The 48844-nt window shown below is 68.4% G+C and carries 45 protein-coding genes and 1 tRNA gene (1 of these 46 only partly in view); 17 read left to right on the top strand and 29 right to left on the bottom strand.

All coding sequences use genetic code 11. The features are described 5' to 3' along the window. Positions 1–50: 50 nt before the first annotated feature. A complete protein-coding gene (locus tag ABZ319_RS12270) occupies positions 51–1034 on the bottom strand; it encodes an alpha/beta hydrolase (protein WP_354986427.1) in 984 nt (327 codons plus the stop codon). Between the two features lie 54 nt (positions 1035–1088). Between ABZ319_RS12270 and ABZ319_RS12265 the strand changes: the two genes are divergently transcribed. The 3 genes from ABZ319_RS12265 to fadD8 are packed head-to-tail and all read left to right on the top strand — an operon-like array spanning position 1089 to position 4809. Further along, positions 1089–1937, top strand: a complete 849-nt coding sequence (locus tag ABZ319_RS12265) for an SDR family NAD(P)-dependent oxidoreductase (RefSeq protein ID WP_354986426.1) — start codon at positions 1089–1091, stop codon at positions 1935–1937. 39 nt (positions 1938–1976) lie between these two features. Further along, positions 1977–3170 (top strand): Nonspecific lipid-transfer protein, encoded by a 1194-nt coding sequence (locus ABZ319_RS12260; protein WP_354986425.1) that lies wholly within the window; start codon positions 1977–1979, stop codon positions 3168–3170. A gap of 31 nt (positions 3171–3201) precedes the next feature. Further along, complete coding sequence (gene fadD8 / locus ABZ319_RS12255; RefSeq protein ID WP_354986424.1) at positions 3202–4809, top strand: fatty-acid--CoA ligase FadD8; 1608 nt, start codon at positions 3202–3204, stop codon at positions 4807–4809. A 66-nt stretch (positions 4810–4875) separates the two neighbouring features. Here fadD8 and ABZ319_RS12250 read toward each other — a convergent pair whose 3' ends face one another. Together ABZ319_RS12250 and secG are read right to left on the bottom strand one after the other, a co-directional pair. Further along, complete coding sequence (locus ABZ319_RS12250) at positions 4876–5556, bottom strand: DUF1361 domain-containing protein (RefSeq protein WP_354986423.1); 681 nt, start codon at positions 5554–5556, stop codon at positions 4876–4878. Between the two features lie 146 nt (positions 5557–5702). Then, entirely contained in the window at positions 5703–5936 is a 234-nt protein-coding gene (gene secG, locus ABZ319_RS12245) for a preprotein translocase subunit SecG (protein ID WP_354986422.1), read from the bottom strand. Between the two features lie 365 nt (positions 5937–6301). Here secG and ABZ319_RS12240 point away from each other — a divergent pair, with 365 nt between their 5' ends. Both ABZ319_RS12240 and ABZ319_RS12235 read left to right on the top strand, forming a co-directional pair. Continuing rightward, complete coding sequence (locus ABZ319_RS12240) at positions 6302–7783, top strand: DUF222 domain-containing protein (protein WP_354986421.1); 1482 nt, start codon at positions 6302–6304, stop codon at positions 7781–7783. A gap of 669 nt (positions 7784–8452) precedes the next feature. After that, positions 8453–9034, top strand: coding sequence for a hypothetical protein (locus tag ABZ319_RS12235; RefSeq protein WP_354986420.1), 582 nt, complete (start codon positions 8453–8455; stop codon positions 9032–9034). Between the two features lie 130 nt (positions 9035–9164). Here the strand turns inward: ABZ319_RS12235 and ABZ319_RS12230 are convergent, their stop codons facing one another. Beyond that, complete coding sequence (locus tag ABZ319_RS12230) at positions 9165–9551, bottom strand: hypothetical protein (protein ID WP_354986419.1); 387 nt, start codon at positions 9549–9551, stop codon at positions 9165–9167. A gap of 237 nt (positions 9552–9788) precedes the next feature. Continuing rightward, positions 9789–10697 carry a hypothetical protein gene (locus tag ABZ319_RS12225; RefSeq protein ID WP_354986418.1) on the bottom strand — a complete coding sequence of 303 codons (909 nt, stop codon included), beginning with the start codon at positions 10695–10697 and terminating at the stop codon, positions 9789–9791. A 239-nt stretch (positions 10698–10936) separates the two neighbouring features. On the opposite strand from ABZ319_RS12225, the gene ABZ319_RS12220 reads away from it, so the two are divergent. After that, positions 10937–11371, top strand: coding sequence for a hypothetical protein (locus tag ABZ319_RS12220; protein WP_354986417.1), 435 nt, complete (start codon positions 10937–10939; stop codon positions 11369–11371). 31 nt (positions 11372–11402) lie between these two features. Here ABZ319_RS12220 and ABZ319_RS12215 read toward each other — a convergent pair. The 3 genes from ABZ319_RS12215 to ABZ319_RS12205 form a co-directional block, all read right to left on the bottom strand. After that, positions 11403–11479 (bottom strand) — tRNA-His (locus ABZ319_RS12215). A 113-nt stretch (positions 11480–11592) separates the two neighbouring features. Continuing rightward, positions 11593–13194, bottom strand: a complete 1602-nt coding sequence (locus tag ABZ319_RS12210; protein WP_354986416.1) for an MFS transporter — start codon at positions 13192–13194, stop codon at positions 11593–11595. Between the two features lie 279 nt (positions 13195–13473). Further along, positions 13474–14112, bottom strand: coding sequence for a TetR/AcrR family transcriptional regulator (locus ABZ319_RS12205; protein WP_354986434.1), 639 nt, complete (start codon positions 14110–14112; stop codon positions 13474–13476). Positions 14113–14270: 158 nt separating this feature from the next. Between ABZ319_RS12205 and ABZ319_RS12200 the strand changes: the two genes are divergently transcribed. The 5 genes from ABZ319_RS12200 to ABZ319_RS12180 all read left to right on the top strand — a co-directional run bounded on the left by ABZ319_RS12200 (position 14271) and on the right by ABZ319_RS12180 (position 20658). After that, on the top strand, positions 14271–15668 hold the full coding sequence (locus tag ABZ319_RS12200) for a lipase family protein (protein ID WP_354986415.1): 1398 nt from the start codon (positions 14271–14273) through the stop codon (positions 15666–15668). Positions 15669–15687: 19 nt separating this feature from the next. After that, the gene (locus ABZ319_RS12195) at positions 15688–16476 is read left to right on the top strand and encodes an META domain-containing protein (protein WP_354986414.1); all 789 of its coding nucleotides are present in this window, start codon (positions 15688–15690) and stop codon (positions 16474–16476) included. 68 nt (positions 16477–16544) lie between these two features. Further along, a complete protein-coding gene (locus tag ABZ319_RS12190) occupies positions 16545–17102 on the top strand; it encodes a 3'-5' exonuclease (RefSeq protein ID WP_354986413.1) in 558 nt (185 codons plus the stop codon). A 219-nt stretch (positions 17103–17321) separates the two neighbouring features. After that, the gene (locus tag ABZ319_RS12185) at positions 17322–19403 is read left to right on the top strand and encodes a thiamine pyrophosphate-dependent enzyme (RefSeq protein WP_354986433.1); all 2082 of its coding nucleotides are present in this window, start codon (positions 17322–17324) and stop codon (positions 19401–19403) included. Between the two features lie 292 nt (positions 19404–19695). Further along, positions 19696–20658, top strand: coding sequence for a M56 family metallopeptidase (locus ABZ319_RS12180; RefSeq protein ID WP_354986412.1), 963 nt, complete (start codon positions 19696–19698; stop codon positions 20656–20658). Positions 20659–20864: 206 nt separating this feature from the next. Here ABZ319_RS12180 and ABZ319_RS12175 read toward each other — a convergent pair whose 3' ends face one another. From ABZ319_RS12175 to ABZ319_RS12155, 5 genes are all read right to left on the bottom strand, one after another. Continuing rightward, entirely contained in the window at positions 20865–22178 is a 1314-nt protein-coding gene (locus ABZ319_RS12175) for an MFS transporter (protein ID WP_354986411.1), read from the bottom strand. After that, positions 22175–23305: a PLP-dependent cysteine synthase family protein gene (locus tag ABZ319_RS12170; protein ID WP_354986410.1), complete on the bottom strand. Its 1131-nt coding sequence runs from the start codon at positions 23303–23305 to the stop codon at positions 22175–22177. The genes ABZ319_RS12175 and ABZ319_RS12170 overlap by 4 nt, the downstream gene beginning before the upstream one ends. A 103-nt stretch (positions 23306–23408) precedes the next feature. Next, positions 23409–23816 (bottom strand): hypothetical protein, encoded by a 408-nt coding sequence (locus tag ABZ319_RS12165; protein ID WP_354986409.1) that lies wholly within the window; start codon positions 23814–23816, stop codon positions 23409–23411. Between the two features lie 336 nt (positions 23817–24152). Continuing rightward, positions 24153–24524 carry a BlaI/MecI/CopY family transcriptional regulator gene (locus ABZ319_RS12160; protein ID WP_354986408.1) on the bottom strand — a complete coding sequence of 124 codons (372 nt, stop codon included), beginning with the start codon at positions 24522–24524 and terminating at the stop codon, positions 24153–24155. 277 nt (positions 24525–24801) lie between these two features. Beyond that, positions 24802–25164 (bottom strand): ACT domain-containing protein, encoded by a 363-nt coding sequence (locus tag ABZ319_RS12155; protein WP_354986407.1) that lies wholly within the window; start codon positions 25162–25164, stop codon positions 24802–24804. A gap of 317 nt (positions 25165–25481) precedes the next feature. Here ABZ319_RS12155 and ABZ319_RS12150 point away from each other — a divergent pair, with 317 nt between their 5' ends. Further along, positions 25482–25856 carry a hypothetical protein gene (locus ABZ319_RS12150; RefSeq protein WP_354986406.1) on the top strand — a complete coding sequence of 125 codons (375 nt, stop codon included), beginning with the start codon at positions 25482–25484 and terminating at the stop codon, positions 25854–25856. Between the two features lie 63 nt (positions 25857–25919). Here ABZ319_RS12150 and ABZ319_RS12145 read toward each other — a convergent pair whose 3' ends face one another. Beyond that, a complete protein-coding gene (locus ABZ319_RS12145; protein WP_354986405.1) occupies positions 25920–26804 on the bottom strand; it encodes an alpha/beta fold hydrolase in 885 nt (294 codons plus the stop codon). Positions 26805–26896: 92 nt separating this feature from the next. Then, the gene (locus tag ABZ319_RS12140; protein ID WP_354986404.1) at positions 26897–27724 is read right to left on the bottom strand and encodes a class I SAM-dependent methyltransferase; all 828 of its coding nucleotides are present in this window, start codon (positions 27722–27724) and stop codon (positions 26897–26899) included. A 55-nt stretch (positions 27725–27779) separates the two neighbouring features. On the opposite strand from ABZ319_RS12140, the gene ABZ319_RS12135 reads away from it, so the two are divergent. After that, a complete protein-coding gene (locus ABZ319_RS12135) occupies positions 27780–27956 on the top strand; it encodes a hypothetical protein (RefSeq protein WP_354986403.1) in 177 nt (58 codons plus the stop codon). An 83-nt stretch (positions 27957–28039) separates the two neighbouring features. Here the strand turns inward: ABZ319_RS12135 and ABZ319_RS12130 are convergent, their stop codons facing one another. The 8 genes from ABZ319_RS12130 to uvrC all read right to left on the bottom strand — a co-directional run bounded on the left by ABZ319_RS12130 (position 28040) and on the right by uvrC (position 37680). Further along, positions 28040–28849, bottom strand: a complete 810-nt coding sequence (locus tag ABZ319_RS12130) for an SDR family oxidoreductase (protein ID WP_354986402.1) — start codon at positions 28847–28849, stop codon at positions 28040–28042. Between the two features lie 285 nt (positions 28850–29134). Further along, positions 29135–29920: a triose-phosphate isomerase gene (gene tpiA, locus ABZ319_RS12125; protein WP_354986401.1), complete on the bottom strand. Its 786-nt coding sequence runs from the start codon at positions 29918–29920 to the stop codon at positions 29135–29137. A gap of 3 nt (positions 29921–29923) precedes the next feature. Next, a complete protein-coding gene (locus tag ABZ319_RS12120; protein ID WP_354986400.1) occupies positions 29924–31135 on the bottom strand; it encodes a phosphoglycerate kinase in 1212 nt (403 codons plus the stop codon). A 5-nt stretch (positions 31136–31140) separates the two neighbouring features. Then, a complete protein-coding gene (gene gap / locus ABZ319_RS12115; protein ID WP_354986399.1) occupies positions 31141–32157 on the bottom strand; it encodes a type I glyceraldehyde-3-phosphate dehydrogenase in 1017 nt (338 codons plus the stop codon). 226 nt (positions 32158–32383) lie between these two features. Next, positions 32384–33361, bottom strand: coding sequence for a DNA-binding protein WhiA (gene whiA / locus ABZ319_RS12110; RefSeq protein WP_354986398.1), 978 nt, complete (start codon positions 33359–33361; stop codon positions 32384–32386). Beyond that, complete coding sequence (gene yvcK, locus ABZ319_RS12105; RefSeq protein ID WP_354986397.1) at positions 33358–34404, bottom strand: uridine diphosphate-N-acetylglucosamine-binding protein YvcK; 1047 nt, start codon at positions 34402–34404, stop codon at positions 33358–33360. Before yvcK ends, whiA begins: the two co-directional genes overlap by 4 nt. Next, positions 34401–35399 carry an RNase adapter RapZ gene (rapZ, locus tag ABZ319_RS12100; RefSeq protein ID WP_354986396.1) on the bottom strand — a complete coding sequence of 333 codons (999 nt, stop codon included), beginning with the start codon at positions 35397–35399 and terminating at the stop codon, positions 34401–34403. The genes yvcK and rapZ overlap by 4 nt, the downstream gene beginning before the upstream one ends. 211 nt (positions 35400–35610) lie before the next feature. After that, on the bottom strand, positions 35611–37680 hold the full coding sequence (gene uvrC, locus ABZ319_RS12095; RefSeq protein ID WP_354986395.1) for an excinuclease ABC subunit UvrC: 2070 nt from the start codon (positions 37678–37680) through the stop codon (positions 35611–35613). A 225-nt stretch (positions 37681–37905) separates the two neighbouring features. On the opposite strand from uvrC, the gene ABZ319_RS12090 reads away from it, so the two are divergent. After that, complete coding sequence (locus ABZ319_RS12090) at positions 37906–38112, top strand: hypothetical protein (RefSeq protein ID WP_354986394.1); 207 nt, start codon at positions 37906–37908, stop codon at positions 38110–38112. A gap of 162 nt (positions 38113–38274) precedes the next feature. Further along, complete coding sequence (locus ABZ319_RS12085) at positions 38275–38634, top strand: hypothetical protein (RefSeq protein ID WP_354986393.1); 360 nt, start codon at positions 38275–38277, stop codon at positions 38632–38634. A 175-nt stretch (positions 38635–38809) separates the two neighbouring features. On the opposite strand, the gene ABZ319_RS12080 is transcribed toward ABZ319_RS12085, so the two are convergent. Then, positions 38810–40087, bottom strand: coding sequence for a crosslink repair DNA glycosylase YcaQ family protein (locus ABZ319_RS12080; protein ID WP_354986392.1), 1278 nt, complete (start codon positions 40085–40087; stop codon positions 38810–38812). 80 nt (positions 40088–40167) lie between these two features. Between ABZ319_RS12080 and ABZ319_RS12075 the strand changes: the two genes are divergently transcribed. Further along, positions 40168–41832 (top strand): FAD-binding dehydrogenase, encoded by a 1665-nt coding sequence (locus ABZ319_RS12075; protein ID WP_354986391.1) that lies wholly within the window; start codon positions 40168–40170, stop codon positions 41830–41832. Positions 41833–41961: 129 nt separating this feature from the next. On the opposite strand, the gene ABZ319_RS12070 is transcribed toward ABZ319_RS12075, so the two are convergent. Both ABZ319_RS12070 and ABZ319_RS12065 read right to left on the bottom strand, forming a co-directional pair. After that, positions 41962–42492, bottom strand: coding sequence for a hypothetical protein (locus tag ABZ319_RS12070; RefSeq protein ID WP_354986390.1), 531 nt, complete (start codon positions 42490–42492; stop codon positions 41962–41964). Between the two features lie 242 nt (positions 42493–42734). After that, entirely contained in the window at positions 42735–44204 is a 1470-nt protein-coding gene (locus ABZ319_RS12065; protein WP_354986389.1) for an amino acid permease, read from the bottom strand. Between the two features lie 260 nt (positions 44205–44464). On the opposite strand from ABZ319_RS12065, the gene ABZ319_RS12060 reads away from it, so the two are divergent. Beyond that, a complete protein-coding gene (locus ABZ319_RS12060) occupies positions 44465–46432 on the top strand; it encodes a gamma-glutamyltransferase family protein (protein ID WP_354986388.1) in 1968 nt (655 codons plus the stop codon). 114 nt (positions 46433–46546) lie between these two features. On the opposite strand, the gene ABZ319_RS12055 is transcribed toward ABZ319_RS12060, so the two are convergent. The 3 genes in view from ABZ319_RS12055 to ABZ319_RS12045 are tightly spaced (at most 45 nt apart) and all read right to left on the bottom strand, a layout consistent with a single transcriptional unit that may run on beyond the window. Then, positions 46547–47248: a PH domain-containing protein gene (locus ABZ319_RS12055; RefSeq protein ID WP_354986387.1), complete on the bottom strand. Its 702-nt coding sequence runs from the start codon at positions 47246–47248 to the stop codon at positions 46547–46549. A 3-nt stretch (positions 47249–47251) separates the two neighbouring features. Then, the gene (ribH, locus tag ABZ319_RS12050; protein WP_354986386.1) at positions 47252–47731 is read right to left on the bottom strand and encodes a 6,7-dimethyl-8-ribityllumazine synthase; all 480 of its coding nucleotides are present in this window, start codon (positions 47729–47731) and stop codon (positions 47252–47254) included. 45 nt (positions 47732–47776) lie between these two features. Continuing rightward, positions 47777–48844, bottom strand: the 3' portion of a protein-coding gene (locus ABZ319_RS12045) for a bifunctional 3,4-dihydroxy-2-butanone-4-phosphate synthase/GTP cyclohydrolase II (RefSeq protein WP_354986385.1). 192 nt of this gene lie beyond the right edge of the window; only the last 1068 of its 1260 coding nucleotides appear in the window; its start codon lies beyond the right edge, outside the window; its stop codon occupies positions 47777–47779.

The raw sequence follows: 48844 nt of genomic DNA, 5'->3' as shown, positions 1-48844 counted from the left end.
GATCCCGGGCCGTCCGCGCCACGCACCCGAGCCCGCCGGGCGGTCCCGGCTCAGGAAGCCACGGCCGACCCGACCCCCAGCGCCTTCAAGCTCGCCAGCAGGAAGTCGTTCACCAGGTCGGCCCGCTCGAGCTGTACCAGGTGCCCCGCACGCGGAACCTCCACCACCGCACGCAGATCCGTGAGACTGGCCCGCAGCGTCGCCAGCGGGTCACGCCCGCTGAACCCCTCCATATCCGGGTCGTTCTCGCCGTACAGGAAGAACGCGGGCACCTCCACCTTGGCGTCGGCGAACGCGGCGGTCAGCTCCCAGTTCCGGTCCAGGTTGCGGTACCAGTTCAGCCCGCCGGTGAACCCGGTCCGCTCGAAATCCGCGACCAGGGTGTCGAATTCGGCCTGCGAGAGCCACGGCCAGGGCAGCGGCGGAGCCTCGGGCAGCACATCCAGGTAGCCCAGCCCGGGCGGGTTCTTCCAGGTGTCGAGGTAGTGGTACTCGCCGCTGAGCGAGTAGTAGACCCGTGCCAGGAACCCGCGCGGATCGGCGGCCAGTTCGGCGTCGGCGACCCCGGGCTCCTGGAAGTAGGACAGGTGCAGGAAGTGCTTCTCGGCCGCACGCGTCCAGAACGCCGACGGCGGGCGCGGCGGGCGGGGGCTGAACGGATTGTTCAGGACCGCGACCCCGGCCACCCGCTCGGGCGCGCGCAGGGCCAGTTCCCAGACCAGCTGCGCGCCGAAGTCCAGGCCGACGAACACGGCCTTGTTCGCGCCGATGTCGTCCAGCAGGGCGAGCAGATCGCCGATCACGGCCTCGTTGGTGTACGCGGCCGGGTCCGCGGGCGCATCGGTCCGCCCGTAACCGCGCAGGTCGGGCGCGATGGCCCGGTAGCCCGCGGCGGCCAGCGCATCCAGCTGGTTGTGCCACATGAACCAGGTGTGCGGGAACCCGTGACAGAAGACGACCGGAAACCCTTCCCCCTGCTCGGCGACGTGCATCCGGATGTCCCCGGTATCCACCGTCCGATGCGTCAGCTCCACTGCTGCCTCCAATTTCTAGAACACGTTCCTATTTCAAGGTAGTGTCCAGAGGTCGTGAGCGAAATACCCAAGATTCTCGCCGGTCGGGTCGCCGTGGTGACCGGAGCCAGCCGTGGCATCGGCAAGGGCATCGCCCTGGAGCTGGGCGCGGCCGGTGCCACCGTCTATGTCACCGGCCGCACTACCACGCCCGGGCACCTGCCGGGGACCGTGGGCGGCACCGCCGCCGAAATCGACGAACTCGGCGGCACCGGCGTCGCGGTGGTCTGCGACCACAAGGACGACTCCGCGGTCGAGAAACTCTTCGCGCAGATCCGCGACGAGCACGGCCGCCTCGACGTGCTGGTCAACAACGTCTACAACGCCCCCGGCTCGGCGCGCTGGATCGGCCGCAAGTTCTGGGACGTGCCGCCCAAAGCCTGGGACGAGGGCTTCGACATCGGCGTGCGATCGCACTATGTGGCAAGCGTTTTCGCCGCGCCCCTGCTCATCGAATCGGGCGGGCTCATCGTGAACGTGTCCTCCCCCGGCGCGCAACGCCAGATGCACAACGCCGTCTACGGCGTGGGCAAGGCCGCGGTGGACCGCCTGACCGCCGACTTCGCCCACGACCTGGCCGATACCGAGGTCACCGCCGTCTCCATCTGGCCCGGCATCGTCAATACCGAGCTGCTGCAGATGGTTCCGGCCGACGCCGAGGGCCGCCGCATCGTCACCCTGCCCGGCGAGGGCTCCTTCGATCTCGACACCGCCGAGACCCCGCGCTTCCCCGGCCGCGCCGTGGTCGCCCTGGCAGCGGATCCGAACCGCAAGGCGCGCACCGGGAAAGCCTGGAAGGTCGCCGACCTCGCCGGGGACTACGGCTTCACCGATATCGACGGCCGCGTCCCGCGCGCCGACTGACCCCCACATCCGTTCCAGCACAGAGGAGTACAGCAAGTTATGCGACGCGTTTTCGTCGTCGGCGTGAACATGACGCCGTTCGTGAAGATCGGTTCCCGCGAGTGGACCTACCCGCAGATGGTCGCCGAGGCCGTCAACGGAGCGCTCGGCGACGCCGGTGTGACCTACGACCAGGTGCAGCGCGCCGCCGTCGGGTACGTCTTCCAGCCGTCCGCGGCCGGCCAGCGTGCCCTGTACGACGTTGGCCTGACCGGCATTCCGGTGGTCAACGTGAACAACAACTGCGCCACCGGCTCCACCGCGCTCATGCTCGCTCGCGAATGGGTCGGCGCCGGCATCGTGGACGTGGCCCTGGCGGTCGGCTTCGAGCAGATGACCAAGGAGTCCATGGCGGGCCCGGCCACCCGGCCCAAGGCCACCACCGTGGATCACCACCTGGCCGTCATGCGCGAGCACTACGAGTTCAGCCAGGCCCCGATCACCACGCAGTTCTTCGGCAACGCCGCCATCGAGCACATGAAGCAGTACGGCACCACGCCCGAGCAGCTCGCGGCCGTCGCGGTCAAGAACCACGAGCACTCCACGCGAAACCCGTTGGCGCAGTTCCAGGACGCCTACACCCTGGAGCAGGTCCTCGGCGACAAGCCGGTGCACGGCCCGCTCACCCGCTCGCAGTGCTCACCCATGTCCGACGGCGCGGCCGCCGCCGTCGTGGTCAGCGAGGAGTACGTCAAGGCGCACGGGCTCGAGGACCAGGCCATCGAGATCCTGGCCCAGGAACTGGCCACCGACGACGGCACCTCGTTCTCCACCGGTTCCATGATCGACGTGGTCGGCGCGCCCATGACCCGCGCGGCCGCCTCGAAGGTGTTCGCCGCCTCCGGCGTCGGCATCGGCGAGGTCGACGTCATCGAACTGCACGACTGCTTCACCATCAACGAACTCATCACCTACGAGGCGCTGGGCCTGTGCGGTGAGGGCGAATCCGGCGCATTCGCCGAATCCGGCGCCACCACCTACGGCGGTCGGGTAGTGGTGAACCCCTCGGGCGGGCTCATCTCCAAGGGGCATCCGCTCGGCGCCACCGGCCTGGCCCAGGCCACCGAACTGTCCTGGCAGCTGCGCGGACTCGCCGGCGACCGGCAGGTCGCGGGCGCGCGCACCGCCCTCGCGCACAACCTGGGCCTCGGCGGAGCGGTGGTCGTCACCCTCTACCGCGGCTACAACGCCTGACCAGAACCCATCGCTCGGAGCGGAGACAGCAATGACCACCATCGATCCCGACACCCGGCTGCGGATGCCCGTGCACAACGGGCACGCGCTCGTGTCCGGACTGCGCCGCCACAAGAACCGGCCGGTGCTGACCCTGGGTGACACCGTGCTCACCGGCGGCGAGGTCCTGAAGGCCATCAGCCGCTACATCGACGCCTTCGCCGAACACGGCGTGGTGTCCGGGACCCCGATCGGCGTGCTCGCGCTGAACCGCCCCGAGGTGCTGTTCACCATCGGCGCGGGCCAGATCGCGGGCCACCGCCGCACGGCGCTGCACCCCATCGGCGGCCTGGACGATCACGCGTACGTGCTCGCGGACGCGGGCATCACCACACTCATCCTGGATCCGCTGCCCGCATTCGTGCAGCGCGCCCGCGAACTGGTCGACCGGGTGCCGGGCCTGAATCGTGTCCTGGTGCTCGGCCCGGTGCCGGACGAGCTGTCCGACGTGGGCATCGACCTGCTCGCCACGGCCGAGAAGTTCGAGCCGCGTCCGGTGCAGGCCGTCGAATTGCGGCCCGACGACGTCATTTCCATCGCCTACACCGGCGGCACCACCGGAAAGCCCAAGGGCGTCATCGGTACGTCGCAGGCCATGGCGACCATGACGCAGATCCAGCTCTCGGAATGGGAGTGGCCCAAGCACCCCAAATTCCTGATCTGCACGCCGCTTTCGCACGCGGGCGCGGCGTTCTTCCTGCCGGTGGTGCTGCTCGGCGGCCAGTGCATCGTGCTGCCGCGTTTCGAGCCCGGAGAGGTGCTGCGGGCCATCGAGGAGCACAAGATCAGCTCCACGATGCTGGTGCCGTCCATGCTGTACGCGCTGCTGGACCACCCGGATTCGCACACCCGCGACCTGTCCTCGCTCGAAACCGTGTACTACGGCGCGGCCGCCATCGACCCGAATCGGTTGCAGGAGGCCATCGATCGCTTCGGGCCGATCTTCGCCCAGTACTTCGGGCAGTCCGAGGCGCCCATGGCGATCAGCTACCTGGGCAAGGACGAACACGACAAGGCGCGCCTGGCTTCGTGCGGGCGGCCGTCCACCGCGATCCGAGTGGCGTTGCTGGACAAGGACGACAACGTCGTCGAGCCCGGTGAGGTCGGCGAGATCTGTGTGTCCGGGCCGCTGCTCGCGGGCGGGTACCTCAACCTGCCCGAGGTGACCGCGGAGACCTTCCACAACGGCTGGCTGCGCACCGGCGACCTGGCCCGCCAGGACGAGGACGACTTCCTGTTCATCGTCGGCCGCAGCAAGGACATGGTCGTCACCGGTGGGTTCAACGTCTTCCCCCGCGAGGTGGAGGACGTGGTGTCCGAACATCCGAAGGTCCGCAACGTGGCCGTGGTCGGCGTGCCGGACTCGTACTACGGCGAGGCCGTGACCGCGGTGGTCGTGCTCGATCCCGAGACCGCGGGCGACGCGGCCGCCGTGGAGACCGTCATCGCCGAGGTGCAGGCCGCGGTCAAGCAGCGCAAGGGTTCCGTGCAGGTGCCCAAGCACGTGCTGCTGGTCGAGGAGCTGCCGCTGACCGGACTCGGCAAGCCGGACAAGAAGGTCATCCGGGTGCTCGCGGCCGAACGCCTCGGGCTGGCGTGATCGCCCCGGCCTGACCGGCCGTCCACTCTCGGGCCGAGCTGCCGAAAGGCGCTCGGCCCGAGTCGTTCACGCCTGATCCGCGCTGGGCGGCCCGAGGCGCAGCGCGCGCACCTGCCGTACGCCGCGGCGCACGCTCACCGCGCCCGTCTCCACCACGGCCCGAGTCACGAAGTGCCCCAACGCCGTCGCGGCGAACACCGCCGCGATGAGAATCGGCGCCCACTCCCAGGTGAGAGCGAGCACCATGCGCTCGAGGGTGCCCACCGGCTCCACGACCGGCTCCCAGCTGTTGAGCCGCACCCAGCGGCCCAGGAAAACGCCCACGGCGCACAGCAGATGGACCGCCAGCGTCACCGGAGTCCGCCACCGGCCCCAGCCCCGCTGCTCCAGGAACCGGCCCAGCTCGGCCAGCACCAGGTAGTACGCGAGGAAGCCCGAAGCGATGAACGCGACGTACACCGGCAACACCGTCGACACGACCGGGCCGTCCCCGACCGCCCGCACGGTGTCACGCAGATGCACGAGATCGGTCACCACGTAGGGCGAATTCGGCAGGAACAGCAGCAACAGCACCGCGCCGCCCCACCATGCCGGCGACAGCCGCCGGTCCTTGCGCCCCGCCCAGCGGAACACCACGAACGCCAGACCGACTGGAATCCAAGCCAATACGGTATTCCAGCTCATCCACCACAGATCACGGCGCAATACCCCCACGAGGCTCGGCGCGACCGCATCAACCAAGTCCATCGCTCCATCATGCACGGCCCCCGACCCCGCGCCCGGGAATTTTCCGCAACGCCGCAGTGCGAACGCCGTCCCCGCACACCCCGCCCAGCACAAGTAGCCCGGGTGTCGCCACTGCGACACCCGGGCTACTTACCCAGCTTATGAGGTCAGGAGAACTTGATTTCCAGGCCGATGCCGAGAATCGAGATCAACCAGATGACGCCGACGAACACCGTGATCCGGTCGAGGTTCTTCTCGACAACGGTGGAACCCGACAGGCTCGACTGCACACCGCCACCGAACAGGCTGGAAAGACCTCCACCCTTGGCGCGATGCAACAGCACCAGCAACACCAGCAGGACGCTGGTGATGATCAGGAGGATATCCAGGAACATGCGCATTCCACGGATAATACGCGGTCGTCAGGGGGACAATCGCCAACCCCCCTGGGGACGCGCACGTGGTTTCGGGGCGGGCGGTTTGTGGTGGGGAGGGCGGCGGGCGGGGGTCGAGAGGTATCAGAATTCGCACGTGCGTTCGAGCTAGCTGGAGCTCGCCGTGGGCGTGCGTCAGTGGGCCCGGTTCGGGTGGTTCCACGGGTGCGCCCGGAGCGGGCGTGGGCATGGTGGCATCACATCACGGGAGTCACCGAACGGTGTTGTGGCAAAGTTTCCGAGCGTTTCTGAACCATCTTTGTGTCTGAATACTGTTGTATCACAATGTAATTCGTCTATGCCTGCTTGCTATTGAGGAGTAGAATAAGGGTATGAATTCGGGAGGGGAATCCAGCATCGCGCACCGTGTAGATGAACACGGTGTCGTGGTCGAAGGACTTCTCGAATCACCCCTGTATTCCTCATCCGATGACCAGGTCATCGAGATGATGCAGAAGCTGGAGGAGGACTACCGCAAGCTCGAAGCGGTGAAACAGCGCTTCGCTCTCGAATGCGCGGCCCGGGGACTGCCCGCCCGGGCCGGGATCAAGAGCCCGATCGTATTCCTGCAACAAACGCTGCGGATCTCCCATTTCGACGCGGCGGCCCGAGTGCGCAACGCGGACCGGCTCTCCACGGTGTCCGAAGGGACGTTCCAGCGGCCACCGGTGTTCCCCCACATCGCCGCCGCTCAGCGTGCGGGAGAGATCTCCGCCGAGCACGTGGAGGCGATCGTGAAGGTCCTGGACCGGATTCCTGCCAGCGTGGAGCCGAACCTCAAGGAACTCGCCGAGAAGACGTTGACCGACTTCGCGCGCACCGGCGACCCCAAAGGGGTGACCCAAGCCGGTATCCGAGTCCTGGCCTACGCCGACCCCGATGGGGTGTTGACCGCGGACACAGACCGCCAGCGGATGCGCGGCATCGTCATCGGGCGTCAACGCGCTGACGGGATGTTGCCTATTACGGGTCTACTCACCCCGGAGTTGGGTGCGGTGTTCCTGCCGATGTTCGCCAAGTTCGCGCGCCCCGGCATGTGCAACCCCGATGACCCCGAAAGCCCGCACACCACGGCCGAACTCAGGATCGATACCGACACCGAGACCGACGACAGTGACGCCGATGCTGCCACCGTCGCTGCGCGTGCGGTGCTGCGAGCTGCCGCCAAGCGCGATCACCGCTCCGAAGCGCAGCGCAATCACGATGCGCTGCTGCGGTTCCTGCACCCCGACATGGGACCCACCAAACTCGGCTACCACCGCGGGCTGCCGGTCTCCACGGTCGTCACCATGCGGTTGACCGACCTCGAACAGCGCACCGGCATCGCCACCACCGCCACCGGCGGGACGCTGTCGATCACCGAAGCTTTGAAACTGGCCGAGGGGTCCACCCCCTACCTGCTGGTGGTCGACGCCAATGGCCGCCCGCTGCACCTCTCGCGCGGGCAACGCCTCGCTTCTGTGGCACAGCGCCTGGCGCTCACCGCCGTCGAACGAGGGTGCACCCGCCCCGGATGCGACGCCCCCGCCACCCTCTCCGCCGTGCACCACATCAAGGAATGGGCCGATGGCGGCGAAACGGACATAGAGAACCTGACGTTCGCGTGCGATGCCTGCCACGCCTTGATCAATGCCGGCCCGAACGGCTGGAAAACGATAGTGATGCCCGATGATTCGGAGCATCCCAGCAAGACCGGATGGATCCCGCCACCGCATATCGATCCGGCTCGTAGACCCCGGGTGAATTTCCGTCATCACCCACGCGTTCCGAGTCCTTCAGGGATCCCGGGTATTCCGACTCGGCGACTCTGCTAGAGCACTGCCTCCAGCGGGAGCCAAAACCCAAAACTCAAGAGCGGCATCGGTGTTCACTCCAGTGGCCGACGTAGCCCAACACCGAACCCATCCCTCGGCTTCCAGCGCGGTTCGGGAGAACAAGTAAGAACAACGCGGCAATGCTGGTTACCTCGCCTGCCGTACCCGACCTCGGCCCCCCAGCCGGGAGCCTGTTCGCCCTCCCAGCCTGGCTGGATGGCCGTGGGAACCTTCTCGAGCCCTACAGACACAAGATCCGTCATCGCTGAATGCTGGTACTGCCCTAGTGGGTGATTGTGTTGAGCGGTAATCCATTCGAGGCTTGCTCGTACCCCCACCGGTGGTGGATCACATTTATCGGCCCGGTAGGGCCGGTACCGCCGTCGAGGCTCCCAACCCGGCCACGCTGGTATTCCGTCATCCAGGCTGCTCTTTCTCCGGTAGGTCACCCAACCGCAGCCGAGTTCCCCACCGCGCAACGCTGGTATCTCGTTATCCAGTCGTCCTCGAACGCAACCAGGCACCCAACGCTCCGGTACCCCCTGAGACTCAGCCACGCATACCCAGGAACCCCTCACACGAATTACATCACTGCAGTTCCCCCGCTGAAACACACATTTCGAGATACACCCACATTCCCCGACTCTTTCGCCGAATTCCCGGCATACCATGGAATCTGTCATTCGTACTGGATTCGAGATGCCATGGCGTGTCACGGCGAAAGGTACAGAAATGCGATTCCAGCGCTCAGCTTCGATTCTGATCGGCGCGACTTTTGCTATTCCGGCTCTGACCGGCCTGGCAACCACCGCAAGTGCCGACTTCGTGGTCGGCGGCTGTTACGGCGGCCAGCTGACGACAACCAATGTCCCGGGCGGCGGCAGCGTCGGCATGGACACCAATGTCACCGGCGGGCTCACCGATTGCGGGTTGCCCGGCATCAGCGGCGGCATGCTCAATGTCCGCTACCCGTTCAACGTCGTCACCGGCAGTAATTCCGGCACCGGCGCAGGCGGCAACCCCGCCAATGGCACTATCGCCTGGTCGGACGGCTCGGTCAGCGTGCTCTCCGGCAACTGGGTCACATCCCCCGTGGGCCAGAATGCGATCAGCACTTTCGGCGTGCTGAGCGGTCCCGGCGCGGGGCAACAGTTGGTCCTCGGTACTCGCCAGATCGCCAATGCCGGTTCGGTGGGCGGCGGCAGTGGTGGCGCGGGCGAGGTCATGGTCATCGACGCTCTCTTCCACTGATAGCGCGGCACAATCAGGAGGCTGAGCCGCCGGCACCGCTCGCGCAGCTCATAGCGTCTGCGGTGCCGCCGGTGTCGTTCCCGCGGGACTCGCGATGCCCGCGCCTATCGGGCCTACCCTCGGGCAGGCGTCACCGCTTCTCCACGTTCGGCAGGATGGCTTCCGGCTTGAAGTTGACGATGTAGTGGTCCGACGACACGTTGGCAGCTTCCAGCTGCTCGACCACGTAGGTCACGTTGTCACTGAGCCCCAGGTAGTGCTTCTTGTAGTCGTCCGCCCCCACCTTGCAGGTGACGGTGATCTTCCGGTCCTGCGGGTCGATCGAGCAGAACCCTTCGATCAACAGCATGTACTTGTCGGTGATGCCGTTGTAGAAGACGATTCGCCGGTTGATCTCGAAGTTGTCCGACTTCTTGGAGATGTTCTCCGAAGCGACGTCGGCGTCCGACGAACACGCCGCTAGCACGCCGGTGGCCGCGATCGCAACCACACCCAGCCCGATCAATGATTTCTTCATAGCTGTCTCCCCCTGGATAACTCCCGGCCCCGCCGACCCCCGAAAGCTCGTGCTGCACAGCCGGGCACCCTCCACCAATAGCCCCCACCCCACCACCCCATCAACCGATTTGATGGTCGGTACACGACCGACGGCCGCCCCTCCACCGCAACGGTTTCCGCAGATCAGGATGCCCGCCATGCGATTTCCCGAGCCCGCCGGCCAAGCCTCGCCGTGAATTCGATTGTGGTTCTATCGTTACGTCGCCCCGTGGCGTCGGCCGTGTACCTCGGCCAGCAGAACACTGAGTGGTCCTGCCAAGAACGGGACCGGCGCGATCTCCTGAATCCAGCTGTCACATTCCCCGGGGTCCGCCAGCGCGGCGCCGATCATCGCCGCGGTGCGCGGATCGATTGCGACCGTGGGTGAAAGCGCGGCGCATATCCGCACGATGTCGGAATCGTCGGCCAGCAGATCGCCGGTGTCCGCACCAGCACCGACCAGACCGAGTACGCAGCCGATACGAACCCACGTTTCGCGTGTACGGTCTGATGCCCCACCGCGCAGTTGTTCGAGAGCCGGCGGCGAAACCGGCCTGGCCCCACCGGGAAGAGCCGCCCAGCATGCTATCGCGTTCAACGCGGCATCCCGCTCACCCACGTTTCGCGAATCGAGCCGAGGCATCAGGGTGGAAATCACCGAGGCTGCCCGGTGCGCACACCCCGCGCCCAGTCGCCCCGCGCACACAGCATCCTCGATATGTGTTGCCGCACCGAAAATCTCCATGAAGGGCAGTTCGAGGTCATCATGGGAGACGAAGATCGCAAGCTCGGGGTGGATCTGTGCGTCCGTCGCATACTGCGCGACATAGCCGAGAAAGTTCAGAAGCTCTTCCCGCATGGATTTCCCATAGCGACCGTCCAAGCCATCGAAGCGAGGATCCTCCAGCATCCGCGCACCCAATTCGGCCACGGGTGCCGCCGCCGTGTACATCGTGGTCTGATGCAAGACCGAATTAAACAGGTGCACAAGCGCTTCCTCTCGCACTTCCACCTCGGCAGACATCAACCCGCGCAGATGATCGGGTGTATCGGTGGCCGCGCCATACGCATGCGAAAGCCGCCCCCATTCCACGCCATCCAATTCGTCATCCGACCACACCGCCACGCGGCCCACTCTAGAACGATCGCCGTTCACGAAGGTCTACGTCACACCTTGTTCGTCGGTGATGCTTGCCGTGCCGCTGTTTCCGTGGCCGCAGCTGTCGTTGGTTTTGCGGCACGGCGTTTGGGGCGTGCGCAGGTCTCCTCCCCGGGGGAGCAATCCGCTTGTCGGCCTTCGAAAGTGCGATCGCGCCGCTCGGCGGTGGCTACCATTGCCGCTAGTCGAGAGCGGATCGGGGGGCGATGGACGGCAACCATACGACGGCGGGCGAACCTACCGATATCGAGGCGGTGGGGGCGGGCGAGTTCCGGCGGCGGCCGCTCGCGGATATCGTGGCAACCTCGCTGCTCGGTGTGGTGGTCACCGTTGTGTGTGTCTTCAGCGCGCTGTGGTTCATCGGGAGCTACCTGTTCGGGGACGTGAGCTCGAGCGCAGGCTGCGGCGATGAACCCGGGCCGTGTGACACGGCGGGCGAAAGCAGTGTCTGGCTGAATCCGGTTGCCTTCAGCGGCTTCTGGATTCCACTGCTCACGCTGGTGACGATCGCGGCGGTCGACTACGTGAGCGATGCGCTCGACGTGCGCGGGTGGCCCGCTGCTCGCAGGGTGCCGCTGTTCATCTGGCCCGCGGTCGGCTTGCTCCTGCAGGTGTGGTGCCTGCAAATGACGCCGGACTGATCAGCGGCCGCGCCACCGCGGCATTCGCCGGTGGGGTGATCGACGGGACTCGAACCCGCTTTCTCCAGGATCACAACCTGGTGCCTCGACCACTTCGGCTTCGACCACCACGCCCCACGGCACGGGTCACCCCGCGTATCCGCTGGTCAGGAGGACCTGCGGTGCAACAACACTCGCAGGGGCGCCGGACCGTCGCAACCGAATTAACGCGGAATCCGCACTCACACCGGCGGGCCGACGGCGATCAGGTGGGTGATCTTGTCCTCGCCGACCGTGTACTGCGCGACGACCTGTTCGTTGCGCTGATCCTGCACCGTCAGGCGCAACTGGTGCTGGTGCATGTGCTCCGCCCAGGATCGGACGACGAATGCCTCCACGTACCGATCCGCTTCCGCCACATCGCGATACAGCCGCCACTCGCGCGCGCCGGTGCGCTGGCGGGAGCGGCCCACCCGGGTCATGGCGGCCACGAATTCGGTCACCACCTCCTCCGGCACGGTGTAGCTGCGCATCACCAGCACGGGTCCCTCGGCCGGGTCCGGCTCCGAATCGAGCACCGGTTCGGGCCAGATCACCTTGGGGGTCAGGTCGAAACCGGTGGCGTCCTGGCTGATCGGCCACCACAGCGCGCTCAGCGCGCACACCGCGAGCAGACCGGCGGCGATTCCGAGCGCGGGGACCACGCCCAGCGCGTTGGCCACCGCGCCCCACAGCAGTGATCCCAGCGCCTGCCCGCCCATGAAGGTCAGCGAGTAGACCGCCATTCCGCGCGCCCGCACCCACGCCGGAAGCATCAGCAGCATGGTGGAATTCAGCGTCGACAGCGCCAGCGGCCAGCCCACGCCCGCCACCACCAGCGCGGGCAGTACCAGCGGCACTCGATCCGCGAGCGTGACCACCAGCGTCGCGGCCCCGAACAACACCGCGGCCAGGGTTACCATGCGGGTCGCGCTCAATCGGCTGCGCAGTGCGGCGAATCCGAGCCCACCCGACACCGCGCCCACTCCCAGCGCTCCGAGCAACAGCCCGTACCCCGAGGATTCGAGCCCGAGCCGATTGTGCGCGACCACCGGCAGCAGCGCCCAGATCGCGCTGGCCGGAACGATGAACAGGATGGCGCGCAACAGCACTCGCCGAATCGCCGGTCCCGATCGCACGAACCGCATACCCGCTCGCAATGCCGCCAGTGGTCGCTCGCTCGGCAGCGTCGCCGCCCGCTCGGGCCGGCGCCACAGGACCAGCACCACCACGATGCCGATGAACGACACCGCGTTGAAGCCGAACACGAAGGTCGGCCCGGCCAGCGAGATCAGCACGCCCGCGATCGCCGGTCCCACCGCGCGAGCGCCGTTGACGCTCAACCCGTTCAGCGCGGCCGCCGCCGGAATCTGTTCGCGCGGTACGAGTTCCGGCTGAATCGACTGCCAGGTCGGCATGGTCAGCGCCTGCCCGCAGCCCAGCAGGAAGAGCAGACCCAGCAGCACCCCCGGGGTGGTCAATCCCAATCCGGTGCAGGCGGCCAGCGTCAGCGCGGTCAACGCCATGGCCGACTGGGCCCCGATCAGCAGCCGCCGCCGATCCACCAGATCCGCGAGGACCCCCGCCGGAATGACGAGCAGCACCACCGGCAGTGTCGTCGCGGTCTGCACCAGCGACACCAGCATCGCCGCGTTGGGTTCGTCGACCAGCAGCCACTGCGCGCCGACGGTCTGCATCCAGGTGCCGAGGTTGGACACCAATTGCGCGATCCACAGCGCCCGGTACACCTTCGACGCCAAAGGCGCCCAAGCGGAGGGAGGGGAAGCCGTCGCTAGCGCAGTCACCGGGGTAAGCCTAGGCCCGCGCCGGCGGCACACTGCCGATAGACCCGGCCTAACCTCACAAATCAGGCTGATCGCAATGGGCCGCCCGTCGACCCGGCCTCGCCCCTATCCCCCGGCGTGTTGTCGTCGAGCCGGACCGGGCGGCCGGCAACCAGATCCGCGAACACCACCGGAATCGATACCGCGACCGTCAGCCGACCGGGACGAGCGGCAAGCCCGCTGGAAGACAGCGAAACACCCGCGCCGGTGCGCAGTCATCGCGCGGCGGTCGTACCGGCATCACGACTCCGGCGGAACTCCCCGCGCGGCGTACACCGCGAGCATGTCCTCGACCAGGGCCAGCACCGACACGTCCAGGTCGGGCCGCGGATAGACGCAGCGCACGACGGCTTCGCCGGAGAACAGGTGCAGCATCGCGAAGAAGAGCGATTCGCGCAGTTCCTCGGGGAACGCGTCCAGCACATGGCTCTCGTTGAGCGCCGCCACGATATCGGTGTAGTACCGGTCCGCGATGGGCGCGATGCGGTCGCGCAGTTCGGTGTCCGAGCGGGCTGCCAGGTAGATCTCGCGCAGTGCGTGACTCAGATGCGACCCCTGGGCCTGGCGCAGGAAGCGAAGTGCTGCGGCCAGCGCGTTCTCCTGCGCGTCGAGGTGCGCCATGACGGCCCGGAATCCGTCGAGCTGGCGCCCGAAGGCGTCCTCGGCGGTCTTCACGATCAAGTCGAGCCGAGTGTCGAACTGCCGGAACATCGCCCCGGCGGAGAGTCCGGCGCGCCCGCAGATCTCCTGCACGGTCGCTCGCTGATAGCCGACCTCGCCGATGGCCGCGATGGTGGCGTCGACCAGTTTGCCCACGGTGGCCGTTCGGCGCTCGTGCTGGGTGCGGCGCGGACGCGAAACTTCACTCACGCCGCACATCCTGCCGTGCCGGGCCCACCGGGCGAAGCGGCGGCCCCGGGTGACCGTTGACACATTCCACCCGGACACCTTATCGTCTGAGACACTACTTAGAAAACAGTCACTCTCTATCTGGGGAGTGCGGGCTCGCCGCGGTGTGCGGGGTGGAGGAGTTACAGATGGCAGTGGGAAGACGCGCGGGGACCGCCCTGGCCATGGCGGCCGGGGTGACGCTGGCCCTGTGCCCGATGGTGACCGATACCGCCGGGGCACAACCGGTTTCGGTGGAGCCGGCGCTGCCGCTCCCCCTGCCGCCCGCACCGCCGTACCTGGATCCGGCCTTCTACGCTCCGGATCCGGCGCGGGTCGCGGCCGCGCAGCCCGGGGAGATCCTGGCGGCCCGGCAGGTGAATCTCGCCAATTTCTGGCTCATTCCGCTCAACGTGAACGCCTGGCAGCTCTCGTTCCGCAGCACGAACACCCGGGGCGAGCCCATCGCCGCGGTGTCGACCGTGATCGTCCCGCATCGCCCGTCGCCCACCGGGCAGCGCGCGCTGCTGTCCTTCCAGATGGCCGAGGATTCGCTGTCGCAGAACTGCGCACCCTCGTATGCCTTGCAAATGGGCTCGCTGCCCAATCCCCTGAACCCGGTCATCGGCGCGGAGTTCATCGAGGTCCAGGCCATGCTGCAGCGCGGGCACGCGGTCGTGGTGCCCGACCATCAGGGCCCGAACGCCGCCTACGCGGTCGGACCGCTGGGCGGGCGCATCACCCTGGACGGCATTCGCGCCGCGGAGAACTTCGAGCCCGCCGGTTTGCCGGGCGCCGACACCCGGGTCGCGCTGTGGGGGTATTCGGGCGGCGCCATCCCCACGGCGCACGCCGCCGAACTCCAGCCCGAATACGCGCCGGAGCTGAATCTGACGGGTTCGGCGACCGGCGGGTTGATGGCGGACATCCGCATGGCCATCGACTACAACAACGGCACGTCGACCTTCGGCGGTGCGGTGCTGGGCGGCCTGTTCGGGGTGGCCCGCGAATACCCGCAGGTGAACCAATTCATCGACCGGTATATGAATCCGCTCGGCAAGGGCCTGCGCCTGATGCACGAGAACCAGTGCGTGGCACTGCAATTCGCGGGCTTTCCGTTCGTGAACATCAAGGGCCTGTTCGACTACCCCGGCGATCCCATGCGCTCCCCCGAGATGCAGCCCGTCCTGGACGAGCTGAGCCTGGGCCATCGCGGCACCCCGCGCACGCCGGTCTACATCTATCAGGCGCCACTGGACGAGGCGATGCCGATCAACGCGGTCAACAATCTCTACGACACCTACTGCCGGGATCCCGAGGCCCGCGTCGCCTACACCCGGGATCTGCTCAGCGAGCACGGCATCGCCGCCGTCTCGGGCACCGCGAGCGCGGTGCTGTGGCTGGACCAGCGGCTCAACGGCGTCGAGTTGCCCGCGGGCTGCAGCAACCGCGACGTGCTGACCTCGTTCGCCGATCCGGGAGCCATCGCCGCCTTCGTGGATGTCATCGGGCAGACGCTCGCGTCGGCACTCGGTATGCCGGTCTGATCACCGTACGATCGGCTACATGTCAGCAACTCACAGATGGTGTGGCGTGCTGCTCGCCGCGTCCGTGGCCGTGCTCGCCGGATGTTCCTCGGATTCCGGGGACGACACACCGCCCACCGAATCTCCCATGGGCAAGGCGTACGTCTCCACCGCGGTCACGGGCACGCCCATCCCCGGCGGCGGCCCGCTGACCCTGACCTTCACCGACAACCGGATCACCGCGACCGCGGGCTGCAACACCGCCTCCGGTCCGGTGACCCTGGACGGCGGCACCCTGAAGGTCGGCGAGCTGGCCTCCACCCTCATGGGCTGCCCCGGCGATACCGCCGGCGCGGACGAGTGGATGGACGGGCTGCTGCGGGCGAGCCCGGAGTGGAAGCTCGACGGCCCGGACCTGACCCTGTCCGGCAACGGTCTCACCGTGCGGATGCAGGACCGCAAGGTCGCCCAGCCCGACAAGCCGCTCGCCGGGACGACCTGGGTGGTCACCGCGCTGCTGCGCCCCGAGGCCGAGGTGCGCTCGGTCGCCCTGGACGAGGCGCGTCCGACCCTGACCATCGCCCCCGACGGCGCGGTCTCGGGCAGCGCGGGCTGCAACCGCATGGTCGGCAAAGCCGAGGTCGCGGGCAACGAGGTCACCTTCGACGGCATCGGCACCACCAAAATGATGTGCGACGCGGCGATCATGGAGGTCGAGCAGCAGGTGCTCGAGGCGCTGAACGGAAAGACCACGGCCACCATCGATTCCGACACCCTGACCCTGCGCAACACCGCGAACGGGACCGGCCTGAAGTTCCGCGCGGAGTAGTCCCGCACCCGCCCGGCGATCGAAAACCATTGTCGCCGGGCGGGAAACGGCGGGTACCGTCCGCCGCTATGGACAATCGCTATCTGAACGTGGTCGACGTGGAGGCCACCTGCTGGGAAGGACAGAATCCGCCCGGCATGCCGAACGAGATCATCGAGATCGGCCTCTGCGTGCTCGACACCCACACCCGTGAGCGCGTGGCCAAGCACAGCATTCTCGTGCGGCCCGAACGCTCGGTCGTCAGCGAGTTCTGCACGACGCTGACCACCCTGACCCCCGAGCAGGTCGCCACCGGCATCACCTTCGCCGAGGCGTGCGCACTGCTGCGCACCGAGTTTCACGCCGACTCCCGCCCGTGGGCGAGCTGGGGCGATTACGACCGCAAACAGTTCGAGCGCCAGTGCGCGGCCACGGGGGTGCGATATCCCTTCGGCAGCAGGCACACCAACGCCAAGGCGGCCTTCTCCGCCTCCCGCCGCACCCGCAAGCGCTTCGGCATGGCCGAGGCCCTGGGCGCGGCCGGACTCCCCCTGATCGGCACCCATCACCGGGGCGATGACGACGCGTGGAACATCGCGGCCCTCATCGCCGACATGATGGAACAGAGTGGGTGGCCCGCCGACTAGCCGAGAGGTCTCGGTTGCGGTGGAGATCGGCGTTCCACATTTACTCTGAGGCCCGACTTTGGTGACATTTGGGACATACGGGAGGTGGGGAACATCAACGAGCGGGAAGCCGAACTCGATGCGTGGTTCCGAGCCGAAGTGGCGGCCGCCAGAGCCGGTGTCGCACGCCCGCAACAGGACCCGTTCGCCCCGGATGATCCGCTCACCGGCGCGCAGTATCTGGACCTGTTCGACGCCCAGGCCACCGCGCGGCATCTCGATCTCGCCGCCCGGCAGCTCACCCGCGACGGGCAGGGCTACTACAGCATCGGATCCTCCGGCCACGAGGGCAACGTGGCGGTCGCCGCGGCGCTGCGCGTCACCGATCCGGCTCTGCTGCACTACCGTTCGGCCGCCTTCTTCGTGCACCGCGCCCGGCAGGTGCCGGGCCTGGATCCCGTCCGGGACATCCTGCTCGGGGTGACCGCGGCGGTCGAGGATCCGATTTCCGGTGGGCGGCACAAGGTTTTCGGCAGCAAGGCCGCGCACGTGATTCCGCAGACCTCCACCATCGCCTCGCATCTGCCGCGCGCGGCCGGCCTCGCCTTCAGCATCGAGCACGCCGCGCGACTCGGGGTGCCGTGCGAATGGCCGGAGGACTCGGTGGTGGTGTGCAGTTTCGGGGACGCCTCGGCCAATCACTCCACCGCGGCGGGGGCGATCAACACCGCCGTGCACACCGCGCACCAGGGCGTGCCCATGCCCGTGCTGTTCGTCTGTGAGGACAACGGATTGGGCATCAGCGTGCCCACCCCGCGCCAGTGGATCGAGCACGCCTACGGGTCCCGGCCCGGACTGCGCTATTTCGAGGCCGACGGCGCAGATCTGCCCGCGGCCCTGGCGGTGGCCCGCGAGGCGGCGGACTGGGTTCGGACGCAACGCAAACCCGCGTTCCTGCGGCTGCGGACCGTGCGGCTGCTCGGGCACGCGGGCTCGGACGTGGAATCGGCCTATCGCCGTCCCGCCGACATCGCCACCGATCTGCGGGGCGATCCGGTGACCGCGACCGCGCGCCTGCTCGTCGGCGCGGGGGTGGCGACCGCAGGGGAAATCCTGTGCCGCTACACCGATATCGGTGACCGCGTCCGGGCGGCCGCCGAGAAGGCTTGGGGCGAAAGCAAACTCACCACGGCCGCCGCGGTGATGGCGCCGCTGGCCCCGGCCCGGCCCACCGTGGTCCGCACCGACGTGCTGCGCTCGGGGCCCGAACCCGAACGCGCCGTAACCCGCCCGGGCGCCGACGCCGGGGATGCGATGACCCTGGCGCAGTCGGTCAATCACACACTCGCGCAATTGCTCGCGCGCGATCCGGACGTACTGGTGTTCGGCGAGGACGTCGGCCGCAAAGGCGGGGTCTACGGCGTCACCAAGGGGTTGCAGCAGAGCTTCGGGGTGCGCCGGGTGTTCGACACGCTGCTGGACGAACAGAGCGTGCTGGGCACGGCGCTGGGCGCGGGACTGGCGGGGTTCGTGCCGATTCCGGAGATCCAGTACCTGGCCTACGTGCACAACGCCGAGGATCAGGTGCGGGGCGAGGCGGCAACGCTGTCGTTCTTCTCCGCGGGCAGCTATCGCAATCCGCTGGTCATCCGGATCGCGGGCTACGCGTACCAGAAGGGGTTCGGCGGGCACTTCCACAACGACAATTCCCTTGCGGCGCTGCGGGATATCCCGGGGGTCGTGATCGCCTCGCCGGCGCGCGGGGACGACGCCGCGGCCATGCTGCGCACGTGCGTGTCGGCGGCGCGGGTGGACGGGCGGGTGTGCGTGTTCCTCGAGCCCATCGCGCTCTATCACACGCGCGATCTGTATCGCGACGGCGACAACGGCTGGCTCGCACCGGTTTCCGGCGTTCGGCACGCCGAAATCGGGCAGGGTCGGGTGCACGGCAGCGGCACCCATCTCACCATCGTCAGCTTCGCCAACGGGGTGCCCATGAGCCTGCGGGTGGCGCGCCGGCTCGCCGAGCGCGGCATTCACGCCCGGGTGCTGGATCTGCGCTGGCTCGCACCGCTGCCGATCGAGGATCTGCTCGATTGCGCCCGCGCCACCGGGCGGGTGCTCATCGCCGACGAGACCCGGCGCAGCGGCGGTGTCTCCGAGGCGGTGTGCGCGGCCCTAATCGACGCCGGGTTCGACGGGCGCGTGGCCCGGGTCACCAGTGAGGACAGCTTCGTTCCGCTGGGGCCGGCGGCCGGGACGGTGTTGCTGGACGAGGCCCGGATCGAGGCCGCGGCGAACGCGCTGCTCGCGGCGCGCTGAGCGACCGCCGGGACCGCGCCGGGACGAAAGGGGGTGTGCGACGAGCGGGCGGAGCCTGATGGAGGGTTACACCCCGGCCGCTCGTCGGCGACGCCGGTCCGGTCGGCGCCCCTGTGCCGTTGAGGGGACGACACAAGCTATCTACGTTCTACGTACGTAGATAGTATTACCGGACAATGGCCCCGAATCGCAAGCCGCCGGAAGCGGTAAGGATCCACTCAGGATCGCTACGTACACTCGGGCCGATCTCGAGGAGGAACGCAATGGGGCGGGCTCTACGGCAGGGGAAGCATTGACGGTCGCGGCATGTCTACTGCTCTACGGATTCGCCGTCGCGGTGCTCGCGCCGCGGCTGCTGTGCCGGGCCGGACATGGGGGCGCGACCCCGCGCGTGGCGCTGGCGGCCTGGCTCGCCGCACTGGGGTCCACGGTGCTGGCCTGGGCGGTGGCGCTGTTCATGCTGGTGCTCGATCTGGCCACGCACCGCATCACCACCGTGCCGCAGCGATTCATGGATACGTGCATGGTGCATCTGCACGATGCCGCGCTCGGCGAATACGGCGCACCGGTGCAGGCGGGCCTGCTCTTGCTGGCGGGGATATCGGCGCTCGCGGCCGGGGTGCTGGCCACCCGGGTGGGCACGTCGCTGCTGCGGGCGCGGCGGCTGACCTTCGAGCACGCGCGCATGGCCCGGCTGGCCGGGCGGCATCACCCAGAACTCGACGCGGTGGTGCTGCCGGTGGACGAGCCCGCCGCGTATTGCGTTGCGGGCAAACCACATACGGTGGTGGTGAGCCGCGGCGTACTCAGCGCCCTGGACGACCGGCACCTGGACGCGGTGCTCACCCACGAGCGCGCGCATCTGGCCGGGCGCCATCATCTGATCCTCGCGCTGACCCGCGGGCTGTCCACGGCGATGCCGCGGATCACGCTGTTCGTCCTGGGTGAGCACGAAGTGGCGCGACTGCTCGAGATGATCGCCGACGACGCCTCGGCGCGTGTTCACGGACGGGGCACGGTATTGCAGGCGCTGCTGACGCTGTCCGGGATCGCCACCGGTCCCGCCGGGGCGCTCGGGGCCGCCGAGGTCGGGCTGGCGAGCCGGGTGGAGCGACTGGCAGCGCCGGCCGCCCCGGCAGCGCGGTTCCGCGAACGGCTCGCGCTGGCCGCGGCGGCGGGTACGGCGACGCTGGTCCCGCTGGCCGCGGTGCTGACGGCCATCGTCGGGCTGACGATCTGCGACCCGCTGAACTGACGCGCCCGAATCCGATACCGCCGCAGCGATATCGGGAGCCACGCGGTTCGTGCCCGTACCCGGCGACGCGACGCGAATGCTTCGGGCAGCCGATCCGGGAGACGGGACGGCACCCGCCGTCGCCCCGGGCGCGACCGATCGGCGCCGGCGGGCCCCGCCGCCCGCCCCCTACGAGGTGATCATCGCGGGCACAAGACCGGCACGTCTCATCGAGTTCGCGGGCCGCCGGTGAACACCGGGAGCCGAACCGTGTCGGGGTCGGCCACCACGGGGAAACGGTCGGTGATCGGATCGTCCGCGACGGCGGGCGCGCGCCGGTCGAGCAGATACAGCGCGAGGGCCGCGAGCGCACCGATGACCGCGAGGCCGGCCCACAGCGCCCACGTCGCACCGGCGTCCCGCGCCGCGCCGAATACCGCACCGGTGGCGAGGTTTCCGACGAGGATGCCCACTCCGACCACGGTGTTGTAGAACCCGTAGTGGGTGGCGACCAGACGGTTGCCGGACAGGGCGACCACGGTATCCATCTCGAAGGGGAAGACGGCCGCCGTCCCGACCGCCAGCAGCGCGGCGGTGATCAGCAGCACCGTGATCGCCGCGCCCGCGCCGAACAGCGTCGCCGTCGGCACGATCGTCAGCGGCAGGAACGAGACCGCCAGCACGGCCATACCGGCGACCAGGCTGCGGCCCGAACCCCAGCGCGAGCGCAGCCAGCCGGTGATGCGCAACTGTCCGGCCACGGCCACCACCCCGGAGATGACGAACACCGCCGAGGTGACCGTCTGCGCGTTCGCGCCCGCGATGAACTCGGCTTGCAGCGGCAGCGCCAGATACACCTGGAACGACAGCACGTACGAGCCGATCATGGCGAGCGCGAACAGGACGAACGGACGATTGGCCACGACCGTCCGCCAATCCGCCACCACCGAAGCACCCGAGGGCTCCGCGCCCCGGCGGGCGGGCAGCGCGAACAGCTGGGCCACCGTCAGTAGCGCGAAGACCGCCGCGGCCGCCGTCGCCACCACCCGGAAATCCACCGACAGCAGCGCGAGTCCGACGAGCGGACCGGCCAGGATACCGGCCTGATAGAAGACGTTGAACACCGCGAACGCCTCGACGCGCCGCTCCCCCGCCTCGGCCGCGAGGTAGGCCCGCACCGCGGGATTGAACAGCGCACCGGCGAATCCCGTTGCCGCCGAAGCGATGAGCAATGCGGGCAGGGAGGACGCGAAGGCCAGCAGCACGAATCCGCCGGTGCGCAGCAGACATCCGGCCACGATGAGCGGCTTGTACCCCAGCCGGTCGGCGAGCGTGCCCCCGACCAGGAACATCCCCTGCTGCGAGAAGTTCCGCACCCCGAGCACCAGCCCCACCGCCCACGCCGCCAAACCCAGTGGCCCGGCGAGATATCCGGCCAGGTAGGGCATGAGCATGTAGAAGCCGAGGTTGATCCCGAACTGGTTGACCATGAGCAGCTGCGCCGCGGTGTCGAACCCCCGGAACTTGGTCAGGACGCTCATCGCCGATCCCCCGCACCGGCGCCGGGGTCGATGACCGTCGTGCAGCGGGTCCAGGAGGTCACCCGGCGTTCGGCGGGGTGCGCGATGCGCGCCGGGGTCGTGGGCGGCGGGGCATCGAGCAGCCCGTGTTCGCGGCAGTAGGCGTCGTTGTAGACCGTGTCGAAGTAGCGGTGGGGGCCGTCTGGGAAGACCGCCGCTATGCGGGCGCCTGGGGCGTGGGTGCGCGCGGCCCAGCCCGCGACCAGGGCGACCGCGCCGACGCTCCAGCCGCCGCTGGCGTGGTGGGTGGCGGCCAGGGTGCGGCAGGCCCAGACGGCTTCGGCCGGTGCCACCCAATGGATTTCGGAAAAGGCGGCGTAGTCGACGTTGCGCGGGTAGATGCTCGAGCCGAGGCCGCGCATGAGGCGGGGGCCGGCGTCCTGGCCGAAGATCGTGGAGGCGACGGTGTCCACGCCGATCAGGCGCAGGGCCGGGTTGTGGCGGCGCAGTACGCGGGCAACACCGGCCGAGTGGCCGCCGGTGCCGACCGCGCACACCAGCGTGTCCACCCCACCGAGCTGTTCGAGGAGTTCGAGCGCCAGGGATTCGTAGCCGTCCACGTTGTCGGGGTTGCTGTACTGGTCGGGGCACCAGGCATCGGGTTCGGCGGCGAGCAGTTCGGCGACGCGGTCGCGGCGGGCCTGCTGCCAGCCGCCGGTGGGGTGCGGGCTGGTCACCAGGTCGACCCGTGCGCCGTAGGCGGTGAGCATGCGCGCCACCATCGGTTCGAGGCCCGGATCGGTCACCACGGTCACCGGGTGGTGGTAGACCAGCCCGGCCAGGGCCAGGCCCAAACCCAGTGTTCCGCTGCTCGATTCGACAATGCGCGCACCGGGGGCGAGGTCGCCCCGCTCCACGGCGCGGCGCACCATGTGCAGCGCGGGGCGGTCCTTCATGCCGCCGGGATTGCAGCCTTCGAGCTTGGCCCAGAATCCCCGGCCGGTGGGCGCGAGGGGTTCGCCCACCCACAGCAAGGGTGTGTTGCCGACCAGGGCGCGGGGTTGACGGGCCGCGTGCGGCGCGGCGAGCACGAAATCCTCGGCCGTGCCGCCGAGACGGGCGGACGGGCCGTGCAGAAGCTTGTCCATGACTGTCGCTTTCGGTATCGAAACCGTCCCGGGGACGGCGATGACGTGTGCGGGCAGCGGACACCGGCCGGCGGGGAGCACACACCGGCCTGGCGCTGACCGATCAGCGTCGGGCGATACACAAGCGCGTCAACAGCATTCGGCCGCTGACGGTGGCGAGCGGGGTCCGGGGCGGGCCGCGGGACCCGCCCGGGAGCGCGAGCAGCACGACCGGCAGCACGATCGCCGCCGCGGGCAGCGCGGCCGCGGTGACCGAGGGCGACGTGGCCACCGTGCCGGGCAGGGTGGCTTTCTCGCAGTGCCACTGCGCGGGCGGGCAGTGATCGGCGGTCGCGCCGGCCACCCCGGGCGTCGCGCCGGGCGCGACCGCCGCGACGGCGACCGGTTCGTGGGTGTGCCCGTGCGGGCGCAACAGCAGGCAGTCGGCGAGGACCCCGGCCGCGAACAGCATCGCGACCACGAGGGAGCCGAGCACGAGCAGGTTGCGCCGGATCCGCGGCACAGCAGCCACCGGCACTCCCTTCCCGTCACGAATACGATTGGACCAGCGGTCTTTTCAGTCGCATCAGGTGCATGCGGGCAACCTGATTGACATCCCTCCGAAACAATCTACTATCTCCGTACGTACTTAGTTCGAACCGTGTGAGCGAGTCCTCGATCACACTCGAACGGGAGACAGCACGACGGGAGGCGCGATGACAGGCACGGCCGTCGCCCGCGCCCGGGCCGTCAACAGGCGATGTACGGGCATGTCTTCGGCCCGATGTACGGGCGCGGCTTCGATCCGATGTACGGGTACAGCTTCCCGGCGTACGACTTCGGCCCCGCGCAGCCGGGGCGCGCGCGATCAGTCGCGCTTGCGGGCCAGTTTGCGCAGCGCGGTGCGCAGCCCTTCCGATTCCTCCGCGCTCATCTGCTCGACGAAATGCGCGAGCACCAATTCCGAACGGCCGCCGCTACCGAGGGCCTCGCGCATGAGCCGCGCACTGTACTCCTCACGGGTCAGCGTGGGCCAGTAGTGATACGCCTTGCCGACCCGCTCGCGTTCGAGCCAGCCCTTGCGATGCAGATTGTCCATGGTGGACATGACCGTGGTGTAGGCGATGTCGCGTTCGGCGGCGAGCCCGTCGAACACCTCGCGCACGGTCGTCTTCTCGGCGCGGTCCCAGATCCGTTCGATCACGACCGCTTCCAGTTCACCGAAGCCTCGCGCTCCCACTTCTCATGTCTCCTCACCTCACGGCGCGCCGGACGCGCACCGTGTGCCAGCCAACTGGCCAGTTGCGTAGTTCCTGATCGTAGGGGTGCGCCGGCACGCACTCGAGCACTTGCCCAGGTACCTCGGACATACCCGTTCGAGTACGTCCTACGTACGTAGACCGTAATATCGTGCACCCGACCCGCCCGCCGCGCAACTCGGCGACACTACTGTTCACCCGGGCGACACCACTGTTCACCGAGGCAGCGCGCCTCGCCGGGCACGAGCCCGGCCGCGATCAGTCGGGCAGGCGGTGCCCGGCCGCGCGCAGCACCTCCGACGCCTCGGTGAGCCGCTGTTCGGGTACCAGCACCAGATCGGCGTGATAGGTCGAGGCCACGAACACCGGGATCTGCGATTCGGCGAGCGGGGCGATGAGCGAGGCCAGCATGCCCGGGGTATCGATGGCGTGCCCGCCATCGCTGTAGAAGCCCTTCCAGCGCTCGGCGTCGGCCCACGCCGGTGATTCGCGAATCACCGTGAGCCCCTCGGGCGCTCGCACCAGCGCGATCCACTCGTCGTCCTCGGGGAACGTCGAGTTCGGCAGATGCTCCACCACGAACTGCGACGGGACGATGCGCAAACGCTGGGTGCGGGCCATAGCGGCATCGTAATCGCCGTTGTGAATTCACGTTCGCCCGCAATCCCGGCGGCGGTTGTCCGCGCGGCGCGCGAGCCCGGGCAGAGGACGCGGGCCGCGTTCGACGCCCGATTCGGCCCGCGCGCAAGGTGATCGAATACCACGGCGGCTTGCGTCGCGCAGGTGATCACGAGGATGCGTGAAACCCCCGCATCACGTATCCGGAGCCACTAGCCTCCGAAACACTCAATTTTCACTTGTTGGGCGCCCGGTCCTCCCCGCGGGCGCCCGGCCGGACCGGACCCGCTCGGCGCGGCTCCGACGAAAGGAACCGCACCATGCGTAATGCCTTGCTGGCCAATGGAATAGCCCTGACCGCCGCCGCACTACTGGCGGCCGCGGCGCCCGCTTCCGCATCGACCGGGATCATGGACATCGACGCGACCTTCCTGGTCGGGGTCGACATCCAGCCCGGCGTCTACACCACCACCACCGCGGCAACCGTCTGCGCCTGGGCGCGCCTGAACGCCATCACCCCGGACGTGACCGCCATCCTCGAAAGCGGAGGCGCGATCAACGGCAAGGTCACCGTGGAGATCAAGTCCACCGATATCGCCTTCTACACCGCGGGGTGCGGCACGTGGAAGCTGAAGACCACGACCACCACCGGGTCCGGCGGGTCCGGATCCTTCGGCAGCACCGGCTCGTCCTAGCCGGCGGCCGAAGCCGTTCGCCCGGAACTCCTACCCCTCGGGAGTTCCGGGCGAACGACCGCTTCAGCCGCGCGCCGCGGGCAGGTGGTCGTGCTGGGCGATGAAGGACAGGACGCGGGGGATGACCTGCTCCGGAATCTGGTCCAGTACAGCGTGTCCCATGTCGGGATAGATCTCCGACTCTCCATACGGGAGGTGTTCGGCGATCCGCTGGGCCGAGCGCGCGGGATCGCATCCCAGGGATTCACTACCGAAGATCGCCAGTGTCGGCGCCGAAATCGACTGCAGTTCCGCATCTTTGAACACCCGCGGCCAGCCGACGGTGGATTGATAGCCGATCGCGGTCTTCAGGCAAGCCATGGTCTTGTCGTCGAGTTGGCTGCCCGGGGTCAGCCACTCGCTCAGCTTCCGCAGATTCGCGTCCGTCGGGCGGGCACTGAGCCGAATCGCCTTGAACAGCACGCGCAGTTTCATCTTGGTGAAGACGCCGGGTTCGATCAGCGACACGCTCGCCAGCCGGCGCGAACCGTGCAGGGCGATGATCGCAGCCGTCCACGAGCCCTGCGAATAGCCGACCACGTGCGCCCGCTCGACACCGAGACCGGCCATGACCTCGTCGAACCACACGGCGAAGTTCTGCTCCCCCACCGGCGCGGTCTGGATCGTGCGGCCCGCCGCGCCGACGGTGTCGAGCGCGTAGACCGTGCGATCGCGGGCGAAATCCTCGATGAAGCGATGCCAGTACAGACCGTTGCCGGGGAAGGGGTGCAGGAGCACGATCGGCGCTCCCGTGCCGGATCCCGAGCGGCGCACATGCGTCGACCCGAAGCGGGTCGGGATGTTGTAGAGCTCCGCGGGCAGCGGCCAGAGCTGCTCGAGCTCGCCGTACGCGCGGTCGTGCGCCGCGCGGGCCTCGTCGTTCTTGAACCGTCCGATCTTGTCTGCCATCGCTCTCCCCTTCATCAACTTTGATGGTACGAACATACCATGTTATTGGTATGCACGTACCATCAAGGCTTGCGGGAAAGAAAGTGCGCAGTTCAGGAGGTGGTATTTCGAGCCCGGATCAGCCAGCACGCGGCGTCGAAGCGGACCTCGTCGCCGGCGACGAACGGTTCGAACGCGGCGCGAACGACGGGAACCACTCGGTCCCGGGTCTGGTCGTCCGCCCCCGCCAAGGCGATGCCGACGTGACCCATCTGCGTCACGTAGCGGATGAGATCCGCTTCCGCGAAGGAACATTCGGCGCCGAAGGGCTCGATGTCGATATCGGTCCAGCCGCTCTCGGTGAGAATCCTGCGCACGATCTCCCGGTCGGCCAGCCCGAATTGGCCGGGCTCGTTGGGCTCGCGGACCGGCAGATCGGGCAGCAGGGGTGCGGCGGCGCGTTCGGCGGTGGTCATGAACGGGTTCTCCGCGGCGTCGCGCCAGGTGATGCAGCGCAGTTTCCCGCCGGGGCGGGTCGCGGCGCGCAGATTCGCGAAGGCCGCGACCGGGTCGGCGAAGAACATCACGCCGAAGCGGGACATCACCAGGTCATAGGCGGCGGGCTCGAAGCCGAAGGTTTGCGCGTCACCGACGACGAAGGTCGCGGGGCTGCCGGCGCGCTCGGCTCGTTCGCGGGCCGCATCCACCATCTGTTCGGAGATATCCAGGCCCACGCACGTCCGCACGCCCGGAATGCGGGTCGCTCCCACGGTGGTGACGCCCGTGCCGCACCCGACATCGAGTATCCGCTCGCCCGAAACCCCTTCCAGGAGAACCTCTTCGAACGGCTTCATCATCCGGTCGAGGAGCGCCTGCGAGGTGACCCAGGCGCTGCCCGCCCGCCCGTTCCACCGCTCGCGCTGCCCCTGCTCGTCACTCATCGGCTCGTCTCCCTTGCCTCTGCCTCGAAAATATCGGACACTTCGAGCTTCTCAGTTGAAGCCAACTCAGCTCACCGCCAAGGCCGACGAACTCGACCGCTCCATCCGCGACCTGACCGCCATGCGCGACGCCCTGCGCCACGCCGCGGCCTGCCCCCACCCCTCTCACCTGGACTGCCCGAACTTCAACCGTCTACTCGGCGCCGCCGCGACCCCGCGCACGCGACCGTAGAGCCGGTATGCGACCGCGGGCGGCGCTGCCCGGGCGACCCGGTGCCGCGCGCAGCCCGCTGCGCGTCCTGGCCCCTCGAGCGCTCAGAGCCCCAAACTTGCTTGGTACCGGCGCATTCCACGCAGCCACCGGTCGTAGTCCGACCCCTTCTGGCGGTACATGTCCAACACCTGCGGGTGCGGCAGGATCAGGAAGTGCTCCTCGGCGATCGCCGCCAGCGTCACCTCCGCCACCGCGTCCGGCTCGAGCACCTCCCCCGCCGCCGTGACGGCCCGCGCCACCGGATGCGCGGCCGCCGCCTCGGGATCCCCCTGGTTCAACAGCTCGGTATTGACCCCCATCGGGCACAGGCAACTGACCCGAACCCCCTTGTCCCCGTACGTGATATGCAGCCACTCCGCGAAGCCCACCGCCGCGTGCTTGGTCACCGAATAGGTGGCCGACCCGATCTGTGTGAGCAGTCCCGCCGCGGACGCGGTGCTGACGAAGTACCCTTCGCCCCGTTCGACCCACCCCGGCACCAGCAACCGCGCGGCCCGCACGTGCGCCTGCACGTTGACCCCCAGGGCGCGCTCCCACTCGCTGTCGTCCGCGTCCAGCCCCAGCGCCCCGATGATCCCCGCGTTGGCGAAATACAGGTCTACAGGACCGAATTCGCGCTCGGCCACCGCGATCAACTCCGCGATGCGCGCACTGTCGGTGACGTCGGCCCCCACCCCGGCCACAGCCCCCGGGTACTCGGCGTTCACCCGCTCGGTGACTTCTTTCGCCGCGGACTCGTCGATATCGGCGGCGACGACACGCGCCCCGCCGGCTACCAGCGCCCGCACCAGCGCCGCCCCGATCCCCCGCCCCGCACCGGTAACAATGGCCACTTTGCCGGAAACCTGCACGCGCGTATCTCCTCCACCTTCGGGACAATCCGGCCTCGACTATTCCACAGCGCGATGCCCCCGCCTTTGACGACAACGGCCAGATTTCCGGCCATCGACGACCGGATCGCCGCCGGCTCGCCGGTGTCACCGGCATGGTTCGTCCATGCTTCGAAGGCGCCGTGGAATCTCCCCCGGTCCGAGCCCTCCGGTCGAGGACGACTGATCGCGCGGCGTGAGAACGACACAGGGCCGGACATCCGTGGATATCCGGCCCCGTGGGGTATTGCCTTGTGCGGCAGCCCTTTACGGGAGGGGGCCGCCCGCGGCGATCGCCGAGAGGGTGGCGAACTCGTCGCCCTTCAGCGACGCGCCGCCCACCAGGGCGCCGTCGATGTCGGTCTGGCCGACCAGCTCGCCGACGTTCTTGGCGTTGACCGAGCCGCCGTAGAGGACGCGGACGCCCGCCGCCACTTCGGGATCCGCCAGTTCGGCGAGCTCCTTGCGGATGGCGCCGCAGACTTCCTGCGCGTCGGCGGGAGTCGCCACCTTGCCGGTGCCGATGGCCCAGACCGGCTCGTAGGCGATGACGACCTTGGAAATCTCCTCGGCGGTCAGGCCCTTGAGCGAGCCGCGCAGCTGCTCGAGGTTGTACTCGACGTGCGTGCGGGCCTCGCGAACGCCCAGGCCCTCACCGATGCAGACGATCGGGGTGATGCCGTACTTCAGCGCCTGCTTGGCCTTGGCCAGCACCGTCGCATCGTCCTCCAGGTGGTACTGGCGACGCTCGGAGTGGCCGACCACGACGAACGAGCACCCCAGCTTGGCCAGCATGGAACCGCTGATCTCGCCGGTGTACGCGCCTTCGTCGTGGGTGGAGACGTCCTGCGCACCGTAGGTGAGCAGCAGGCGATCGCCCTCGACCAGGGTCTGCACGCTGCGCAGATCGACGAACGGCGGGATCACCGTGACGTCGACCTTCGCGAAGTACTTCTCCGGCAGCGCGAACGCGATCTTCTGCACCAGGGAGATGGCCTCGAGGTGATTGAGGTTCATCTTCCAGTTGCCGGCGATCAGAGGCTTACGTGCCATGGTTCAGTCCTCCAGGACGGAGATGCCGGGAAGTTCCTTGCCCTCCAGGTATTCCAGCGACGCGCCGCCGCCGGTGGAGATGTGCGAGAAACCGTCGTCCGGCAGGCCCAGGGTGCGCACGGCCGCGGCCGAATCGCCACCGCCGACCACCGTGAACGCGCCCTTGCCGGTGGCCACCGCGATGGCCTCGGCGACGCCGCGGGTGCCCGCGGAGAACTTCTCGAACTCGAACACGCCCATCGGGCCGTTCCAGAACACCGTGCGGGCCTCGGTCAGCAGCGCGCCGAAGCGCGCGGTCGACTCGGGGCCGATGTCCAGGCCCATCCAGCCGTCCGGAATCTCGTTGGCCGAGACCACCTTCGACTCCGCGTCCGCCGCGAACTTGTCGGCGACCACGATGTCCCGGGGCAGGTGGATGACGTCGGCGTACTTGTCGAGCAGACCCTTGCAGGTGTCGATCATCTCTTCCTGCAGCAGCGAGCCGCCGACCGGAAGTCCCTGCGCCGCAAGGAAGGTGAAGCACATGCCGCCGCCGATGACGAGCGTGTCGACCTTCGGCGCGAGCGCCTCGATGACCGCCAGCTTGTCCGAGACCTTCGAGCCGCCGAGCACGACCGCGTACGGGCGCTCCGCGTTCTCGGTCAGCTTCTTCAGCACCTCGGTCTCGGCCGCGACCAGACCACCCGCGTAATGCGGGAGCACCTTGGCCACGTCGTAGACCGACGCCTGCTTGCGGTGCACGACACCGAAACCGTCGGAAACGAACGCACCGTCGTCACCGACCAGCTCGACCAGCGCGTTGGCGAGCTTGGCTCGCTGCGCGTCGTCCTTGCTGGTCTCGCGCGGATCGAAGCGGATGTTCTCGAGCAGCAGCACGTCACCGTCGGTGAGGCCCTCCGAACGCGCGAGCGCGTCCTGGCCCACCACGTCACCGGCGAGCTGGACGTTGCGGCCCAGTTCCTCGGCGAGACGCGCGGCGACCGGAGCGAGCGAGAGCTTCGGATCCGGCTCGCCCTTGGGGCGGCCCAGATGCGCCGTCACGACGACCTTGGCACCGGCTTCCGCGAGCGCCTTGATGGTCGGCGCGGACGCGATGATGCGGCCCGGGTCGGTGATGACACCGTTGTCGAGGGGGACGTTGAGGTCCGAGCGCACGAGCACGCCCCGGCCCTCGACACCCTCGTTCAGCAGATCCTGGAGTGTCTTGATCGCCATCGGTGTCAGAGCGACTTGCCGACGAGGCCGATGAGGTCGGCGAGGCGGTTGGAGTAGCCCCACTCGTTGTCGTACCAGGAAGCGATCTTGACCTGGTTGTCGATGACCTGGGTCAGCGGCGCGTCGTAGATCGAGGAGTGCGGGTCGGTCACGATGTCGGTGGAGACGATCGGATCGGTGTTGTACTTCAGGATGCCCTTGAGCGGTCCGTCGGCGGCGGCCTTCATGGCGGCGTTGATCTCGTCGACGGTCGCGGCCTTCTTCAGCACCACGGTCAGGTCGGTGAGCGAACCGGTCGGAACCGGCACGCGCAGCGCGTAACCGTTGAGCTTGCCGAGCAGCTCGGGCAGCACCAGGCCGATGGCCTTGGCCGCGCCGGTGCCGGTGGGCACGATGTTGAGGGCGGCGGCACGAGCGCGACGCAGGTCGCTGTGCGGGGCGTCCTGCAGGTTCTGGTCCTGGGTGTACGCGTGGACCGTGGTCATCAGACCGTGCTCGATGCCGAAGGAGTCGTTGAGCACCTTGGCGATCGGGCCCAGGCAGTTGGTGGTGCACGAGGCGTTCGAGATGATGTTCTGCGAACCGTCGTACTTGTCGTCGTTGACGCCCATCACGATCGTGATGTCCTCGCCCTTGGCGGGCGCGGAGATGATGACCTTCTTGGCGCCGGCGGCCAGGTGGCCCTTCGCCTTGGTCGCGTCGGTGAAGATACCGGTGGACTCGACGACCACGTCGACATTCAGCTCGGCCCACGGCAGGGCGGACGGGCCCTCCTTGATCGCGAGCGCCTTGATGCGCTGCTCACCGACGACGATGAAGTCACCGTCGACCGAGACGTCCTGCGGCAGACGACCCAGGATGGAGTCGTACTTCAGCAGCGTCGCCAGGGTCTTGATGTCGGTGAGGTCGTTCACCGCGACAATCTCGATGTCGGTGGTGCCGAGGGCCTTCAGCGCCTCTACGGCCCGGAAGAAGTTACGTCCGATGCGGCCGAAGCCGTTGATACCTACCCGGACAGTCACGTTATCGCTCCTCAGTTGTGTCGCGGAACTTATTCTGTTGCACCCTCACCCTAGACCGTCACGCGAACGTAACGGACGGACCCCTCTCACGGCCGCGCTGCGCGGTGTGAGCAGGTGGCACGACCCGTACGGAACGGTCTGCGGGGGTGTTTCGAAACACCGATGGCACCGCACCTTTTTCGAGGTGCGGCGCCATCAGTCGATTATGTCCGATTTTCGGACGGGATCACGCCTCTTCCAACAACTCCGCGGTGACGGCGGATTCGGTGTCCGGCACGCCGAGCTCCTTCGCCCGGCGGTCGGCCATCGACAGGAGGCGTCGAATGCGGCCCGCCACAGCGTCTTTCGTCATCGGCGGATCGGCCAGCTGGCCGAGCTCCTCCAGTGACGCCTGCCGGTGCTGCACGCGCAGTTTGCCGGCGGCGGCCAAATGATCAGGCACGTCGTCGGCCAATATCTCCAGGGCGCGCTCCACGCGGGCGGCGGCGGCGACCGCTGCCCGTGCCGAACGACGCAGGTTTGCGTCATCGAAATTCGCGAGCCGGTTCGCGGTGGCGCGGACTTCGCGGCGCATGCGCCGTTCCTCCCACGTCAACCGCGTGTCCTGGGCCCCCATGCGGGTGAGCAGCGCGCCGATGGCCTCGCCATCACGCACCACCACCCGATCGGTGCCGCGGACCTCGCGCGCCTTGGCCGAGATGCCCATGCGCCGGGCCGCGCCGACCAGAGCGAGAGCGGCCTCGGGTCCGGGGCAGCTCACCTCCAGCGCGGACGATCGGCCCGGCTCGGTGAGCGAGCCGTGCGCGAGAAACGCTCCGCGCCAAGCGGCTTCGGCATCACCGATGCTGCCGCCGACGACCTGTGCGGGCAAACCCCGCACGGGACGTCCGCGCACATCGAGCAACCCGGTCTGGCGCGCGAGCGCCTCGCCTTCCTTAGATACCCGAACTACGTACCGGGAGGTTTTGCGGAGCCCGCCCGCGCCCAGGACATGCACGTCGGAGCCGTATCCATACAGCTCGAAGATCTCGCGTCGCAGTCGGCGCGCGATGGAACCCATGTCCACCTCGGCCTCAACGATCACGCGACCACCGACGATGTGCAATCCACCGGCGAACCGCAGTAGCGCGGACAATTCGGCCTTGCGCGAACTCACCTGTGAAATGGTGAGTCGGCTCAGCTCGTCCTTCACTTCCGCTGTCATCGCCACGAGACGCGCTCCTTTCCACCCAACCCGGACCGCACACGTTGGCCCATATGCCGTCCTTCGACTCGAAGCCCTGCTGATTCCGGCCGAGGTTGCCGGATCACCTGATCCAGTGCGGCGGCAAGCTTTCCGGGGTGGTGCCGGTCTGTCCCGGCCTCGGCAACATCAGCGAAGGTTACTCGTGCTCGCAGCTGTTCGGCAGCTCTTGCTACATGTTCGCGTTCCCTACCCTCGGGTACGGAGCCGGAATCGACCAGAACATGGTCGACCGTGAAATCCGGTGCGTGCTGGGACAATACATGCAGGTGCCGCTCGGCGCTGAATCCGGCCGTTTCGCCCGGTTCGGCGGCGAGGTTGAGCACCAGTACCTTCCGAGCCCGCGTGTGCAACAAGGCTTCGTGCAAATCGGGCACGAGCACATGGGGTATCACGCTTGTGAACCAACTTCCCGGCCCCAGCACCACCACGTCGGCATGCTCGATCGCCGAGGTTGATTCGGGGCAGGCGGGTGGGTCGGATGGGATCAATCGGACCCGGCGTACTTTCCCGGGGGTCGTGGCCACCGCCACCTGACCCCGAATACACCGGCTGACCCGCGGATCTCCCTCCAGCCCGGCCACATCCGCCTCGATGGTCAGCGCGATCGGCGACATGGGCAGCACCCGGCCGGTCACCCGCAGGATCCGGCCCACCTCATCGAGCGCGGCGACCGGGTCGCCGAGTTCCTCGGTCAGGCCCGCCAGGATCAGGTTGCCCACCGAATGCCCGGCGAGCGCGCCGGTTCCGCCGAAGCGATGCTGGACCGTGCGGGCCCAGATGCCGTCCGATTCTTCTGCCAAGGCGGCTAACGCCATCCGGAGGTCACCGGGCGGCAGCATGCCGAGCTCGGCGCGCAGCCGGCCGGAGGAGCCGCCGTCGTCGGCGACCGTCACCACCGCCGTGATCTTGCGCGTCAGCCGCCGCACCGCGGTGAGCGTGGCGTACAGCCCGTGCCCACCGCCCAGCGCGACGATCGCCGGATTCGTTTCTCGCGCAGTCATTCCCGCCCCAAGTCCCGATGGACCACGCGAACCACGTCTTTCGATCCCGGGTTCGCGTCGGTCCCGAGTAGCTCACCCAGGGCCTCCGCTATCGCCACACTGCGGTGTTTACCGCCCGTGCAGCCCACTGCCACGGTCATGTATCGCTTCCCCTCTTGGCGGTAGCCCTCGGTGGTGAGATCTATGAGATGGCGTCCGGTGCCCAGATAGTCCTGGGCGCCCGGCCGCGACAGCACATACTCACTGACCGGGGCATCCTGTCCGGTCTGTTCTCGGAGTTCCGGGACCCAATGCGGATTGGGCAGGAATCGCAAATCCAGAACCATATCGGCGTCCAGTGGTACTCCGTACTTGAAACCGAACGATTGGATAGTCAGCTGCAGAGCCGTGGTGCCGCCACCGCCGTACGCCTCCTCCAGCTTGCGGTGCAGCTGGTGAATGGACAGCGCGGTGGTATCGATGACCAGGTCCGCCGCGGTCTTCACCGAGGCGAGCCGGTGACGCTCCGCGGCGATGCCGGCGGTCAGGGTGCCATCGGCGCTCTCGCTCTGCAGTGGATGCCGCCGACGCGCGAATCCGTAACGTCGGATGAGCACATCATCGGAGGCTTCCAGGAACAGGATGCGCGTTCGCACCCCGCTCGCACGCAGTTGTTCGGTGACTGCCGACAAATTTCCGGTGAAGAAGCGGCTTCGCACATCCATCACCATGGCCAGCTTGCGAATCGGCGGGTCCGCACCCGCCCCCAGCTCGACCATGCGCCCGATGAGCTCGGGCGGAAGATTGTCGGCGACGTAGTAACCCAGATCCTCCAGCACCTTGGCGGCAGTACCGCGGCCGGCGCCGGATAAACCGGTGACGATAACGACTTCGACCGGAGCGTCGACCCCATCGGGAAGCGATGGTGCACGCCGGGCCGCTGTGGACTGTGGATCATCGATGTCGGCCGTACTGCTGCTTTCGACCGCACTATTGCTGGCTTCGACGCGCGTCATGTCCTACCGGGTTCGTTTTCTGGGCGTGTCCCTCGATCATCCTGCACCGGCTCCCGTTTGCGCGGCAGGCGCACGCGGGAGCCGAGATACAAGTGTGATTACTTCTTCCGACCTGCACAGTACGCGTGTCGCGAGTTTTACCCTCGGCGTGTCGGACAGGTTGGCGAGGGGTAGCTTACGCCTCTCGCCGACCTCGCGACGGGTGCCGGAATTATTCGGTGCCGAACGATTGCCCGGCCGGTTCCGGCGCCTCCGCGGCGGGCGCCGGCTCCGCGCCCGACGCGTTCTCGGTGCTCAGCGCCGCGAGCACGGCCTTCGCGGTGGCCATCCCGATCCCCGGAACCTCGGTGATTTGCTCGACCGTCGCCTGCTTCAGTTTGGCAACGGACCCAAAATGGGTGACCAGTGCGGTCTTCCGGGTCGCGCCCAGGCCCGGAACCGCGTCCAGCGCCGAGGCCGTCATGCGCCGCGAGCGTTTGCTGCGATGGAAGGTGATGGCGAAACGGTGCGCCTCGTCGCGCACCCGCTGCAGCAGATACAGCGATTCGCTGGTGCGCGGCATGATCACCGGATCCGGCTCGTTGGGCACCCAGACCTCTTCGAGTCGTTTGGCCAGGCCGATGACCGCCACGTCGGTGATGCCGAGTTCGTCCAGGACCTCGGCCGCGGCGTTGACCTGCGGCGCGCCGCCGTCGACCACGTAGAGGTTGGGCGGATAGGCGAACCTGCGCGGTTTGCCCGTCTTGGGGTCGATGCCCGGTAAGCCGGGATCCAGTGCGTCGGAATCGAATTCGAGCTCCGCGGCCTCGGCGGCGTCGAGATCGCGGCGCAGTTTGGCGAAGCGGCGGCGGGTGACCTCGGCGATGCTGCCGACGTCGTCGGAGCGGCCGTCCCCGGCGGCCTCCTTGATGCTGTAGTGCCGGTACTCGGACTTGCGCGGCAGGCCGTCCTCGAACACGACGAGCGAGGCGACCACGTCGGTGCCCTGCACGTGGCTGATGTCGACGCATTCGATGCGCAGCGGCGCGCTGTCCAGGTCGAGCGCATCCTGGATGCCCTGCAGCGCCACCGAGCGCGCGGTCAGATCGCCGGCCCGCTTGAGCTTGTGCTGGGCCAGGGACTCCTTGGCGTTGCGCTGCACGGTCTCGGCCAGCGCCTTCTTGTCCCCGCGCTGGGGCACCCGCAGCTGCACGGCCGAACCGCGCAGGTCCGAGAGCCACTGCTGGACCTGTTCGGCGTCGTTGGGCAGGGCCGGGACCAGCACCTCGCGCGGCACGACCGCGCCGGGCTGCTCGTCGCCGGTTTGTTCGGCCTGGTTGGTCTGCTCTCCGTAGAACTGGGTGAGGAACTGCTCGACCAGGGCGGGCAACTCGCCGCCGGTGTCCACCGCGTCGATGGCGTCGCCGGACTTGTCGACCACCCAGCCGCGCTGGCCGCGTACCCGGCCGTTGCGCACGTGGAAGATCTGCACCGCGACCTCGAGCTCGTCGATGGCGAAGTCGACCACGTCCGCGTCGGTGCCGGTACCCAGCACGACGGCCTGCTTCTCCAGGGCCCGCCGCAGCGCGGCGACATCGTCGCGCAGCCGGGCGGCGGTCTCGAAGTCCAGGTCCTCGGCGGCGGCGACCATGCGCTTCTCGAGCTCTTTGACGAGACGATCGGTCTTGCCGGAGAGGAAGTCGCAGAAGTCCTCGACGATCCGGCGGTGTTCGCCCGCGGTGACCCGCCCGACGCACGGCGCGGAACATTTGTCGATGTAGCCGAGCAGACAGGGACGCCCGATCTGGTTGTGCCGCTTGAACACTCCGGCCGAGCACGTGCGCACCGGGAAGACCCGCAGCAGCAGATCGAGGGTCTCGCGAATGGCCCAGGCGTGTGCGTACGGGCCGAAGTACCGCACGCCCTTCTTGCGCGGACCGCGGTACACGAAGACCCGGGGGTACTCCTCGTTCAGGCTGACCGCCAGCACGGGGTACGACTTGTCGTCGCGGTAGCGCACGTTGAAGCGCGGATCGAATTCCTTGATCCAGTTGTACTCCAGCTGCAGCGCCTCGACCTCGGTGGACACCACCGTCCACTCGACACTGGACGCGGTCGTCACCATCTGCCGGGTGCGCGGATGCAGGGAGGAGACGTCGGCGAAATACGAGTTCAGCCTGCTGCGCAGACTTTTCGCCTTGCCGACGTAGATGACCCGCCCGTGGACGTCCCGGAACTTGTAGACGCCGGGTTCAACGGGAATGGTCCCCGGCGCGGGCCGGTACGTCGCGGGATCTGCCACGCCCCCAGGTTAACGAGGCCCTCCGACACCGACGCCGGGGCTGCCTCCCGCCCGCGGGCGGAGGTCTCTGCGCGGGCGTACGCGACGGCGTCGCGGGCTCGGCGCACCCCGGGCGCTCCGGCGACGCGACACCGGCGAAGGAAAGCGCCACGCCGGGCGATTCATCCGGAACGTCCGCGGCACCGAAGGTATCCGCAAGATCACCGAAACGATGGGAGCAGCATCATGATCCGCCTTCGCCGCAGCCGCCGGTCCCTCGCGATCAGCGCCGCCTCCAGCCTGGCCGCCGCGATTCTCGTGGCCGTGTCCGGACCCGCGTCCGCCGCCGAGAACGCCGCGTCGGCGCCGGTCGTGCGGGCGGAATTCACGGTGCGCACCGCACAGGCGGCCACCTGCGACGGCGCGCCGAGCGCCGGGTTCACGATCGCCTGACCGCGCCCGCGGGATTCGGCCGAACACGGTGGTCAGCCGTCCCGTGGCGCGCCACGCCGAGCGACGCATCCGCCGAGCCTGCGGCATCGAAGAACCCCGCGAGGTCAGTATTGGACGACCTGTCACAGGACGACCTGTCCGAATTCGAGGGGAGCAGCATTGATGATCAGTCTCCGCCCGCACAACCGGTTCCCGGCTGTCGCCGCCGCGCTGGGTCTCGGCGCCGCCGCACTGGTCGGCCCGGCCCTGGCCGTGGTGACCGCCCCGTCCGCGCGGGCGAACCCGCAGCCCTGCCGGATCGATCGCGGGGTGGACACCGCCACCTTCACCTGCCCCGACGACGGCAACTGGTACGCCGCGGTCGTGCGCTGCGCGGGCAGCCGCCAGGTGGGACACGGGGCCCAGTCCCCCACCTACATCGTGGGCGACGCGGTGCGCCCGCTGGTGCCGACCACGATCGAATGCAACGGCGCGGGCAAGACCGGCGTGGTCCTCGAGACCTGGACCGACGGCCCGTTCTGAGCCGGGCCCGCTGACACAACGCTGAAAACACCTGGGCGCTGCGGACTTTCGGAGCGCCTTCGCGGTGCCGGGGGCCGCGCGGCACTCGGCATCGCTTTGACGCGCAGGAACAGCGCCCCGGGGCGGCCACGGTGGACCCCCCGCGGGGTCACCATGCGGCGAAGCGACCGGGGGGTCAGGCGCGCACGCGGGTATCGGGTTCGAGGGCACGGGCCGCGCGCACCTCGCGGTCCAGGGCCGCGGCCAGATCGCCGCGGTCGCCCACCTCGACGGTGTCGAGTTCGAGCCAGTCCGCCATCTCCCGCAGCGCGCCGGCCAGCTCGGCGGCCACGCGGGCGGTGTCACGGCCGGGCTCGGCGAACGCGCCGGGCACCCGCAGGCGTCCGGTGGCGCGGTCCGCGCGCAGGTCCACCCGGCCCACGAGTTCGCCGTCGAGCAGGAACGGGAAGACGTAATACCCGTGTACGCGTTTGGGTTCGGGGGTGTAGATCTCGATGCGGTAGTGGAAGTCGAAGAGGCGCTCGGTGCGGTCGCGGAAGAAGATCAGCGGATCGAACGGGCACAGCAGCGCCGCGCCCGTGATCCGGCGGGGCGTGCGGGCATCGGCGTGCAGGTACGCGGGCTTGTCCCAGCCCTGCACCCGGACCTGGCGCAGCTCCCCCGACTCGAGCAGATCCGCGATGGCGGGTTCGGTCTGTTTGCGGTTGAGCCGGTAGTAGTCGCGCAGGTCGGTCTCGGTGCCGATCCCGTGCGCGACGGCCGCGCGCCGCACCAGTTCCCGGATGGCGTCCGGCTCGTCGACCTCGCGCGCCGCCACCTCCGGCGGGAGCACGCGTTCGGTGAGGTCGTAGTAGCGCTGGAAACCGACCCGCTTCGCGACCGAGAGCTCACCCGAGGCGAACAGCTGCTCGCAGACGACCTTGGTCTCGCTGTAGTTCCAGCCCCAGTGATCCTTGGATCGGGGCCGGTCCAGTTCCAGGTGGCGTTCCACCGCGCCCGCGGTGCTCGGCCCGAACTCGCGCAGCACACCGATCACATCGTCGATCAGGGCCGAATCCCGTTCGCCCGCCGACAATCCCGCCCAGCGGCCGTTGCGGTACTTCTCCATGCGCCAGCGCATGAGCGGCCAGTCAGGCACCGGCAGCAGCGCGGCCTCGTGCGCCCAGTACTCCACGAACTGCCGCGGGCGGCGGGCGCTGTGACTCCAGGCGAGGTCGTCCAGCAGCGTGCGATCGTAGGCCCCGATGCGGCTGAACAGCGGCGCGTAGTGCGCGCGCACCACCGCGGCCACCGAATCGAGCTGCAGCAGTTTGGTGCTGTCGAGCGCTTTGAGCACCGTGCGCCGGGTGGGCGGGGTACTCGGGCGAGCGGCGGCGAAGCCCTGGGCGGCCAGGGCGATACGACGCGCCGTCGCGACGGTCAGCGTGGGCGCTCCCTCGAGCGAAATCGGCACACTCGCACAATGCCATGCCCCACCGACACCCAAACTCGATACACTCATGTATCGAACTTCGACAGAACCAGGAAACAGGGATGATCGAGAATCCGGATGTCATCGTCGTCGGCGCCGGTCTGGCCGGCCTCGTCGCCACCCACGAGCTGGTCAAGGCCGGTAAGCGGGTGCTGATCGTGGATCAGGAGAACCGCGCGAACCTCGGTGGGCAGGCGTTCTGGTCGCTGGGCGGGCTGTTCTTCGTGGACAGTCCGGAGCAGCGCCGCCTCGGCGTGAAGGACTCCCTCGAACTCGCCATGCAGGACTGGCTCGGCTCGGCCGGCTTCGACCGCGACGACGAGGACCACTGGGCCCGGCAGTGGGCGCGCGCCTACGTCGAGTTCGCCGCCGGCGAGAAGCGTCAGTACCTGCACGATCTCGGTCTGCGGGTGACCCCGCTGGTGGGCTGGGCCGAACGCGGCGGCGATACCGCGGACGGACACGGCAATTCGGTGCCGCGCTTCCACCTCACCTGGGGCACCGGCCCCGAGGTGGTGCGCGTGTTCCTGGAGCCGGTGCTGGCCGCCGAACAGCGCGGGCAGGTCGGCTTCGCGTTCCGGCACCGGGTGGACGAGCTGGTGCTGTCCGGCGACGCGGTGACCGGCGTGCGCGGCAGCGTGCTCGAGCCGTCCGAGGCCGAGCGCGGGGTGGCTTCGTCCCGGGATGTGGTGGGCGACTTCGAGATCGGCGCCCGGGCGGTCATCGTGACCTCCGGCGGCATCGGCCACAATCACGAGCTGATCCGGCGCAACTGGCCGGTGGATCGCCTGGGCCCGTGCCCCGAGCACATGATCTCCGGCGTCCCCGCGCACGTGGACGGGCGCATGCTCGGCATCACCGAGGCCGCGGGCGGGCGCATCGTGAACCGGGATCGCATGTGGCACTACACCGAAGGCATCCACAACTGGGATCCGATCTGGCCCGATCACGCCATCCGGATCATTCCGGGACCGTCGTCGCTGTGGTTCGACGCGAACGGCAAACGCATGGTCGCACCGTGTTTCCCGGGTTTCGACACCAATTCCACGATGAAAGCGATTCTTTCGACCGGATACGACTATTCGTGGTTCATTCTCGACCAGTCGATCATCGAGAAGGAATTCGCGCTCTCGGGTTCGGAACAGAATCCCGATATCACCGGCAAGGATTTGAAACTCACGCTCAAGAGCCGGGTGGCCAAGGGCGCACCGGGTCCGGTCGAGGCCTTCAAGAAGCACGGCTCGGATTTCGTGGTCGCCGATAACCTGGCGGATCTGGTGGCGGGCATGAACAAGATCTCGCGCGGCCCGCACCTGGATTTGGCCGACATCGAGCGGCAGATCGTGGCGCGCGATCGCGACGCCGAGCACAAGTTCAGCAAGGACGCGCAGCTCATGGCGATCGGCAACGCGCGCCGCTACCTCGGGGACAAGCTCGGCCGGGTCGCCACCCCGCACAAGATCCTGGATCCTGCGCACGGCCCGCTCATCGCGGTGCGCCTGAACATCCTGACCCGAAAGACCCTGGGCGGCTTGCAGACCAACCTGGATTCGCAGGTCATGCGCCCCGACGGCTCGGCGTTCCCGGGCCTGTACGCCGCGGGCGAGGTCGCCGGCTTCGGCGGCGGCGGCGTCCACGGCTACAACGCACTGGAAGGCACCTTCCTCGGCGGCTGCATCTTCTCCGGCCGCGCGGCCGGCAAGGCGCTGGGCCGGACGCTGAAGTAACGAAAGTCGCTCCGCCGCCCGGTTATTCGTCCGGGCGGCGGTGACGACCGAGCTCGCGGGTTCGGGGTGACTCCCGGGGTACCCCCGACATCGGCCCGGCGCCCGACCGGCGGCACGAGAAGGGGACGGTCAGCGGCTCTCGGCTGTGCCCTGAACATCCGGGGAGACGGCACAGAACCAGCGGTAGCAGTCCTTGCGGAGCAGCAGCGCGAGCACGACGCCGGAAGCCATCACGCCCAGCAGGATCGTGAAAGGCCCCACCCCCGTGGGCATGTCCGCCGAGACCAGGCGGAAGACGCCCAGAAACGCTTGCAGGCTGGCCAAACCCAGCGTGCCCACCCAGACCCACGGTGAGCGCAGGCCGAAAAGCAGTGCCGCGCCGCCGGTTACCCAGGCGGCGAAGAAATGCCCGGCGCTGCCCAGGACCGATTCGAAGCCGCTGCTCAGCGCCACCAGGCCGTGCACCAGCGCCAAACCCGCTGCGACATAGGCCGCGTACTGGGTTTCCCGCACCTTCGCGGGCAGCGCGATCTCGGAACCATCACGACGAAGAACACGAACAATGCTGGTGAAACGCTCCGAAACCGAAGCCGGAACACCGTTTCCCGCAGCTGCCGGCGAGATGTCCATCTCATCGACCACAGCCGTATGCGTACTCACAGCACTCCTCGTCGAGTAACCCCTGATTGCGCGCCCCCTGCGAACGCACAGAGCCTGACGCTAACCAAACGTTCGGATACTCGACAATCGAGTTCGGCAAGTTATGACCATGGCCACAGCGCATAGCGCGAGGGGTTCAAACGTGATCTCGAACACATAACGGCCGCACACGATTTGCGTGTGCGGCCGTTGTAAGCGCAGGTCTCCCGGCAATTCTCCAGTGTACCGCCGGAAGCCGAAAACTACTTGTCGTCCATGGGAATCGGCGGAATCACCGGAAACTCCCCGGTGTATCCGGCCCGCTCGGCGGCGATGGCCAGCACCCGCTTCTCGGCGAATTTCCACCCGATCAGCAAGGCGGGCACGATGATCAGCAGGCTCGAGACCGTCCAGGTGCCGACCGGGCGGTCGAACGCCATGAGCACCAGCACCACGAACAGGAACACCAGCGTGGCGATGCCGGTGTAGGGCGCGCCGATCATGCGGAAGGCCGGGCGCTCGGCCCGCCCGTCGCGCGACCAGTACCAGAGCTTGAGCTGGCACAGCACGATCGTGGCCCAGGAGGCCAGGATGCCCAGGGAGGCCACGTTCAGCACGATCTCGAACGCCTCGTCCGGCACGATGTAGTTCAGCCAGATCCCGGCCAGCGCGATGACGCTGGTCAGCAGGATGCCGCCGTAGGGCACACCGGCTTTGGACATCCGCGAGGTGAACTTGGGCGCGCTGCCGTTCATGGCCATCGAGCGCAGGATGCGGCCGGTGGAGTAGAGCCCGGCGTTGAGACTGGACAGGGCGGCGGTGAGCACCACGAAGTTCATGATCGAACCCATGTGCGCGACACCGACTTTGCTGAAGAAGGTGACGAACGGGCTCTCGCCGGCCTTGTAGTCGACGTACGGCAGCAGCAGTGCCAGCAGTACGATAGACCCGCAGTAGAACACCGCGATGCGCACGATGACCGAGTTGATGGCGCGCGGCATGATCTTGGCCGGATTCTCGGTCTCACCGGCGGCGATGCCGACCATTTCGACCGCGGCGTAGGCGAAGATGACGCCCGAGGTGACCGTGATCAGGGGCAGCACGCCGGTCGGGAACCAGCCGCCCGCGTCGCTCACCATGCCGAGCCCGGTCGGCTGCCCGTCGACGTCGAACCGACCGGCCAGGAAGATCGTGCCGACCACCAGGAAGGTCACGAGCGCGGCCACCTTGATCATGGCGGCCCAGAATTCCATCTCGCCGAACCATTTCACCGACACCAGATTCACACCGAGCACGATGACGAGCGCGCCCAGCGCCAGAATCCATTGCGCCACCGGCTCGAACGGACCCCAGTAGTGCAGATAGGTGGCAACCGCGGTGGTGTCCACGATGCCGGTCATGGACCAGTTCAGGAAGTACATCCAGCCGGCGACGAATGCCGCTTTCTCCCCGAAGAATTCACGCGCGTAGGAGACGAACGACCCCGAGGAGGGGCGGTGCAATACCAATTCGCCGAGCGCGCGCAGAATGAAGAACACGAAGATGCCGCAGATGAGATACACCAGGAACAGCGACGGTCCGGCGTCGCGCAGGCGACCGCCCGCGCCCAGGAACAGGCCGGTGCCGATGGCGCCGCCGATGGCGATCATCTGCAACTGCCGAGGCTTGAGGGCCTTGTGATAGCCGCTGTCCTCAGCTGTGAGGTTGGTGGCCTTCGTCCGGATCTCGGTCATTCGCCGGTTAACCCTCCGCAATCGTGTATTGAGGCGGTCCGAGAGTACCCCGCGATTTGCCGTGGATCACATCGCCGCTCCGAGCTGGGTAACAGCCAAAGGTTATAACCGGACATAACCAGCGGAAATGCGGTCGATTAGCAATAGCCGAAACGATGCCAGAACGGTGTCTATCACCCACATTGGCGGTATCCGGACATCCCTGGCACCGGCTGGCTCAAACCCCGACCCCGACCGCTGTCCGGCGCTAGAGTCCGACCATGAAGCGCGTGCGACGGAATCTCTGGAGCGGCGCGAGTGCCGCGGTCCTGCTGCTCCTGGGTATGGCGACCGCATGCTCGTCCGGGCAGGACGAGGCGCAGTCCTGTACGACCGCGCCCAACGGCGTGCCGATCAGCGTGCGCGCGAGCGCCACCGGCGGGCCGACCACCACCAATCTGAGCCTGCGGCCCGAGATCGCCAGCGGCTATCGCACCGGCATGAAACCGGTGCGCACCAACACTTTCGCGGTCTCCACCGCCAATCCGATCGCCACCGAGGCGGCCTGCCGGGTGCTGCGCGACGGCGGCACCGCCGCGGACGCGCTCATCGTCGCGCAGACCGTGCTGGGCCTGGTCGAGCCGCAGGCGTCCGGCATCGGCGGCGGCGCGTTCCTGCTGTACTACGACGCGACCTCCAAGGCACTCGAAGCCTACGACGGGCGCGAGACCGCCCCGGCCGCGGCGACCCCGGACTATCTGCGCTGGATCAGCGACGCCGATCGCACTGTGCCGCAACCGAACGCGCGGGCCAGCGGGCGGTCGATCGGCGTGCCCGGGGTGCTGCGCCTGCTGGAGGCCGCGCATCGCGAGCACGGCAAACAGGGCTGGGGCGAGCTCTTCGGACCGGCCGTGGCGCTAGCGGACCAGGGCTTCCAGATCAGTCCGCGGCTCGCGGGCCAGATCGCCGAATCCGCAACCGATCTCGCGCGCGACGAGAACGCGCGGGCCTATTTCCTGCAGCCCGACGGCACCGCCAAGACCGAGGGCGCCACCCTCACCAACCCGGCCTACGGCAAGACCCTGGCCGCGCTGGCGGTGGACGGCGCGAACGCCTTCTACACCGGGGCGGTGGCCGAGGACATCGTCGAGGCCGTGGCCGACACCTCCGGCGGGCGGACGCCGGGATCGGTGTCCCTGGCGGATCTTTCCTCCTATCAGGTGAAGAAGCGGACAGTGCTGTGCGCGCCGTATCGCACGCACGAGGTGTGCGGCATGCCGAATCCGTCGTCCGGCGGGATCACCGTGGCCGCGACGCTCGGCATCCTGTCGAACTTCGATCTGGGCTCGATGCGCCCTTCGAGCACCGACGGCGACAACGACGCCGCGCGCAACGGCGGTAAGCCCACCGCCGAGGCCGTGCACCTGATCTCCGAGGCCGAACGCCTGGCCTACGCCGATCGCGACAAATACATCGCCGACTCGGATTTCATTCCGCTGCCCGGCAATTCACCGCAGACGCTGCTGGATCCGACCTACCTGAAGCAGCGCGCGGCCCTCATCGACCCCACCCGCAGCATGGGCGCCGCGCAACCGGGCGACTTCGGACCCGTGCCACTCGGTGTGGGGCCGCAGCCGCCCGAGCACGGCACCAGCCACATCTCCATCATCGATCAGTACGGCAACGCCGCGGCGATGACGACGACGGTGGAATCGGCCTTCGGCTCCTTCCACCTGGTGGACGGCTTCGTGCTGAACAATCAGCTCACCGACTTCGCCGCCGATCCGCTCGGGAAAGACGGTGTGCCCGTGGCCAATCGGCTCGATCCGGGCAAGCGCCCGCGCAGTTCGATGAGCCCCACCCTGGTCTTCGACCGCGCCGCCGACGGCTCGCGCGGCGCCCTCACGCACGTCACCGGCTCCCCCGGCGGTTCGGTGATCATCCAGTTCGTGGTGAAAACCCTGGTGGGCATGCTCGATTGGGGCCTGGACCCGCAGCAGGCGGTCTCCGCGGTCTCCTTCGGCGCGGCCAACTCCCCCGTCACGAACGTGGGCGGCGAGCATCCGGCCGTCGATCCGGCGAACAACGGTGACAACGATCCGCTGGTCCAGCGCCTGCGCCAACTGGGCCACCAGGTGTCGGTGGCTCCGCAGTCCAGCGGCCTCTCGGCCGTGGTCCGCGACGGCGACGACCTGATCGGCGGCGCGGACCCCCGTCGCGAGGGAGCCGTGCTCGGCGACACCCGCTGACACCTACGTCCGGCGCGAGCGGTACCCCGGGAACGGCGACACCCGCCACCGATCGGTGGCGGGTGTCGTGGTCCGTTGTGGCCGGTCGATCACCGCACCGGGAGCGCTGAGCCCTCAGCCCTGATTCTCGCCCGTGTACTTCGCGCCCAGTTCGCGGAAGCGGTCCATGGCGTCGGCGGCCAGCAGTTTGTCGTTGGTGCGGATGGCCAGCAGGGGCACGTACTCGTCGTGCACGAGTTCCAGACGCGCCCAGGACTTCTTGTCCGGGAAGGACAGGCCGCGGATGTCGGGCCAGGCGAACTCGTTCTCGCCGAAGATGTTGCGCACCTCCACACCCCGGCGCCCCACCCGCACGCGCGGGCGGGTGAGCAGCAGCACCGCGCCACCGAGGATGAAGCCGAAGACCGCGAGGCCGATCTGATCCGAGACCTGGAAGGTCACGCCCGTCGAGCCGCGGCGCAGGAACACGCCCATCACCGTGAAGAACACCGCCAGGAACACCGCGACGATCCACGCGGTGCGCACCGAACGATGCGGGCGCACAACGAGATCCCAGTCGCCGTCCGGCGACTGCGCGCTCGGGGCAGGGGCCGATCCGGGAGACTGCGACCGGGTTCCGGCGGCGCCGCTCACCGCGGTCGCACCGGCGTCGGCCGCGCCCCCGCCCGGTGCGGGCTCCGATTCCGCGGCCGCGGTGGTCGATGACTTCGGCTCTGACGCAGGCACTTCGGCCGCACCATCCTTCGATTGCGCGGCGGGCTCGCGGGGCGGCTCGTCCGAACCGCCGTCGCGCTTCCAGATCCGGACGACAGGCATTGCTCAGACGGTCTGACGCAGGTCGCGCAGCGTCAGCGCGGCGTCCAGCGCCGCCGCGGACGCCTGCTCGCCCTTGTTCTCGACGGAACCGGGCAGGCCGGCGCGGTCCAGGGCCTGCTGTTCGGTGTTGACCGTGAGCACGCCGTTGGTGACCGGGGTGCCCTCGTCCAGCGAGACGCGGGTCAGCCCGGCGGTGACCGAATCGCACACGTACTCGAAATGCGGTGTCCCGCCCCGGATCACGACGCCCAGCGCGACGACCGCGTCATGGGTGCGGGCCAGCGCCTGCGCGACGACCGGCAGTTCCATCGCGCCGGCGACCCGGACGATGGTGATGTCGGAGACACCGGCCGCGCGCGCGGTCTGCTCGGCGTTGGCGACGAGCGCGTCGCAGATGGTGGTGTGCCAGCGCGACGCGACGATGCCAAGCTTGAGATCCTTGGCATCCGCGAGCTCGAACGACGGTACGCCCGTGCCGCTCATCGATTTCCGCCCTTCTCGATCATCGTGTGTGGAGGAACTGCAGACTCAGTTGGCGGTCTCGCCCAGGTCGAGATCGTCCAGGCCCACCAGGTCGTGGCCCATCCGGTCCCGCTTGGTGCGCAGATAATGCAGATTGTGCGAATTCGCACGGACCGGCATTTGCACCCGCTCGGTAATACTGAGCCCGTAGCCCTCGATTCCGGCGCGCTTGTCCGGATTATTGGTCAGCAGGCGCATCGAGGAGATGCCCAGATCGACCAGGATCTGCGCGCCGGTGCCGTAGTCGCGCGCGTCGGCGGGCTGGCCGATGGCCAGGTTCGCGTCGTAGGTGTCCAGGTCCTGTTCGTCCTGCACCTGGTAGGCCTGCAGCTTGTGCATGAGGCCGATGCCGCGGCCCTCGTGCCCGCGCATGTACAGCACGACGCCGCGGCCTTCGTCGGCCACCAGTTGCATCGCCGCGTTCAGCTGCGGACCGCAGTCGCAGCGCAGCGAACCGAAGACGTCGCCGGTCAGGCATTCGGAGTGCACGCGCACCAGCACGTTCTCGCCCTTGCCGTCCGCGCCCGCGATATCGCCCATGACCAGGGCGACATGCTCGGACTCGTCGTATTCGCTCTCGTAGCCGATCGCCTTGAAGTCACCGAAATCGGTGGGGATGCGGGCCTCGGCAACGCGGCGCACGTGCTTCTCGTTCTTGCGCCGCCAGGCGATCATGTCGGCGATGCAGATGAGCGCCAGGTCGTGCTCGTCGGCGAAGACGCGCAGCTCCTCGGTGCGCGCCATGTCGCCTTCGTTCTTCTGGCTCACGATCTCGCAGATGACGCCGGCGGGGCTGAGCCCGGCCATGCGCGAGAGGTCCACCGCGGCCTCGGTGTGGCCCGCGCGGCGCAGGACGCCACCGTCCTTGGCGCGCAAGGGAACCACGTGCCCCGGGCGGGTCAGGTCGTCGGACTTGGCCTGCGGATCGGCGAGCACACGCATGGTGGCGGCGCGATCGGCGGCCGAGATGCCGGTGGTGATGCCGACCCGGGCATCCACCGAGACGGTGTACGCGGTGCCGTGCTTGTCCTGATTGACGGCGTACATGGGCGGCAGGCCCAGCCGGTCGCAGTC

The sequence above is a fragment of the Nocardia sp. NPDC005978 genome, assembly GCF_040614455.1.
Taxonomy (GTDB): Bacteria; Actinomycetota; Actinomycetes; order Mycobacteriales; family Mycobacteriaceae; genus Nocardia.
Note: the sequence above shows the minus strand (reverse complement) of the source record. Positions and strands in the feature narration are given on the sequence as shown.

Coding starts and splice junctions, on each gene's coding strand:
- ABZ319_RS12260 (WP_354986425.1), top strand. CDS start 1,977: ATGCGACGCGTTTTCGTCGTCGGCGTGAACATGACGCCGTTCGTGAAG.
- fadD8 (WP_354986424.1), top strand. CDS start 3,202: ATGACCACCATCGATCCCGACACCCGGCTGCGGATGCCCGTGCACAAC.
- ABZ319_RS12250 (WP_354986423.1), bottom strand. CDS start 5,556: ATGGACTTGGTTGATGCGGTCGCGCCGAGCCTCGTGGGGGTATTGCGC.
- secG (WP_354986422.1), bottom strand. CDS start 5,936: ATGCGCATGTTCCTGGATATCCTCCTGATCATCACCAGCGTCCTGCTG.
- ABZ319_RS12240 (WP_354986421.1), top strand. CDS start 6,302: ATGAATTCGGGAGGGGAATCCAGCATCGCGCACCGTGTAGATGAACAC.
- ABZ319_RS12235 (WP_354986420.1), top strand. CDS start 8,453: ATGGAATCTGTCATTCGTACTGGATTCGAGATGCCATGGCGTGTCACG.
- ABZ319_RS12230 (WP_354986419.1), bottom strand. CDS start 9,551: ATGAAGAAATCATTGATCGGGCTGGGTGTGGTTGCGATCGCGGCCACC.
- ABZ319_RS12220 (WP_354986417.1), top strand. CDS start 10,937: ATGGACGGCAACCATACGACGGCGGGCGAACCTACCGATATCGAGGCG.
- ABZ319_RS12205 (WP_354986434.1), bottom strand. CDS start 14,112: ATGTGCGGCGTGAGTGAAGTTTCGCGTCCGCGCCGCACCCAGCACGAG.
- ABZ319_RS12200 (WP_354986415.1), top strand. CDS start 14,271: ATGGCAGTGGGAAGACGCGCGGGGACCGCCCTGGCCATGGCGGCCGGG.
- ABZ319_RS12195 (WP_354986414.1), top strand. CDS start 15,688: ATGTCAGCAACTCACAGATGGTGTGGCGTGCTGCTCGCCGCGTCCGTG.
- ABZ319_RS12190 (WP_354986413.1), top strand. CDS start 16,545: ATGGACAATCGCTATCTGAACGTGGTCGACGTGGAGGCCACCTGCTGG.
- ABZ319_RS12175 (WP_354986411.1), bottom strand. CDS start 22,178: ATGAGCGTCCTGACCAAGTTCCGGGGGTTCGACACCGCGGCGCAGCTG.
- ABZ319_RS12170 (WP_354986410.1), bottom strand. CDS start 23,305: ATGGACAAGCTTCTGCACGGCCCGTCCGCCCGTCTCGGCGGCACGGCC.
- ABZ319_RS12155 (WP_354986407.1), bottom strand. CDS start 25,164: ATGGCCCGCACCCAGCGTTTGCGCATCGTCCCGTCGCAGTTCGTGGTG.
- ABZ319_RS12150 (WP_354986406.1), top strand. CDS start 25,482: ATGCGTAATGCCTTGCTGGCCAATGGAATAGCCCTGACCGCCGCCGCA.
- ABZ319_RS12145 (WP_354986405.1), bottom strand. CDS start 26,804: ATGGCAGACAAGATCGGACGGTTCAAGAACGACGAGGCCCGCGCGGCG.
- ABZ319_RS12140 (WP_354986404.1), bottom strand. CDS start 27,724: ATGAGTGACGAGCAGGGGCAGCGCGAGCGGTGGAACGGGCGGGCGGGC.
- tpiA (WP_354986401.1), bottom strand. CDS start 29,920: ATGGCACGTAAGCCTCTGATCGCCGGCAACTGGAAGATGAACCTCAAT.
- ABZ319_RS12120 (WP_354986400.1), bottom strand. CDS start 31,135: ATGGCGATCAAGACACTCCAGGATCTGCTGAACGAGGGTGTCGAGGGC.
- whiA (WP_354986398.1), bottom strand. CDS start 33,361: ATGACAGCGGAAGTGAAGGACGAGCTGAGCCGACTCACCATTTCACAG.
- yvcK (WP_354986397.1), bottom strand. CDS start 34,404: ATGACTGCGCGAGAAACGAATCCGGCGATCGTCGCGCTGGGCGGTGGG.
- rapZ (WP_354986396.1), bottom strand. CDS start 35,399: ATGACGCGCGTCGAAGCCAGCAATAGTGCGGTCGAAAGCAGCAGTACG.
- ABZ319_RS12090 (WP_354986394.1), top strand. CDS start 37,906: ATGATCCGCCTTCGCCGCAGCCGCCGGTCCCTCGCGATCAGCGCCGCC.
- ABZ319_RS12085 (WP_354986393.1), top strand. CDS start 38,275: ATGATCAGTCTCCGCCCGCACAACCGGTTCCCGGCTGTCGCCGCCGCG.
- ABZ319_RS12075 (WP_354986391.1), top strand. CDS start 40,168: ATGATCGAGAATCCGGATGTCATCGTCGTCGGCGCCGGTCTGGCCGGC.
- ABZ319_RS12065 (WP_354986389.1), bottom strand. CDS start 44,204: ATGACCGAGATCCGGACGAAGGCCACCAACCTCACAGCTGAGGACAGC.
- ABZ319_RS12060 (WP_354986388.1), top strand. CDS start 44,465: ATGAAGCGCGTGCGACGGAATCTCTGGAGCGGCGCGAGTGCCGCGGTC.
- ABZ319_RS12055 (WP_354986387.1), bottom strand. CDS start 47,248: ATGCCTGTCGTCCGGATCTGGAAGCGCGACGGCGGTTCGGACGAGCCG.
- ribH (WP_354986386.1), bottom strand. CDS start 47,731: ATGAGCGGCACGGGCGTACCGTCGTTCGAGCTCGCGGATGCCAAGGAT.